This is a genomic window from Streptococcus parasanguinis (genome assembly GCF_016648925.1).
Lineage (GTDB): Bacteria > Bacillota > Bacilli > Lactobacillales > Streptococcaceae > Streptococcus.
Genome location: NZ_JACLQX010000014.1, coordinates 1 through 56,130 on the forward strand (window position 1 = coordinate 1; position 56,130 = coordinate 56,130).

At 42.8% G+C, this 56,130-nt stretch carries 38 protein-coding genes, 1 tRNA gene and 1 pseudogene; 35 read left to right on the plus strand and 5 right to left on the minus strand.

Annotation, left to right across the window (positions count from 1 at the left end; genetic code table 11):
* The first annotated feature begins 170 nt into the window (after positions 1–170).
* From cls to H7T97_RS06390, 22 genes are all read left to right on the plus strand, one after another.
* Positions 171–1,706: a cardiolipin synthase gene (cls, locus tag H7T97_RS06285; protein ID WP_201089790.1), complete on the plus strand. Its 1,536-nt coding sequence runs from the start codon at positions 171–173 to the stop codon at positions 1,704–1,706.
* A 170-nt stretch (positions 1,707–1,876) separates the two neighbouring features.
* Positions 1,877–3,733 carry an MFS transporter gene (locus tag H7T97_RS06290; RefSeq protein WP_201089792.1) on the plus strand — a complete coding sequence of 619 codons (1,857 nt, stop codon included), beginning with the start codon at positions 1,877–1,879 and terminating at the stop codon, positions 3,731–3,733.
* 122 nt (positions 3,734–3,855) lie between these two features.
* On the plus strand, positions 3,856–6,066 hold the full coding sequence (gene nrdD, locus H7T97_RS06295; protein WP_070589926.1) for an anaerobic ribonucleoside-triphosphate reductase: 2,211 nt from the start codon (positions 3,856–3,858) through the stop codon (positions 6,064–6,066).
* A gap of 11 nt (positions 6,067–6,077) precedes the next feature.
* Positions 6,078–6,218, plus strand: a complete 141-nt coding sequence (locus H7T97_RS06300; protein WP_003002079.1) for a hypothetical protein — start codon at positions 6,078–6,080, stop codon at positions 6,216–6,218.
* A 319-nt stretch (positions 6,219–6,537) separates the two neighbouring features.
* Positions 6,538–7,038: a GNAT family N-acetyltransferase gene (locus H7T97_RS06305; protein ID WP_070587729.1), complete on the plus strand. Its 501-nt coding sequence runs from the start codon at positions 6,538–6,540 to the stop codon at positions 7,036–7,038.
* Between the two features lie 4 nt (positions 7,039–7,042).
* Positions 7,043–7,648: an anaerobic ribonucleoside-triphosphate reductase activating protein gene (gene nrdG, locus H7T97_RS06310; RefSeq protein ID WP_118096146.1), complete on the plus strand. Its 606-nt coding sequence runs from the start codon at positions 7,043–7,045 to the stop codon at positions 7,646–7,648.
* Positions 7,649–7,834: 186 nt separating this feature from the next.
* Positions 7,835–9,304, plus strand: a complete 1,470-nt coding sequence (cpsA, locus tag H7T97_RS06315) for an LCP family glycopolymer transferase CpsA (protein WP_201089794.1) — start codon at positions 7,835–7,837, stop codon at positions 9,302–9,304.
* Positions 9,301–10,032 carry a capsular polysaccharide biosynthesis protein Cps4B gene (gene cps4B / locus H7T97_RS06320; protein WP_201089796.1) on the plus strand — a complete coding sequence of 244 codons (732 nt, stop codon included), beginning with the start codon at positions 9,301–9,303 and terminating at the stop codon, positions 10,030–10,032. Before cpsA ends, cps4B begins: the two co-directional genes overlap by 4 nt.
* Positions 10,033–10,076: 44 nt before the next feature.
* Positions 10,077–10,772, plus strand: a complete 696-nt coding sequence (locus tag H7T97_RS06325; RefSeq protein WP_045760015.1) for a Wzz/FepE/Etk N-terminal domain-containing protein — start codon at positions 10,077–10,079, stop codon at positions 10,770–10,772.
* A gap of 12 nt (positions 10,773–10,784) precedes the next feature.
* Complete coding sequence (locus H7T97_RS06330; RefSeq protein ID WP_125826769.1) at positions 10,785–11,477, plus strand: tyrosine-protein kinase; 693 nt, start codon at positions 10,785–10,787, stop codon at positions 11,475–11,477.
* Positions 11,478–11,496: 19 nt separating this feature from the next.
* On the plus strand, positions 11,497–12,873 hold the full coding sequence (locus tag H7T97_RS06335) for a sugar transferase (protein ID WP_201089798.1): 1,377 nt from the start codon (positions 11,497–11,499) through the stop codon (positions 12,871–12,873).
* 38 nt (positions 12,874–12,911) lie between these two features.
* Entirely contained in the window at positions 12,912–14,084 is a 1,173-nt protein-coding gene (cps2T, locus tag H7T97_RS06340; protein ID WP_201089800.1) for a beta 1-4 rhamnosyltransferase Cps2T, read from the plus strand.
* Positions 14,085–14,086: 2 nt separating this feature from the next.
* Complete coding sequence (locus H7T97_RS06345) at positions 14,087–15,235, plus strand: glycosyltransferase family 4 protein (protein ID WP_201089802.1); 1,149 nt, start codon at positions 14,087–14,089, stop codon at positions 15,233–15,235.
* A 133-nt stretch (positions 15,236–15,368) separates the two neighbouring features.
* Positions 15,369–16,343 (plus strand): glycosyltransferase, encoded by a 975-nt coding sequence (locus tag H7T97_RS06350; RefSeq protein WP_201089804.1) that lies wholly within the window; start codon positions 15,369–15,371, stop codon positions 16,341–16,343.
* Positions 16,344–16,538: 195 nt separating this feature from the next.
* Positions 16,539–17,528: a stealth family protein gene (locus H7T97_RS06355; protein ID WP_061455834.1), complete on the plus strand. Its 990-nt coding sequence runs from the start codon at positions 16,539–16,541 to the stop codon at positions 17,526–17,528.
* Positions 17,529–17,557: 29 nt separating this feature from the next.
* Positions 17,558–18,670 (plus strand): glycosyltransferase, encoded by a 1,113-nt coding sequence (locus H7T97_RS06360; RefSeq protein WP_061455833.1) that lies wholly within the window; start codon positions 17,558–17,560, stop codon positions 18,668–18,670.
* 16 nt (positions 18,671–18,686) lie between these two features.
* The gene (locus tag H7T97_RS06365; RefSeq protein WP_003014514.1) at positions 18,687–19,616 is read left to right on the plus strand and encodes a glycosyltransferase family protein; all 930 of its coding nucleotides are present in this window, start codon (positions 18,687–18,689) and stop codon (positions 19,614–19,616) included.
* Positions 19,613–20,854, plus strand: coding sequence for a hypothetical protein (locus tag H7T97_RS06370; protein WP_003014546.1), 1,242 nt, complete (start codon positions 19,613–19,615; stop codon positions 20,852–20,854). The genes H7T97_RS06365 and H7T97_RS06370 overlap by 4 nt, the downstream gene beginning before the upstream one ends.
* Positions 20,847–22,301, plus strand: coding sequence for a flippase (locus H7T97_RS06375; protein WP_021154071.1), 1,455 nt, complete (start codon positions 20,847–20,849; stop codon positions 22,299–22,301). The genes H7T97_RS06370 and H7T97_RS06375 overlap by 8 nt, the downstream gene beginning before the upstream one ends.
* A gap of 1 nt (position 22,302) precedes the next feature.
* A complete protein-coding gene (locus H7T97_RS06380; protein WP_061455832.1) occupies positions 22,303–23,409 on the plus strand; it encodes a glycosyltransferase family 4 protein in 1,107 nt (368 codons plus the stop codon).
* 219 nt (positions 23,410–23,628) lie between these two features.
* A complete protein-coding gene (locus H7T97_RS06385; RefSeq protein ID WP_201089806.1) occupies positions 23,629–27,429 on the plus strand; it encodes a GBS Bsp-like repeat-containing protein in 3,801 nt (1,266 codons plus the stop codon).
* A 141-nt stretch (positions 27,430–27,570) separates the two neighbouring features.
* Complete coding sequence (locus tag H7T97_RS06390; protein WP_201089808.1) at positions 27,571–30,342, plus strand: GBS Bsp-like repeat-containing protein; 2,772 nt, start codon at positions 27,571–27,573, stop codon at positions 30,340–30,342.
* Positions 30,343–30,788: 446 nt separating this feature from the next.
* On the opposite strand, the gene H7T97_RS06395 is transcribed toward H7T97_RS06390, so the two are convergent.
* Positions 30,789–31,652: an RluA family pseudouridine synthase gene (locus H7T97_RS06395; protein WP_201089810.1), complete on the minus strand. Its 864-nt coding sequence runs from the start codon at positions 31,650–31,652 to the stop codon at positions 30,789–30,791.
* Positions 31,653–31,755: 103 nt separating this feature from the next.
* Here H7T97_RS06395 and pbp2a point away from each other — a divergent pair, with 103 nt between their 5' ends.
* A complete protein-coding gene (gene pbp2a / locus H7T97_RS06400) occupies positions 31,756–33,990 on the plus strand; it encodes a penicillin-binding protein PBP2A (protein WP_049483801.1) in 2,235 nt (744 codons plus the stop codon).
* Positions 33,991–34,031: 41 nt separating this feature from the next.
* Here the strand turns inward: pbp2a and ypfJ are convergent, their stop codons facing one another.
* Complete coding sequence (ypfJ, locus tag H7T97_RS06405) at positions 34,032–34,946, minus strand: KPN_02809 family neutral zinc metallopeptidase (protein ID WP_003009045.1); 915 nt, start codon at positions 34,944–34,946, stop codon at positions 34,032–34,034.
* 144 nt (positions 34,947–35,090) lie between these two features.
* Here ypfJ and rpmG point away from each other — a divergent pair, with 144 nt between their 5' ends.
* The 3 genes from rpmG to nusG all read left to right on the plus strand — a co-directional run bounded on the left by rpmG (position 35,091) and on the right by nusG (position 36,153).
* Positions 35,091–35,243 carry a 50S ribosomal protein L33 gene (rpmG, locus tag H7T97_RS06410; RefSeq protein ID WP_003009043.1) on the plus strand — a complete coding sequence of 51 codons (153 nt, stop codon included), beginning with the start codon at positions 35,091–35,093 and terminating at the stop codon, positions 35,241–35,243.
* A gap of 9 nt (positions 35,244–35,252) precedes the next feature.
* The gene (gene secE, locus H7T97_RS06415) at positions 35,253–35,429 is read left to right on the plus strand and encodes a preprotein translocase subunit SecE (RefSeq protein WP_003002261.1); all 177 of its coding nucleotides are present in this window, start codon (positions 35,253–35,255) and stop codon (positions 35,427–35,429) included.
* 187 nt (positions 35,430–35,616) lie between these two features.
* The gene (gene nusG, locus H7T97_RS06420) at positions 35,617–36,153 is read left to right on the plus strand and encodes a transcription termination/antitermination protein NusG (RefSeq protein ID WP_003002077.1); all 537 of its coding nucleotides are present in this window, start codon (positions 35,617–35,619) and stop codon (positions 36,151–36,153) included.
* A gap of 251 nt (positions 36,154–36,404) precedes the next feature.
* On the opposite strand, the gene H7T97_RS06425 is transcribed toward nusG, so the two are convergent.
* Positions 36,405–37,163 carry a hypothetical protein gene (locus H7T97_RS06425; protein WP_070661552.1) on the minus strand — a complete coding sequence of 253 codons (759 nt, stop codon included), beginning with the start codon at positions 37,161–37,163 and terminating at the stop codon, positions 36,405–36,407.
* A gap of 147 nt (positions 37,164–37,310) precedes the next feature.
* Positions 37,311–37,381, minus strand: a tRNA-Cys gene (locus H7T97_RS06430).
* Positions 37,382–37,645: 264 nt separating this feature from the next.
* Here H7T97_RS06430 and rpsB point away from each other — a divergent pair.
* On the plus strand, positions 37,646–38,428 hold the full coding sequence (rpsB, locus tag H7T97_RS06435; protein WP_003002189.1) for a 30S ribosomal protein S2: 783 nt from the start codon (positions 37,646–37,648) through the stop codon (positions 38,426–38,428).
* Positions 38,429–38,510: 82 nt separating this feature from the next.
* Positions 38,511–39,551 carry a translation elongation factor Ts gene (gene tsf / locus H7T97_RS06440; protein WP_003001949.1) on the plus strand — a complete coding sequence of 347 codons (1,041 nt, stop codon included), beginning with the start codon at positions 38,511–38,513 and terminating at the stop codon, positions 39,549–39,551.
* Positions 39,552–40,043: 492 nt separating this feature from the next.
* Here the strand turns inward: tsf and H7T97_RS06445 are convergent, their stop codons facing one another.
* The gene (locus H7T97_RS06445; RefSeq protein WP_003002130.1) at positions 40,044–40,514 is read right to left on the minus strand and encodes a COG2426 family protein; all 471 of its coding nucleotides are present in this window, start codon (positions 40,512–40,514) and stop codon (positions 40,044–40,046) included.
* A gap of 154 nt (positions 40,515–40,668) precedes the next feature.
* Here H7T97_RS06445 and H7T97_RS06450 point away from each other — a divergent pair, with 154 nt between their 5' ends.
* From H7T97_RS06450 to H7T97_RS06480, 7 genes and pseudogenes are all read left to right on the plus strand, one after another.
* Complete coding sequence (locus tag H7T97_RS06450) at positions 40,669–41,190, plus strand: Dps family protein (RefSeq protein WP_003001978.1); 522 nt, start codon at positions 40,669–40,671, stop codon at positions 41,188–41,190.
* A 215-nt stretch (positions 41,191–41,405) separates the two neighbouring features.
* Positions 41,406–48,239: pseudogene (locus H7T97_RS06455) on the plus strand (Ig-like domain-containing protein).
* A 104-nt stretch (positions 48,240–48,343) separates the two neighbouring features.
* Positions 48,344–52,054 carry an alpha-L-fucosidase gene (locus H7T97_RS06460; protein WP_201089813.1) on the plus strand — a complete coding sequence of 1,237 codons (3,711 nt, stop codon included), beginning with the start codon at positions 48,344–48,346 and terminating at the stop codon, positions 52,052–52,054.
* Between the two features lie 217 nt (positions 52,055–52,271).
* Positions 52,272–52,736, plus strand: coding sequence for a CtsR family transcriptional regulator (locus tag H7T97_RS06465; RefSeq protein ID WP_201089815.1), 465 nt, complete (start codon positions 52,272–52,274; stop codon positions 52,734–52,736).
* The gene (locus H7T97_RS06470; RefSeq protein ID WP_201089817.1) at positions 52,737–55,166 is read left to right on the plus strand and encodes an ATP-dependent Clp protease ATP-binding subunit; all 2,430 of its coding nucleotides are present in this window, start codon (positions 52,737–52,739) and stop codon (positions 55,164–55,166) included.
* A 9-nt stretch (positions 55,167–55,175) separates the two neighbouring features.
* A complete protein-coding gene (locus tag H7T97_RS06475) occupies positions 55,176–55,664 on the plus strand; it encodes an ECF transporter S component (protein WP_201089819.1) in 489 nt (162 codons plus the stop codon).
* A complete protein-coding gene (locus tag H7T97_RS06480) occupies positions 55,642–56,049 on the plus strand; it encodes a DUF4430 domain-containing protein (protein WP_070506050.1) in 408 nt (135 codons plus the stop codon). Before H7T97_RS06475 ends, H7T97_RS06480 begins: the two co-directional genes overlap by 23 nt.
* Positions 56,050–56,130: the final 81 nt, after the last annotated feature.

The following is a 56,130-nucleotide window of genomic DNA, read 5'->3' on the forward strand; positions in this document are numbered from 1 at the left end:
GCGTAGTAGAGCCCACTCAACCACTGCGTCTTGCTCGACAATCCAAAAATAATTGAGAGGCTAGGACTTTTGTCCCACTCTCTTTTTGTTTGTCTAGAAGGGGCTTGGTTGGTCGTTGCAACGGGTAAAAAGAATTGGTATACTAGTAGAAAGAAAAAAAGGAGGATGCTGTGACCTTTCGAAAATTACGTCTATTAATGTCCAAATATGGATTTAGTATTTTGTTTATGGGCTTTGAACTATGGGCATCCTTTGCGGCCTTCTTCTGGCTTAATAGATGGTTCCCTCATTGGCTATCTGTTGCAGTCATTGGGCTCTTATATGTGTCGACAATCTTAGCTATTGTTAATCGAAATACCCCGCCTGAAAATAAGGTGACCTGGCTCTTGATTGCCGTCATTCCTGTCTTTGGATCGCTTTTATACCTCATGTTTGGAGAGCGGCGTTTGTCCAAAAAGGAAATGATCCAGCTGAAAAATATGGAGTCCATGAAGTTTCGAGAGGACAATAGTCATCAGTTGGGTAAGGAGCTCAAGCAAGAAAGCAAGGCAGTTTATGGCTTGGTCAAGTCGATTTTGTCCATGGACCACAATGCGGATCTCTACAATGGGACGGCGTCAACCTTTTATCCTCTAGGAGAGGACATGTATGCGCAACTACTAGAGGATCTGAGAGCGGCGAAAAAATTTATCTTCATCGAGTTTTACATCATTGATGAGGGCTTGATGTGGAACAGTATCCTAGAGATTTTAGAGCAGAAAGTGAAAGATGGGGTCGAAGTCAAACTCCTTTATGACGATATTGGTTGTATGGCGACCTTGGCAGGAAACTATACCAAACGGTTGCGAAAGATGGGGATTGATGCCCATAAATTTAACAAGGTGATCCCCCGCTTAACGGTAGCTTATAATAACCGAGACCACCGAAAGATTCTGGTCATTGATGGGCAGATCGGCTATACAGGTGGGGTCAATCTGGCAGACGAGTATATCAACCATATTGAGCGGTTTGGTCACTGGAAGGACAGTGCTATCCGCTTGGATGGACGGGCTGTTAAGGCCTTGACCCGACTTTTTCTCATGAACTGGTACATCAACCGTGGGGAAATCGAGGATTTTGACCGTTACCATATTGAAAACAAGGCGGTCGAAGGTGAAGGACTATACATTCCCTATGGAAGCGGTCCTAAACCGATTTACAAGTCGCAGGTTGGAAAGACGGTCTATCAAAATATGATCAACCAGGCAACAGATTACGTCTATATCACGACTCCTTACTTGATCATTGATTATGATTTGACAGAGGATATCCGCAATGCAGCCTTTCGTGGGGTGGATGTTCGCATCGTGACTCCGCATATTCCAGATAAAAAATTGATCCAAATCGTTACGCGTGGGGCTTATTTAGATTTGATGGATGCAGGAGTGAAGATCTATGAGTACACACCTGGTTTTGTCCACAGCAAGCAAGTCCTAGCAGATGATGAAATGGCGGTTGTGGGATCGATTAACTTTGACTACCGTAGTCTGGTCCATCACTATGAAAATGCGGTCTGGATGTATCAAACGCCTGCTCTGAAAGAGATTCGAGCGGACTTTGACCACATCTTTGAAGTGTCTCAAGAGATCACTGAAGATACCTTCCGCTTTACATGGCACCAAAGTTTGATCAAGGAAATTATGCAATTATTCGCACCGATGTTGTAACAAGTGTGTGAAAACAGAGAAAAGAGTCAGAAGCTGAGAGGCCTGACTCTTTTTACCTATCACTATGTGACAAGAGGCTGACAGGGTCGGCAGAATTTGGTATACTAGAGAAGATAATGAGCTTTTTTCTAAAAGGAAAAGCAGAGGAATAGTGAAGAAAAGGAAAAAGAATGAGCGAAAAAGAGCAAGAAATGACTTCGAAAAAATTAGGGCTTCACGTGGGGGATAGTTTCCAGGATACACGTGAAATTCGCGAAGTGCTAGACAAGTCGGTCTTTCGCGAAGAAGAGCCTACGCATAGTCAGCAGACAGAAGTCTTAGAGGAGCCGGTCGCGTTGGATACATCTGAGTCAATTAGTGATGTGGAGCCAGCAGTGGAAGCAGAGCTAGAACCAGTAACAGAGCCTACACAAGAATCGGAACAGGAACCGGAGCAACCACTCAGTCGGATGAGTCGCCGTTCTCGTAAATCGGGAGTTGAAGCGGCGAAAGCGGAAGCATCTAAAGTAGAAGAGGATACGGAAGAGCTAGAAGCAGATGTGGCAGTTGAGCAGATCCGTCGTCAATCCAAGCGTCCAGTGCCCCTAGCGATTCCTTTTGTATTGAGTCTCTTGATTAGTTTGCTGCATGTCGGGGTGCCATTTTTGACCCGTTTTGCAACCAATCAACAATCGCAAAACTTGTATGCCGGCTGGGCAATGACCAAGGGGCAAGTACCGTTTGGTGATTTTTACGGAACCAATGGTCTGCTCTATTATGCGATCAACTGGTTGGGAAGCTTGGCTGGAGGACATTGGATCTTACTGATCCTTCAAGCGATTGCCCTCTTCTTTGCGGGTACTTATCTCTATCGTGTTGTCCGCCTATTGGTGTCTGATAAAGATACAGCGAAGAATGTCCAGTTGCTCTTTTATTTCTTGGTACTAGGCCTTGGTTTTGGAGGGACCTATGTCACCTTCTTTAGCCTTCCAATCCTATTTGCCAGCATGAATTTCATTTTGGCTTATTTGATTGGGGATCGTAAGGACGAAGGCTTTATCCTTTATGGTGCGATTGCCGCTGTGGCTTTCTTAGTTGATCCGATGACTAGTGCCCTGTTCTATTTATTGGCCTTTCTTGGTTTAACAGCCTTTAATATCAAGCAAAAGAGATGGGCACGTGGCTTTTATCAACTGCTAGCGGCTCTCCTTGGTTTCTCACTTGTCTTTTATCCAATTGGCTATATCACCGTTTTGAATCAGACTTTTGGCTATGCCATTAACCAAGTAACCTATGTCTTTAATGCCTTGAATTTCACGAATGGACAGACCTTCAGTAATGCCATCTATTATGGCTTGTTGGCGCTGGCCTTTGGCCTAGTTTCTGCCTTTTTGATGTCCTTTACCAAGCAAAGTAGCAGTGCTCGCCGGATCTTCCGCTTTATGGGATGGGCAGGTAGCCTGGTAGTCCTCATTGTGTCTATTGGTCTTCCTGAACAAGGCGCTTACCAATTGTTACCGATGTTGCCATTTGTTCTTCCCTTGTTTGCAATCTGGTTCTCACGAGATGGGGAAGAAAACGATGGGATCGAACGTCGTGGTCGGAAGAAGAAAAACAAGGAAGTTTGGGCCGCTTACTTTACGAGCCAAGCTTTCTTGCCGCTAGTAGCCCTTGTCTATTTATTAGCGAATCCAGTGGTCCAAGATGTCGTGGTTCAGTCTGGTCAATCCAGTGAACGGAGCGCTATCGCTAGCTACATTCATAACCACAGCAAGGCCAAAGATACCATCTATGCTTGGGATACAACGGCTACCATCTATCAAGAAAGTGATCGCTTGTCGGCTTCTGCCTTATTGACTCCAACTTCTTATCTGGGAATTAATGAAAATCGGACCAATGCGATCCAACAAATCGATCGGTCTGAACCCAAGTATATTGTGGTCAACAATCAGGTGGAGTTGACCTCCAATATGAAGGACTTGCTCAAAGAAAATTATCGTCTAGTTGAGAAGAAATACCGTTATTTCAAACTCTATCAACGCTCTTAAGAAAATCAATATCTTGTGTTTTAGAAAGTTTTTTAGAATTTTCACCACAAGATATTGATTTTTATTTTTGGAGTGGTATAATACAACTTGTATGTAAATAAATGAAGAGAGGCATGTTTGGTATGATCACCTTGAGAGAAGAAAAACTGAGAATGGCCCCGGATATTTTTGTTGAAAAACGAGATGGCCGTCGTGTTCAATTCGATGTTGAAAAAATTTATAAAGCCTTGTTGAAGGCGACAGAAGAAGTGACTTCTCTCACTCCAGTGATGGAAGCCAAACTAGAAGCCATTGTCGATCGTGTAATCGCAGAGATTTTGGAACGTTTTCCAAATGGCGTGAAGATTTATGAGATCCAAAATGTTGTCGAACATGAATTGCTTCAAGCCAATGAATATGCGATTGCTGAGAGCTACATTACTTATCGGACTCAGCGGGATTTTGAGCGCTCAAAAGCGACGGATATCAACTTTACGATTGGAAAACTCCTCAACAAGGACCAAGCGGTTGTCAATGAAAATGCCAATAAGGACAGCGATGTCTTTAATACGCAACGGGATTTGACGGCAGGGATCGTTGGTAAGTCTATTGGTCTCAAAATGTTGCCTAAACACGTAGCCAATGCCCACCAAAAAGGGGATATCCACTACCATGATTTGGACTATAGCCCTTATACACCGATGACTAACTGCTGTTTGATCGATTTTGAAGGCATGCTCAGAAATGGCTTTAAGATTGGGAATGCAGAAGTAGAAAGTCCTAAGTCTATCCAAACTGCAACGGCTCAAATCTCGCAGATTATTGCCAATGTAGCTTCTAGTCAGTACGGGGGTTGCTCGGCTGACCGGATCGATGAAGTCTTGGCCCCTTATGCAGAAAAGAACTACCAAAAACACTTGGCAGATGCCAAAGAGTGGGTGCTTCCTGAAAAGCAAGAGGACTATGCTTGGAGCAAGACTCAAAAAGATATCTATGATGCCATGCAATCGCTGGAATATGAGATCAATACCCTCTTTACTTCGAACGGGCAAACTCCCTTTACTTCGCTTGGTTTTGGTCTTGGAACCAATCGCTTCGAGCGGGAAATCCAAAAGGCGATTCTGGAAATTCGGATTAAGGGACTTGGATCGGAACATCGGACCGCTATCTTTCCAAAACTGATCTTTACCCTCAAGCGGGGGCTCAACCTAGAGCCGGGAACGCCTAACTATGACATCAAACAATTGGCCTTGGAATGTGCGACGAAGCGCATGTATCCGGACGTTTTGTCTTATGACAAGATTGTCGAGTTGACAGGCTCCTTCAAGGTACCGATGGGATGTCGTTCTTTCCTTCAAGGTTGGAAGGATGAGAATGGTGTGGAAGTCAATTCTGGCCGGATGAACCTAGGGGTTGTGACAGTCAATTTACCTCGGATTGCCTTGGAATCAGGCGGAGACAAGGAGAAGTTCTGGCAAATCTTTAATGAACGGATGAACATCGCTGAAGATGCCTTGGTTTACCGGGTGGAACGCACCAAAGAAGCGACACCAGCTAATGCGCCGATTCTCTACCAATATGGGGCTTTCGGGAAACGCTTGGGTAAGTATGACCAGGTAGATCAGCTCTTCCGTCATCGCAGAGCGACCGTTTCTCTTGGCTATATCGGACTCTATGAAGTCGCAACCGTCTTTTATGGTCCAAATTGGGAACACAATCCAGAAGCCAAACAATTCACGATCGATATCATCAAGGATATGAAAGCGCGCGTGGAAGAATGGTCTGACCAGTATGATTACCACTTCTCCATCTATTCGACACCGTCAGAAAGCTTGACAGACCGCTTCTGTCGCCTGGATACGGAGAAATTTGGTCAGGTTCCAGATATCACAGATAAGGAATACTACACCAATAGTTTCCACTACGATGTTCGTAAGAACCCAACGCCATTTGAAAAGTTGGATTTTGAAAAAGTTTATCCTGAAGCTGGAGCTTCTGGTGGCTTTATCCACTATTGTGAATACCCTGTGCTCCAACAAAATCCAAAAGCCCTTGAGGCAGTTTGGGATTATGCTTATGACCGGGTTGGTTATCTCGGAACCAATACGCCGATTGACCGTTGTTACAAGTGTGATTTTGAAGGAGATTTCACGCCGACTGAGCGCGGATTTGCTTGTCCAAACTGTGGCAATAGCGATCCGAAAACGGTTGATGTGGTCAAACGGACCTGTGGTTATCTAGGAAACCCGCAAGCTCGTCCCATGGTCAATGGCCGTCATAAGGAAATCGCTGCACGTGTCAAACACATGAATGGATCCACGATCAAATCAGCTGGACACCAAGTGACAGATTAGAAAAGGACATTATGGGAAAATACCAATTAGATGATAAGGGCAAGGCTCAGGTTCAACGATTCCACGAAAAGCATTCAAAGGGTGGAATCAATAAAAAAGACCGAGTAGCCAGCCTGAGAGAACAATTTTTAAATAAGAACAAGAAAAAATAAAGGTGAGAATTCTCGCTTCATATTGAAGATGGAATTCTCTTTTGAGACTTCCTTGGGTGGGGTACGGACGTCAGCGAACTTCTACGAAGTTCCATGACTAATTATTGAGCCTAGGGTCTCAATAATTCCGGATGCCTGAAACTTGTTGGTTTCAGGCATTTTTCCCACGGCGGAAAGTCTCAGTAGATTCTTGAAAAAGTTTAATAAATAAGCGTCATCTTATTGATTCAGTATTTATTAACTCATTTTATTAAAAATGATTGTTTATGTTGTAAAGTGAGAGTTCGCTCTCGCTTTTCTCGTATGGGGGGAGGTAAAGATGGAACTACGTAGACCAACTTTAGCAGATAAAGAAACCATTCTAAACATGATGGCAGAGTTCGAAGAGAACCAGTCGGCCCACGACGGCGGCTTTTGGGATGCTGAGAACTTTGATTATGAGGAGTGGCTAGAAACTAACCTTAATAAAGAAATGGGAATAAACTTGCCTGAAAATCGCGTTCCATCAATTCAGTTCGTATTGTTTGATGAATCAGGTCATGCTTTAGGTTTTTTGAATCTACGGCTGAGACTAAATGAGGGATTGTTGAATTATGCTGGTCATATCGGTTATTCCATCCGCCCTTCTGAAAGGGGAAAAGGTTATGCCAAGGAAGCTCTCCGTCAAGGTCTGCAACTAGCTAAAGAAAAGAACATCCATCGTGCTCTGGTGACTTGTAGCACGGAAAATCCGGCCAGTCGAGCGGTTATCTTAGCCAATGGTGGTCAATTTGAAGATGTTCGAAATGGAACGGAGCGTTATTGGATAGAAGTGGAGTAGAAGGATGACATGGAATACACCTAAACCAGGTGAATGGAAGAGTGAGGAACTGAGTCAAGGACGCATCATCGACTACAAGGCCTTTAACTTTGTGGATGGAGAAGGGGTGCGCAATTCCCTTTACGTAGCAGGCTGCATGTTTCACTGTGAGGGTTGTTACAATGTAGCGACCTGGTCTTTCAATGCAGGTATTCCCTATACCCAAGAGTTAGAAGAGCAGATCATGGAAGATCTGGCCCAACCCTATGTCCAAGGCTTAACCTTGCTAGGAGGAGAGCCATTTCTTAATACAGGTATACTTTTACCCCTTGTAAAACGTATTCGGAAAGAATTGCCGGAAAAAGACATCTGGTCATGGACGGGCTACACTTGGGAAGAAATGATGTTAGAAACGCCTGATAAACTGGAGCTCTTGTCGCTGATTGATATCCTGGTCGATGGGCGCTATGATAAGAGCAAACGCAACCTCATGTTGCAATTTCGTGGTTCTTCCAACCAGCGGATTATTGATGTTCAAAAATCATTGAAAGAAGGAAAAATTGTCATCTGGGACAAGCTCAATGATGGCAAGGAAAGTTTTGAGCAAGTCAAGCGGGATGATCTTTTGTAGGATCTTCAAAAACCGGGTTTTTCACCCGGTTTTTTAGGTTCTCTGCATAAGTATACAAGGGATTTCGCTCGTTTCAGAAAACGCTTACTTTTTAAATGTACATAATGGACAAAAAAGTGATAATTAATGCATTTTTTGCTAAAAATATGTTACAATAAATATGATTAGGACTAATTGGAGGTATTTATGTCACAAAGGAGACGAAGTCGTCGTTCAGAACATAAGTGGGGGCAATTGCGAATCATTAATTCCGTATTGCTTATTTTTTTGCTTATGACTGCAAGTTGGGCGACCTATACCATGTTGGCCAATAACATCTTGGCTTTTCGTTATGTCAATGTTCTCGTGATTGCACTACTAGCTCTTCTCTTGCTCTTGTCAGCTTGGTTTGTGATCAAAAATCAGGCCAAAAAGACAACTTTGGTCCTGCTTCTTGTCGGCTTATTGGCTAGTTCAGGAGTTTTGTTTGCTAGTCAACAGCTGCTTAATCTGACCAGTAATGTCAATGGCCACTCTAACTATACAGAGTTTGAGATGGCTGTCTATGTCAAGAAAGACAGTGATATCAAAGATATCAAAGAAATCAAGGAAGTGGTGGCACCAAAGGGCAACAATAACGAAGCCAATCTCACTGCCCTCTTGGACAACATCAAAAAGACCAAGGGTCAGGAAATTTCTGTAGTGGATGCACCGACTTATCTAGATGCCTATAAGAGCTTGCAAGAGGGTAACGCTACTGCTATGGTCCTCAACAGTACCTTTGAAGATACCATTGCAGCAGAAGATGCGGACTATGCGAAGAAGTTGAAGAAAATCTATTCCTACAAGATCCGAAAAGAAGTGGCAGCGACGAGCAAGGTATCTGCCAATGCGGATGTCTTTAACATCTATGTCAGCGGGATCGATACCTATGGGCCGGTAACCTCGGTTTCTCGTTCAGATGTCAATATCATCATGACCGTCAATCGGAAGACCAAGCAAGTCCTATTGACAACGACACCACGGGATGCCTATGTACCGATTGCAGATGGTGGTAACAACCAAAATGATAAGTTGACCCACGCGGGGATCTACGGAGTGGATGCTTCGATCCATACTCTTGAGAATCTCTATGATATCAAGCTCAACTATTATGTTCGTCTCAATTTCACCTCCTTCCTCAAGTTGATTGACCTTCTAGGGGGAATCGATGTGGAAAATGACCAAGAATTCACGAGTCTTCATGGCAAGTTCCATTTCCCAGTTGGAAAGGTTCATTTGAATTCAGAGCAAGCCCTCGGTTTTGTCCGAGAACGCTACTCTCTCCAAGGTGGCGACAATGACCGTGGGAAAAACCAAGAAAAAGTCATTGCGGCCATTATCAAAAAGTTGACCTCTACCAAGGTCTTAAGCAACTACAATGAGATTATCGGAAACCTCCAAGATTCTGTCCAAACCAATATGCAGTTGCCGACTATGATGAACTTGATCAATACCCAGTTAGAAACGGGTGGTTCTTATGAGGTGACTTCTCAAGCGATCACCGGTCAAGGACGAAATGACTTGCCGTCTTATGCTATGCCTGGTTACAATCTCTATGTAATGGAGTTGGATCAAGCCAGCTTGACCAAGGCAAAGGAAACCATTCAAAAAGTGATGGAAGGAAAAGAAAAATGATTGATATCCACTCGCACATCGTCTTTGATGTGGATGATGGACCAAAGACAAGAGAAGATACGCGTTCCTTATTGGAAGAAAGCTATCGCCAAGGGGTGCGGACCATTATCTCCACTTCTCATCGTCGCAAGGGGATGTTTGAAACCCCCGAAGAAAAGATTTCTGAAAATTTTCAAGAAGTGAAAAAAATTGCGGCAGAGGTCGCGCCAGATTTAACGATTCATTACGGGGCAGAGATCTACTTTACCAATGATGTCTTAAAAAAACTGGAAGAAAAGATCATTCCACGTTTAGCTGAGACGCGCTTTGCGCTAATTGAATTCAGCATGGGAACACCTTACAAGGAGATTCATACGGCCTTGGACCGTTTGCTCCATCTAGGTGTGACACCGGTGGTGGCCCATATTGAGCGCTACAAGTGCTTGGAGAAAAATGAGGAGCGTGTGCAAGAGATGATTGACATGGGCTGCTACATGCAGATCAATAGTTCCAGTGTTCTCAAGCCTCGCCTCTTTGGGGATGAGCAAAAACAACTGAAAAAACGAGCTCGGTACTTCTTAGAAAAAGGCTTGGTGCACTTTGTGGCTAGTGATATGCACAATGTGGATAAACGACCGCCTTATATGGCAGAAGCCTATCGCTTGATCAAGGAAGAATACGGAGAACAACGAGCACAAGCCCTCTTTGTCGACAATCAGCAGCTCTTGTTAGCGGATGAATTAATCTAACCATGAAACAGGTGGAGAGATCCACATGAAGGAGTAATTAGGAAATGAACAATCAAGAAAATCAAGCAGTGGAAATTGATGTTTTCGCTATGCTGAAGACCCTATGGAAACGCAAGTTTTCGATCGTTTTGGTCGCTCTTGTCTTTGCCATCGCAGCATTTGGCTACAGTGCCTTTTTAGCCAAGAAAGAATACCAAAGTACTAGCCGGATCTACGTGGTCAGTCGTCAAAACCAAGACAACAATGCCTTGACAAACTCTGATTTGCAGGCGGGTTCTTACTTGGTTAAGGACTACCGTGAGATCATTCTTTCTCAAAATGTCTTGAGCCAAGCCATCGAAGAATTGAAACTCGATATGACACCTGGTGAGTTGTCGAAAAAGATCAGTGTATCCGTTCCGACAGATACTCGTATCCTTTCGATCACGGCTAAGGACGGAGATCCAAAAGAAGCGGCCCGCATTGCCAATGGCCTTCGGAATGTAGCAGCTGAAAAGATCATTTCTGTGACCAAGGTGTCAGATGTTACGACTTTGGATGAAGCAGAAGTGCCTCAATCACCTTCTTCACCAAATATCCGACGCAATGTCCTCCTTGGTTTTATTGCTGGAGCAGGCCTTATGGTGGTTCTCATGGTCGTAGTAGAAGTCTTGGACGATCGTGTCAAGAGACCAGAAGATATCGAAGAGTTGATGGGCTTAACCTTGCTTGGTATTGTGCCAGATATTAAGAAACTGTAGACTGGGGATCGCATGAATACGTTAGAAATTTCAAAAAATAAATTACAAGAAATTCGGAAGGCAGAAGAGTACTTCAATGCCCTAGCGACGAATATCCAATTGAGTGGGGTAGACTTAAAAGTCATCGCCATCTCATCTGTTCAAGAAAATGAAGGGAAATCAACCACTTCAACCAACTTGGCTGTTGCCTTTGCACGTGCAGGTTACAAGACCCTCTTGGTCGACTGTGACATCCGGAACTCTGTCATGACAGGGGTTTTCCGTAGCCGGGATAAGATTCAAGGGTTGACCGACTTCTTATCTGGCCGTAGCCAATTGGACCAAATCTTGTATGCGACTGATTTTCCAAACTTGGATATCATCGAGTCTGGTCAGGTAGCACCAAACCCAACAGGTCTCTTGCAAAGCAAGAACTTCACCGTGATGATGGATGCACTGCGTGAGCATTTTGACTATATCATTGTCGACACTCCTCCAATTGGGGTCGTGATTGATGCGGCGATTATCGCCCAACGCTGTGATGGAACTGTCTTGATCACAGAATCTGGGGCCAATGGACGCAAGGCTGTCCAAAAAGCTAAGGACCAATTAGAACAAACAGGCACGCCTTTCTTGGGAGTAGTGCTCAATAAATTTAACATTAAAGCTGCTGAGTATGGTTCGTATGGTGGATACGGATCTTACGGAGAGTACGGGAAAAAGTAAAGATTAGGATTGAGGGAAAATGGGAGAAGAAAGAATCGAACTGGAAAAACTAAATATTGTTCTCTTTCAAAGTTTAGCTGTCCTATTTTCGGCTTACATTGTGAGTCTTTTTAAGGATGCAGAATACACGTCACAGACGATCGCCATTCTCTATCTCTTACATTTTGTAGCCTTCTACATTAGCAATATTGCCTATCGTTTTTATAGCAGGGGTTACCTGGATGAGCTCTTTCAGGTCTTGAAATACAATGTGTTTTTCGCTGTTGGGATCACCTTTACCTCTTTTATGCTCGATGGGGTCTTTTCCATCTCTCGTCGGGGGATGATCTACTTCTTTCTTTTGAATACTTTTTCTGTCTATGTCATGGATCTCTTGCTCAAGAGATACCGGAAGTCTGTTTCGCCACGGCGGAAAAGTTCGCGAAAGATTTTCTTGATCACAGCGACCAGTCGGATGGAAAAGGTATTTGATATTCTGCATTCGCCTAACCTCTATCATGGGGAACTAATCGGTGTCACCGTCATGGACGATACGGATTTTGCTCATTCGGGTGTACGGGTGGTGCAGCCAGATCAAATGATGAACTTTGTGACTAAGGAAGTGGTGGATGAAGTGTTTATTAATCTGCCAAGTGAGGACTACAATATTAGTGACTTCGTCTCGGAGTTTGAGAGTATGGGGATCGATGTATCGGTCAATCTCAATGCCTTTAACTTCGCTTCCTTAGGCAATAAACGGGTTCGAGAAGTCGGGGGACTAAGTGTCGTTACTTTCTCAACCAATTTCTACAAACCGAGCCACGTATTTGCCAAACGTCTTTTGGACATTGCAGGAGCCCTCTTTGGACTATTGATTTGTGGACTAGTAAGTATCGTTTTGGCCCCTCTAATCCGCAAAGATGGTGGACCTGCCTTCTTTGTACAAAAACGGGTCGGAAAGAACGGACGGTATTTCAACTTCTATAAATTCCGCTCCATGCGTGTGGATGCCGAAGAGATTAAGAAAGATCTCATGGCGCAAAACACCATGACAGGTGGCATGTTCAAGATGGAAAATGATCCGCGGGTAACGCCAATCGGACGCTTTATCCGTAAGACCAGTCTCGATGAATTGCCACAATTTTACAATGTTTTGATCGGAGACATGAGTCTGGTCGGGACTCGTCCCCCAACGGTTGACGAATACCAAGAATATACACCAGCTCAAAAACGCCGACTCAGCTTCAAGCCAGGTATTACAGGACTTTGGCAAGTGAGCGGACGCAGTGAAATCAAGGATTTTGACGAAGTGGTCAAACTGGACGTTGCGTACATGGATGATTGGACGATCTGGAGAGACATTCAGATCTTGCTCAAGACCGTGAAGGTTGTACTTAGAAAAGAAGGAGCGAAGTAGGAGACTGCCTACTTCGTCCTTTCCATGTTAGGAGAAAAATGACACAATCAATTTATATCGTTGGTTCCAAAGGTATTCCAGCAAAATATGGTGGTTTTGAGACCTTTGTTGAGAAGTTGACAGAATTCCAACAAGATAAAAATATCCAGTATTATGTAGCTTGTATGCAGGAGAATTCAGCAAAATCAGGAATTACTGCAGATACTTTCGAGCATAATGGAGCAATCTGTTACAACATTGATGTCCCTAATATCGGTCCTGCGCGTGCCATTGCTTATGATATTGCGGCTCTCAATAAAGCTATTGAAATCGCAAAAGAAAATAAGGATCAAGCTCCGATCTTCTATGTCTTGGCTTGCCGGATTGGTCCTTTTATCTCAAAAATTAAAAAGAAAATCAAGGCGATCGGTGGGACCCTCATGGTCAATCCAGATGGTCATGAATGGCTTCGCGCGAAATGGAGTCTCCCAGTCCGTAAGTACTGGAAGTTTTCGGAACAACTCATGGTTAAACATGCCGACCTGTTAATCTGTGATAGCAAGAATATCGAGGCTTATATTCAGAAGGATTACGCTAAGTATCAGCCACAGACGACCTATATCGCCTATGGAACGGATACAAGCAAGTCTAGCCTGAGTAGGGAAGATGAGAAAATACGGACCTGGTTTGCGGATAAGCAAGTCTCTGAAGGAAATTACTACCTTGTCGTAGGTCGCTTTGTACCCGAAAACAACTATGAGGCCATGATTCGTGGCTTTATGCAGTCCAGTTCCAAAAAAGATTTTGTCCTGATTACCAATGTAGAGCAAAACAAGTTCTATGAACAGTTGCGTAAAGATACAGGATTTGATCAAGACCCTCGAGTGAAGTTTGTCGGAACTGTTTATGATCAAGAATTGCTCAAATACATTCGTGAACATGCCTTCGCTTATTTCCATGGTCATGAGGTAGGTGGTACTAATCCATCCCTTCTTGAGGCGCTCGAGTCTACTAAACTCAACCTCTTGTTAGATGTTGGCTTTAACCGTGAAGTCGGTGAAGATGGTGCTCTCTATTGGAAGAAAGATCAATTGGCACATGTCATTAATCAGGCTGAACAATTGGATGAACAAGCTATCGAAGACCTCAATCAAAAATCAAGTCAACGGATTGCAGATGCTTTCACTTGGGAAAAGATTGTCACAGACTACGAGAAAGTATTTAAAGGTTAGAAATGCAGAAAATTTTATATCTCCATGCTGGTGCCGAAATGTATGGTGCTGACAAGGTTTTGTTGGAGCTTATTAAGGGTTTGGATAAAAATGCTTTTGAAGCACACGTTATTTTACCCAACGACGGTATCTTAGTGGGTGCTTTAGAAGAGGTCGGTGCAAAGGTTAAAGTTATTGATTACCCAATTTTGCGCCGGAAATATTTTAATCCAAAAGGGATTCTTGAGTACTTTGGCTCCTATAACCGTTACTCCAAACAAATTGCTAAATATGCTAAAGAGAATGGGATTACTCTTATTCACAACAATACAACTGCGGTACTTGAGGGCATTTACCTCAAGCGGAAGTTGAAACTTCCTCTGATTTGGCATGTCCATGAAATCATCGTTAAACCTAAAGCTATTTCTGATTTCATCAACTTTTTAATGGGTCGCTATGCGGATACCATTGTGACAGTTTCAAATGCTGTTGCTAATCACGTCAAGCAGTCTCGTTTTGTAAAAGATGATCAAGTTCAAGTCATCTATAATGGTGTTGACAATGCTGTTTATCAGGTGATGGATGCTAGTGCGGTTCGTGATCAGTTTGGAATTTCGCAGGATGCTTTGGTTATCGGTATGGTTGGTCGTGTGAATGCCTGGAAAGGGCAAGGCGACTTCCTAGAAGCCGTGACCCCAATCTTGCAGGCAAATCCAAAGGCAGTAGCCTTTTTGGCAGGAAGTGCATTTGAAGGTGAAGAGTGGCGCGTGGATGAGTTGGAAAAGGCTATATCAGAATCACCAGTAGCTAGCCAAATCAAGCGTATCGATTATTATAGTAAGACAACAGAGCTCTATAATATGTTCGATATATTTGTCTTGCCAAGTACTAACCCAGATCCTCTACCAACTGTAGTCCTTGAATCCATGGCTTGTGGTAAACCTGTAGTGGGTTACCGTCATGGTGGTGTCTGTGAGATGGTCAAGGAAGGCGAAAATGGCCTTCTCGCTACTCCAAATCAGCCTGAAGAATTGTCTAAAGCTATCCAAGAATTAGCAGAGAACACTGAGAAAAGAGAACAATTTGGTAAGGCCTCTGTCCAACGCCAAAAAGAACTCTTCTCATTACAAAGTTATATTCGAAATTTTTCGGAGTTGTATAAGAAATATTAATAATCAAATTCGCTGAAAAAAGGATTATATCCGAGCTGATTTAAAGATTTACCATATATCATTGAATGTTGTAAGTCAGTTAGATCAGAGAGGAGAAGAATTAGAGTAGAATAAAAATTTAGGTAAAGAATTGATGAAACCACTATTAACTGTCGTCATTCCAGTATATAATGTTGAAAGATATTTAAAACGTTGCATTGAAAGTGTTCTTGCCCAAGAATGGAAGGACTATGAGATTATACTTGTTGATGACGGGAGTACTGATCATTCTCCTCAAATCTGTGATGACTATGTTAAGGCTTATGACTTTATCTCAGTTATTCATAAAGAAAATGGTGGACTTTCTGAAGCACGGAACACAGGTATTTCTCATGTCAAAGGAGAATATGTTTATTTTCCTGATTCAGATGATTGGATTGAACCAGATGCCTTTATGGCATTAGCGGAAGTCCTTGAATCCCAGAAGTTTGATATTATTTCTTTTAATCGTGAATTTGTGAAGGGTGAAGAAGATGCTATAGTTTCAGAACCAGAAGTGACCCAAGTATTTGAAGGTAAAGATGCTTTTGTGCAAATGCTGAAGCATCGTTATATTACTGGGTTTGCTAATGATAAAATCTATCGAAAATCATTATTCACTGATCATAACATTCAGTTTCCAATTGGGAAATACTATGAGGATCTTGGCACTAATTACAAACTGTTTCTTGTGGCTAAGAAGGTCTATGCAACTAATCAAAAATACTATCACTACTTAATTGACAACCCAAATTCTATTACACAGTCTTGGAATGAAAAAAAGTTTAGAGATATGTATGGATTTTATAAAGAAATGTTTTATTCAGATTTTGTATGTTCGCAATTAAATCAAGAAGAGTTGCATATCTCACAACTTTATTATGTAAATGGATTGATTCACATACTAGCAAGTTTGTATAAATCTAAATTAGACAAAGAATATATAGACATTACTGATGAAGTGAAACAAGAATTGCTTAAGAATAGTGTTTCTCTTTCTCAAATGAAAGACCAACCAAATAAGTTAAAATATGTACTGTATAGACTTAAAGTATTAAAACTAGCCTTCAGTATACAAAACGTTTTTTGATGTTGTTTTAAGAAATCATTCTGAGATTTTTAGACAAGGGTTTGGCAAATGAAGTTTGGACTATTTTATTTGATAAAGAAAAGTAACATAATATTTTTGGTCTTTCTTCTTTTTTATTGTATCGGAATAATGGACTTTTAACAAAAAAATTATATAGTTAGACCGGCCAAACAATTATTTTATAGGTGATTTAACATGGAAGAAAAAATTGATTTTGTTGTACTTTGGGTTGATGGAAATGATCCTGACTTCATTAGAGAAAAAAATAAATATACGTCTAATAGTTTGCAGGTTGATAATGATGGAGATAATCTGCACCGTTATAGAGATTATGGAACATTCAATTATTGGTTTCGGATGGTAGAGAAGCATGCACCGTGGGTAAATAATATTTATCTTATAACTAATGGTCAAAAACCGGAATGGTTAAATTTAAATCATCCTAAACTAAAATGGGTTAGGCATAGTGATTTTATGCCTGAGGAATATTTACCAACATTTAATTCTGCTGCAATTGAGTTGAATTTACACCGCATTGAAGGTTTATCAGAGAACTTTGTTTTTTTTAACGATGACATGTATTTGATTCAAGATGTTAAGCCTGATGATTTTTTTGTCAACGGACAACCGAGGCTATTGGCTGTTTATGAAGCCTTGGTTCCGTGGTCATCTTTTTCCAAAGTTTATTTTAATAATGTAGAAGTTTTATATAGACATTTTTCAAATAAAAAAGCCTTGAAACAGTCGCCGTTTAAGTTTTTCAATTTTAAATATGGTCAATTGGTTTTAAAAAATATTTTGTTATTTCCATGGAAGATAACTGGATACTATAATCAGCATACACCAGTTCCAATAAAAAAGAGTACACTAATTCATTTATGGAATGTAGAAGAAGACATTTTTGTTCAAACATCTAAACATAAATTTAGAGACTATAATACGGATATAAATCATTATTTATTATGTTATTGGCAAATTGAAAGTAATGATTTTCAACCATCTACTAAAAATTTTGGAAAATCAATTTCAATTACCGCTGTTGATCAGCTTCCTAAATTATTATCGAAAAAAAAGACAAAATTACTTTGTGTCAATGATGATATGGCGATGACAGAAAATGACTTGGAGAAATTTTCTAAGATATTGTCTAATCGTTATCCTGACAAGTCTCAATTTGAATTGTGATTCAATGTATTAGTTACTGGAGTAAATAGATGAAAACTAAAATTTTACAAATGGGGGCAGACAATTTCGGAGCAGGAGGTAGGTCTGTAATAGCCTATAACTTGACTCGTCCCTTAACAGACGACTTTCAAGTTGACTTTTTGGCTATTGGAAAATTGAAGAACCCTAGTTTTCATCGAATAATTGAAGAAAACGGGGGACAGGTTCAACATGTTAAGGAAGCATCAAGTAAAATAAAAAGGCTAAGAAATATCTACTCTATTTTAAAAAAAGAAAAGTACGATATTGTTCATATTAATGCAGATGATGCTATCGAGGGGTTATTTAATATTATTCTGTCAAAGCTTGTAGGTGCAAAAATAGTACTTCATGCTCACACTACTTCATCTAGTCGTGGTAAGGGTTTTGTTGGCAGATTAAAAATGTTAACGGCAAGAAAAATAATTAAGTTTCTTGTTGATTATAAGTTGGCCTGTTCACTTGAAGCAGCGAATTATTTGTATGGCGATACTGATTTGTCTGATGTGGCGATACTGAAAAATGGTATTGTAATCAATGACTTTTTATATAATGAAGAGTTAAGGCAAAAGGTACGAGAGAATCTAAATATTCCAGTGGAGGCTACCGTTTTAGGTACTGTCGGGAGAATGTCATATGAAAAAAATCCTGAATTTATAGTTGACCTAATACATACTTTTTTTCTCAAGGTACCTAATTTTTATTTTATATGGATTGGTGATGGTGAAGAACGAGCTAATATAGAAACGCTGCTAGACGAAGAAATAAAATTAGGAAGGGTTTTATTGCTTGGAAAACAAGAACAACCAGCACAATATTTACAAGCAATGGATGTTTTTTTGTTACCTTCTTTCTATGAAGGATTTGGAATCGTGAATATTGAAGCACAAGCATCTGGACTACCTTGTGTGGTAAGTTCTGCTGTTCCAGAGTCAGCATCGGTTAATTCAAACTTTTATAGATTATCATTATCTGATGGTGTTGAAAAGTGGTCAGATTTTATCACCTCTATGAGTTATGAACGCCTTCCATATGGTTCTAGAGAAAAAATAAAAGAAGCTGGATTTGATATAGAGGATAGCGCTAGAAAATTACGAATAATCTATCAGGAATTAGCGAAGTGAAACAAAAGGAGATTCTATGTACTCATTAATTATTACTGATTACAAATCAATGAGTGATACAGTAGATTATATAAAAAAGTTTATTGATATATATGTCGGGAATGATGTACATTACATTATCGTAGATAATAGTGCGGAAGAATTGGGGAAACAATTCTTACAAGATTCTAAAGTTGAATTTACTTCCTCTGCTTTTAATGGGAAAAAAGTTTATTCTTTTGAAATTTCACAAAGGAAAATTTATATAATTGATTCCAATGAAAATGGTGGATACTCTAAAGGCAATAATTTAGGTGCAAAATTTGCAATTCAGAACTTTGATACACGCTATCTAGTTTTTTCAAACAATGATTTAGAGTTTCCTAATGGTTTACAGTTGAATGAATGTAAAACTATCATTGAAACGAGCGATCATCCAATAGGTATAGTTGGTCCTAAGATTCTCACTCCTCAAGGAGATATTCAAAGTCCTCGTAAGCGGATGAATTTTGTAGAAGAGATGATACTTCAGGATTATAATAGGCAGTGGTTTAATAGTAAGATACATAAATGGATTGATATTGACTATACTGCTCCTGAGGGTGAGACTGGATGGGTTAGTGGTAGCTTTATGTTTGTTTCTAGAAATGCTTTTGAAGCAGTATCAGGATTTGATGAAAATATTTTTCTCTATTGTGAAGAAATGATTTTAAGTGAAAGAATGAGGAATAAGGGATATATGACTTATTTCTATCCTGAATGGACAATTTATCATTATCATAGAGGAGCGCATAATCCTGAGTCAGAGAAAATTGGCCGTGTATCAAAAAAATACTATTACAGAGAATATAGAGGGGCATCTAAACTTTCTTTGAAAATATCTGATATGTCCTACTTCTTATGTAAAAAGATATATCGATTGAAAAAAATATTGGATGGTACGTATTTCAAGGAGAAAAAACATTGAAATTTAATAAATATCTTTTTCTATTTTTACTATTTTTCTTGATTGAATTCAGAGGTTTTTATCTAGTAAGTTGGCCGAATTTACTGGGAGGAGCGGCCAGTAATAAATTAGGAGTTGCATTCTATTCTTTAATATTATTTTTGGCATACTTTATCTATAATAAAGGGAAACTTAAACTAGGTATTTTTGGAAATTATATCCTAATCTTTTTTCTAATTCTGTTTTTTAATTCGCTTGTGTCAATGTATTTATTTGATTACTCGATTACGCAAGTATTGTGGGATGTTCTTCCTTATTCAATTTTACTCCTTTATTTTCCTCTTTGCGAGATATTTAAGACAGAAAGAAACTATAAGCTTTTTGTTAAAATCGGTCAGATAACCATTTCAATAGTATCAATATTATTTGTTATGCAAGTATACAGATATCATGGCTTGCAAACATTGTTTTTGAAAATTGAAGAGATTATTCCTATAAGTTATATTTATAATTTAACAGTACCTTTACGTATTTATAGTGTTTTTGAGGGACTTGTTCGGGTATTTGTTATATTGGTGGCATGGAAAATTATTGCAAATCATTTTAAAAAATCATTTTTTGATATAGTTAGTTTATTATTGATGTTAGTTGCTATTTTTTATGTTGATCAGTCGAGATACTATTTGGTGACTGTACTAATAGTCATTCTTTCAATGTATTTCATATACAATAAGCGTAGACTAACTCTATCCTCATTATTATGGACTCTTATTTTAGGGACGGCGGGTTTATTCATTATTTCAAATAAATTTGGTTCAATATCTGATAGTATTTCGGATAACACCGGCTCCTCTTTTGCTCGAACAGGTGCAATAGAATATTATTTTAATAAAATTTTTACTTATCCATTTGGTTTAGGATTGCATACTCCGGAAAAGGGCACTTCTTTATATTATTTTATAAAAGGGCCTGATGGATTTTTTAATTATGATGATATCGGGATATTTGGAACATTAGGTTCTTTGGGGGTGCCAGGGTTTGTATGGTATATCCTTTTGACTATAAATTTAATTATGACGTGGGTAAAGAAACTTAGTTCCAACGTATTAATAACAGGCCTACTGATTAGTTTTCTGATGAGCCTTCCAATCATGTCATATATTGATAGACCTCGGATTATTGCGTTAACGTTGACACTAGTTATTATCAATAATGAATCTGCAAAATTAAACAGAGATGGAGAGTTAATAGATGACTAAAAAAATGGGAGTGAATGCGGCTTTAAATTTATTTAAAACAGCACTTTCAATTATATTCCCTTTAATCACTTATCCCTATATCAGTAGAATATTAGGTGTGGAGAACCTAGGAAAAATTAATTATACAGCTTCTATTGTAGGTTACTTTTCTTTAGTTGCTGCACTTGGGATCTCTACTTATGCTATTAGGGAAGGGGGGCGTATTAGATCTGATTCTAAGAAATTAAGTCATTTAGGTAATCAAATTTTTACTATAAATATTTTATCGACGATAGTATCCTATCTGTTGTTAGTATTAGTTGTATGCTTATTTATTCCGAATAGAGAATATCAAATTCTGATTTTTATTCAAAGTTTGACAATTGTTTTTACAACACTCGGAGTGGACTGGATAAACGTTCTTTTTGAGGATTTCCTTTATATTACGATTAGAAGTATCATTATACAAATTTTATCGTTGATATTGATGTTTGTTCTTGTTAAAACAGCTAGTGATTTATATCTATATACATTTATCTCAGTAATTGGTTCAGGGATATCTTGTATTTTAAATTTAATCTATTGTAGAAAGTATTTAAAACTCTCTCTTGTTTGGAGACTTGATCTAGTAAAGCATTTTAAGCCAATTATTGTCTTGTTTTCTGGTGGTCTAGTAATTAGTATCTATGCTAATTCTGATATGCTAATATTAGAGTGGTTTAAAGGAGCATATTACGTTGGATTGTATGCTGTTGCAGCCAGAGTATATACAATATTAAAAAATTTATTAGCTTCAATCTATTCTGTTACAATACCTAGGTTGTCACATTTGTTTGGAGAACAGAAAATTGACGAATTTAAAAAAAGTTATACTCAAATACTTTCAGTGGTAACTCTAATCTTAATTCCAATGAGTGCAGGTCTTATTGTCCTATCTAGGGAAATTATTTTATTTTTAGGTGGAATAAAATTTATCGATGCCACTTTAACATTACAGTTACTAGCAATTAGTTTAATTGGAGCCATATTTGGTGGGATATTAACTTATGGGCTTAATATACCTATCGGACGTGAAACTGTAAACTTAACAGGAGCTCTATATGGAATTGTTGTAAATATCGGAATTAGTCTTCTTTTAATTCCAGTATTTTATCAGAATGGTGCTGCAGTAGCAACGATTGCATCAGAATTTTTTATTGTTTTATATAACTTTCTGGTTGTAAGAGAAAGCGGGAAGTACATTAATTTTGTACTATGGAGACAGAACTTAGTTCAAGCTTTACTAGGTTTCTTTTCAATAATAGTCATTGGTTTTGGGTTTAAGTTATTCGTAACTAATTCACTTCTTTTAATTTTTAGCATTACTTTAGTAAGCTTAATCATCTATTTATTAGAGCTCAAACTTTTAAAAAATCCATTGTTAGATCATATTTTAGATATAGCTAAACATAAATTTAGGAGGGGTTAGTTTGAAGATTGTAATTCCAAGAATTATTCATAACAAAGAACAATTGACCTGGGATTGGTCTGGTACAATAACTAATATTAAAAAGTATTTAGGAAAATACGAGATTGTTGAGGAACAGAATATTTTTTATACTTTTAGAATGAATGTGCACAAAGTGCTTGTTCGTTTAGGTATTAGAAAATCTGATATGAACATGACGTATATAAAATATGCTGAAAATCAAGTTCATCTCTCTCCAAAGGATGTTTGTCTTACATTTGATGAGTTTCCTTTATCTTTTCCTGATAATCCAGTGTATATCTATCAAGACTTGAATCTTCATTATTTGATAGAGAGTTCTCAAAACAATAGTCAATCATTCAAATATAGTGGTTTTCAAAACGTCTCGGCAGATATTCTAGATAGTCGAATGAGAAAACAGGAAACATTTTATAATCAAGCCACTGGAATATTTACTATGAGTAAATGGTTTTCAGATTACCTAATAGCTCAACAAGGGCTTCCAGTTGAAAAAGTTCATTACGTGGGAGCGGGAACAAATATGGACAACCTATTACTTGAGCACTCACATAAGGGACGAAATAAATTTTTATTTATTGGCAAAGATTTTTTGCGTAAAGGTGGAAATCTTGTTTATAATGCTTTTGTTTATTTGCAAAATAATCTCATGCCAGAGGCAGAGTTGTACATTATAGGTCCCTCAGATGCACCGATGGAATTTAACAATCCGAATGTTTATTTTTTAGGGAATCTACCAGCTGATAAGGTACAATATTATTATAATCTTTGTGATGTATTTGTTTTACCTTCTCGATTTGAAGCATTTGGAATTGTGTTTGTTGAAGCTCTTTGCTATGGTTTACCATGTATTGGACGTAATTTAATGGAAATGCCAAATCTAATTCAAAATAATGAAACAGGATTATTAATACCTGCTGAAGAGGAAAACCCACGGGTTTTAGCTGATAAAATGTATAATCTAATAAAAGATGAAAGCTTCTTTAGAAATGTTCAGATGAAACAAGATTATTATAAAGCAGAATATTCGTGGGACACAGTTGCAAAAAGAATGATTTCAGTGATGAAACAGGATTTAGATCAGGTATAATTCTTTTTCTAATTAAATTTTTGACAACTACCGATTGTAGTAAATAATTTATTTGGGATATGAAAAATAGTTTAATAGCAAAAGAAGTCAGATAGACTTCTTTTTTTAGTTTTTCAAAAAATATCACTAATTTTAAAAATTTGCCTTATAAAACTTTTCATCGCTGAAACCGTGTGGTAAAATGATTAACGTATAAAATTTGTATAAAGGGAAGTTTATATGAAAAAGAAAGATCTTATTTTTTATGCCGGAGCGGCAGTCTTGATGGCTGTATCTGCTCAGGGAGTCAGTGCAGATGAACTGGTTCCAAACGAGGCTGCTACTACTGAAGGCAACCAAGTCCAAGCTGAAAAAGCGCCAGAAGTGGCCGTTGCTGAAAAGTCGGTAACACCTGTCGCAAGCAACTATGCAGCACCAGCAAATGTGACCGAACAGCCTGTAGCACCTGTGAACAAGGTCGCGGCTTCAGAAAGTGGGGCTCCATCTGTAGAGAAAGCTACAGAAGCATCGACTACTGAGAAAGAAGAAACTCCTCTTCAGTCTAATACAGGAAGCACGACCTTCTTTAACACAGGCGCTCACGCTCCAGCTGGTCGTTCAACAGATGTGGCGGTTCAGCCAAAATCATTCGTTGATGTGAGTAGCCATAACGGAGACATTAGTATTGGAGACTACCGTACCCTAGCTAATAAAGGCGTGGGCGGTGTCGTTGTCAAATTGACAGAAGACACTTGGTACAAGAACCCGAATGCGGAGAACCAAATTCGTAATGCACAAGCTGCGGGTCTGCAAGTATCGACGTACCACTTCTCACGCTATACTTCTGAGGAAGCAGCGCGTGCAGAAGCGCGATTCTACATTGCAGCTGCACAACGTTTGAGTTTGCCAAAGAATACCCTCATGGTCAATGACTTTGAGGATGCCAAGATGCAGCCAAACATTAACCGCAACACCCAAGCTTGGGCTGACGAAATGCGCAAAAATGGCTACACCAACTTGATGTTCTACACCAGTGCTAGCTGGTTGGATGAAAACAACCTTCGCAAGAAAGGTCCTGTTAACACCGCTCAATTTGGGCTTCAGAATTTCTGGGTTGCTCAATACCCTTCTCCAAAACTGTCTGTAAACGATGCGAAAAGCTTGCGTTACAATGGGAAAGCTGGCGCGTGGCAGTTTACTTCTCAAGCGGAATTGCTTCCAGGAAAACACCTCTTTGACCACAGTGTGGACTATACCGGTCGCTTTACAGCGAACGCAAAACCTGCAGCGGATCCAACAGAAGGCAGCTTAAGTGGGAAGATTGACATTGTCAATAACGATACTATGACGGGCCGCTTTGACGTTGTCATCTCAAATGTTAAGGCACCAAATGGAGTTCGAAGTGTTTCTGTACCGATCTGGTCAGAAACAGGTGGTCAAGATGACCTTGTTTGGTATACAGCCAACCGTCAAGCAAACGGAACCTATACTGTTAATGTAAAAGCGTCCGATCATAAAAACTCAACCGGTCTTTATAATGTTCACCTTTACTATGTTCAGAACAATGGACAAATGACGGGTGTGGGTGGAACAACGACAAATGTTTACATCGGAAAACGACCAGAGGATTTAAAACCAAGTGGCACGCTAACGATTGAGAATAATAATGCTGAAACAGGAACCTTTGATGCAGTTATTCGCAATGTAGTAGCTCCAAATGGCTTGAAAGAAGTCTTGGTTCCAACTTGGTCAGACAAGAACTGGCAGGATGATCTAGTATGGCATAAAGCGGTTCGTCAAAGTGACGGCAGCTACCGAGCAACTATCAAAGCCTCAGATCATAAAAATGAAGATGGTAAATACAATGTCCATGTTTATTATGTAGATCAAGCTGACAAACGAAATTACATCACAGAGACTACAACAGAAGTACACCACGTTAAACCAAGTGGCACTGTCACCATTGAGAATAATAATTCAGAGGCAGGAACCTTTGATGCAGTTATTCGCAATGTAGTAGCTCCAAATGGCTTGAAAGAAGTTTTGATACCAACCTGGTCAGACAAGAACTGGCAAGATGATCTAGTATGGCACAAAGCAGTTCGTCAAAGTGACGGAAGCTACCGAGCTACCATCAAAGCCTCAGATCATAAAAATGAAGATGGTAAGTACAACGTCCATGTCTACTATGTAGATCAAAATAATCAACGGAACTACATAACAGAAACCACGACATACATCACAAAGACTGCGACAGAAGTACACCACGTAAAACCAAGTGGCACGTTAACGATTGAAAATAATAATGTTGAGACGGGCACGTTTGATGCAGTTATTCGCAATGTAGTAGCTCCAAACGGATTGAAGGAAGTCTTGATCCCAACCTGGTCCGACAAGAACTGGCAAGATGATCTAGTCTGGCATAAAGCAGTTCGTCAAAGTGATGGAAGCTACCGTGCGACTATCAAAGCCTCAGACCATAAAAATGATGACGGTAAGTACAACGTCCATGTCTACTATGTGGATCAATCTGACAAACGAAACTACATCACAGAGACTACAACAGAAGTACACCACGTAAAACCAAGTGGCACGTTGACGATTGAAAATAATAATGTTGAGACGGGCACGTTTGATGCAGTAATTCGTAATGTAGTAGCTCCAAACGGATTAAAAGAAGTCTTGATCCCAACATGGTCCGACAAGAACTGGCAAGATGATCTAGTATGGCATAAAGCAGTCCTTCAAAGTGATGGAAGTTACCGTGCAACTATCAAAGCTTCAGACCATAAAAATGAAGATGGTAAATACAATGTCCATGTTTATTATGTAGATCAAAATAACCAACGGAACTACATTACAGAAACCACGACAGAAGTGCGTCAAGCCCGCCGTTCTGGTACAATCTTGATCCAAAACAACAACAAGGATACAGGTACCTTTGACGTCATTATCAAGGATGTATACAGTCCTAAAGGGGTGCGAACTGTGCAAGTCCCTACATGGTCGGATAAGGATGGACAGGATGATCTCCGCTGGTACGAAGCGACTCGTCAAGCAAACGGAGACTACAAGGTATCGGTCAAAGCGAGCGATCATAAGAACTCTACTGGTAAATACCATATTCACCTTTATTACATTCAAAATGATGGTTCTCGTGTAGGTGTTGGTACCACGACTACAGAAGTTGAATTCCGAAATGCCCAGACCAAGACGCAAGCTGCTATCAAGAATGTCAATGCAACGAACGGGACTTATACAGTAGCTGTAGATCAGGCACCTCAGGGACGTCAGATTAAGAATATTCGTGTCGCAGCTTGGTCTAAAGCGCACCAAGAAAATCTATACTGGTATTCCGCAACACCGACAGGTATGCATACAGAGATCACTGTCTCTGCCAATAACCACGGTAATGAAGCGGGCAACTACACCACTCACGTCTATGTAGACTACAAAGATGGGGGAGTTGAAGGTTTTAACCTCGGTCAGACAGCCTTGTCTCCACGAAATCAAAAGGTGAATCCACAAACAACCTATTATTCTCAACGGGATCCTCGTTGGGCTGGGAAATATTACGGTGTGAGCAATGTCGATCAGTCAGGTTGTGTGCCAACCTCCCTTGCTATGACCTTTACAGATATCCTAGGTAGAACTATTTTGCCAACAACAGTAGCTGATTATCTCTACAACAATACTGATTCATTCAACAAAGGTGAAGCAGGAACAGATTCTGATGGGATTGTAGCTGCCACTCGTAACTGGGGCTTGAAGAGCCAATTGATTAATGGAGCTGGAGGCATTGCAGAAGCTCTCATGGCTGGCAAGCATGTACTTGCTGCGGTAGGCAATAGCCAATTCACTAGCGATCCTTATACTCATGAATTGGTCTTGCATGGTTATGACAATGGAAGAACCTATGTTCGCGATCCTTATAATAGTGGCAACAACGGCTGGTACTCCATTAACTATCTTCACTCCATTAAGAGTAAAGATCCGATGGATAATAAGCTTGGAGCACCTTTCTTCTCAATTTTTGCATAAGCTAATCAGAAGGCCAATCTGGCCTTCTTTTTTTCTTTAAAAATAGGATTCTTCTCATGATATTGTTTCTTGATCTGGCGGTTTGTGCTATAATACTACTATGTGGGTACAATCCGTATAAAAAATTGTAAGGGAAGATACATGAAAAAGAAAGATCTTATTTTTTATGCTGGGACAGCCGTTTTGTTAGCTTTTTCGACACAACAAGTCAAAGCCGATGAGCAACATGCGTCCGATCAAACACCAGAAAATACATCAGCTGTCGTTGCAACAACAACTTCATCAGAAGCGCAGAATACTGTAAGCGAAGGAGTGGGAGTTGAGAAAGGTATTCAGACAGAAAATACCGTTGCAACAGAGGCAACACCTGCCACACCGACTCTTAGCAATAACCAGTCTTCTGACAAGGGCACTAGCGACAAGGTTGCATCAGAGAAACCAGCACCAACTGTGGTAGTTAGTCGCGCACCATATGGCGCACGCGCACGAGTGGTAGAATCAGAAGATAATAGTTTGCCGGTTGAGAAAGTAGAGAAACCAAGTGGCACGCTAACAATTGAAAATAATAATGTTGAAACAGGAACCTTTGATGCAGTTATTCGCAATGTAGTAGCTCCAAATGGCTTGAAGGAAGTCTTGATCCCAACCTGGTCAGATAAGAACTGGCAAGATGATCTAGTATGGCACAAAGCGGTTCGTCAAAGTGACGGCAGCTACCGAGCAACTATCAAAGCCTCAGATCATAAAAATGAAGATGGTAAATACAATGTCCATGTTTATTATGTAGATCAAGCTGACAAACGAAATTACATCACAGAGACTACAACAGAAGTACACCACGTAAAACCAAGTGGCACGTTGACGATTGAAAATAATAATGTTGAGACGGGTACCTTTGATGCAGTTATTCGCAATGTGGTAGCTCCAAATGGCTTGAAAGAAGTCTTGATCCCAACCTGGTCAGACAAGAACTGGCAAGATGATCTAGTATGGCACAAAGCAGTCCTTCAAAGTGATGGAAGCTACCGTGCAACTATTAAAGCAGGCGATCATAAAAATGAAGATGGTAAGTACCATGTCCACGTCTACTATGTGGATCAAGCAGACAAACGAAACTACATCACAGAAACCACTACAGAAGTACACCACGTAAAACCAAGTGGTACTTTAACAATTGAAAATAATAATGTTGAGACGGGTACCTTTGATGCAGTAATTCGTAATGTAGTAGCTCCAAACGGATTAAAAGAAGTCTTGATCCCAACATGGTCAGACAAGAACTGGCAAGATGATCTAGTATGGCACAAAGCAGTCCGTCAAAGTGATGGAAGTTACCGTGCAACTATCAAAGCCTCAGACCATAAAAATGAAGATGGTAAATACAATGTCCATGTTTATTATGTAGATCAAAATAATCAACGAAACTACATCACAGAAACCACTACAGAAGTACACCACGTTAAACCAAGTGGCACTGTCACCATTGAGAACAATAATTCTGAAACAGGCACATTTGATGCAGTTATTCGTAATGTTGTTGCACCAAATGGCTTGAAGGAAGTCTTGATTCCAACCTGGTCAGACAAGAACTGGCAAGATGATCTAGTATGGCACAAAGCAGTCCGTCAAAGTGACGGCAGCTACCGTGCAACGATTAAGGCAAGCGATCATAAAAATGAGGATGGGAAGTACAATGTCCATGTCTACTATGTAGATCAAAATAACCAACGAAGCTATATTACAGAAACTACGACAGAAGTGCGTCAAGCCCGCCGCTCTGGCACGATCCTAATCCAAAACAACAACAAGGATGCGGGTACCTTTGACGTCATCATCAAGGATGTCTACAATCCTAAAGGTGTGCGGACCGTTCAAGTCCCTACTTGGTCTGATAAGGACGGCCAAGATGATATTCGCTGGTATGAAGCGACTCGCCAATCAAATGGAGACTACAAGGTATCGGTCAAAGCGAGCGATCACAAGAACTCTACTGGTAAGTACCATATCCACCTCTACTATATCCAAAATGATGGTTCTCGTGTAGGTGTTGGTACCACGACTACAGAAGTGGAGTTCCGAAATGCCATGACTAAGACGCAAGCTTCTATTAAGAATGTCAATTCTGGTGCTGGAACCTATACGGTAACAGTGGATCAAGCGCCTCAGGGACGTCGGATTAAGAACATCCGTGTCGCAGCCTGGTCTCAAGCGCACCAAGAAAATCTTTTCTGGTATTCAACAGCACCTTCTGGAATGCATACAGAAGTGCAGGTCTCTGCAGCCAATCACCAGTACCAATCAGGTAACTATACCACTCACGTCTATGTGGATTATGTCGATGGTGGCGTTGAAGGCTTTAACCTTGGTCAAACAGCCCTTCATCCCCGTGCGACAGTAGATCAAACTGCTTTTAGTCCTCGTGTAACGAATGGACAACGGGACCGTGTCTTACGGGCAGCAGCTAGTCTAGTAGGCGTTCGTGGCGGAACTGCAGCTCACCAACAATTGGTCAATGATTACAACAGTGTCAAACCACTTCCAGTAGGTTATGCAGTGAAGACGACCGATGACTGGTGTGATATCTTTGTCACAACCGTCTTCCAGCGGGAAGGTTTGAGCGGTTTGATTGGTCGTGAATGTGGAGTCGAACGTCACATCCAGATCTTCAAACGCTTGGGCATCTGGAATGAAGATGGTACCACTACACCAAAAGCAGGGGACATCATCACCTTTAACTGGGATCAAAATAGCCAACAAAACAATGGCTTTGCGGATCACATCGGAATTGTCGAAAGCGTCTCAAACGGAATCATTCATACCATTGAAGGAAACTCCAACAACCAAGTCCGTCGCAATACCTACCGAATCGGACATGGCAATATCCGTGGATTTGCAACCCCACGCTATCAATAATAAAAAGGGAGTGGGAAAGAACTCCGACTAGTAAAAAGAGTTCGTCTTCCCACCCCCGCACAGTTGATTAGGTCATCTTTGGAGCTTAAAAAGCGAACAAAGATGCCAATCAACCACTGCGTCATACAGTTATTTCTATCAAATATAAAAAGGCTGAACAGTTTTTGTCCAGCCTCTTTTTGTGGCTTCTTTTTTGAATGCAGATAAGTTTTTAAAATAAAATGAGAGATTCTGTCAATTGTTTAAAATGATTTTTATCTTTTGAAATATTCGATTATGACTGGAGACTTTACGCAGTGAGAAAAGTGCTTGAAATATTAGAATTTCAAGCACTCGGGAGTTTTGAGACCTGGGGCTCAAAACTAAGTCATGGAACTTCTTTGAAGTTCGCTGACGTCCGTACTCACTTAAGGAAAGTCTCTAAGAAGACTATTTCGGTTCTTTTCTCATTTTTTCAACCCTTCTTCAAAACTCTTAGAAGGGGCCTCGACTTGGATGGTTTCAAGCGTTAATGGATTGGTGAAGGTCAAGCGATGGGCATGGAGCATGAGTCGCTCTCCGCGTTCAGGGTTATAGAGAGGATCCCCGACAATCGGGTGCCCATGATGGGAGAGATGCACCCGGATCTGATGGGTACGCCCCGTCTTGAGCTGGCATTTGACCAGGCTGTTTCGCCCGATTTTTTTCAGTTGCGTCACCTGGGTTTCTGCGTACTGACCTTTGCGTGGATCGACCAGGCGCTTGCGCCGATCGTGGCGATCACGTCCGATTTTATCCTTGAAGACCATCGTTTTTTGCGTCAAGCTACCTTGAATCAAGGCCCAGTACTCGCGTTGGATTTTTTTATCTTCCAAAATTCGGTTGAGAATGGGTAGGATAAAAGGATTTTTGGCAAATAAAATCGCTCCGCTGGTTTCCTTGTCTAAGCGGTGCACGACGTAGCAGGTAGATCCAACATAGCTGGAAACATGGTTGAGAAGAGCAATTTCTGTCGGCTCATTGGCATGGGTTTTCATACCTTCGGGCTTATTGACGATGATGACATGCTCATCCTGATAGAGTTCTTCGACCAGACTCGGGTCTCCGGCTGGGAGCACTTTTTCAGGGTAATCGTCCGCGTCAAAGATCAGCTGGATCTGGTCTCCTTTTTGAACGGGGCTCTGCCAGTTGATGGTCTCGCCATTGACCAAGACGTGCTTCTTGGTTCGTAAAAAATGCCGGATCTTACGGGGAATGAGGAAGTAGTCCTCAAGCAGCTCTTTCACAGTCATCTGGGGAAAGGATTGTGGAATGGTAAATTGATAGTTCATGACCCTATTGTAGCAAAATCTAAGCTTAAAGAAAACTAAATGGGAGAAGGGGATGAGCTATCTTTTCTTGCTAGGACAAGGATAAGGTGTTACAATAACAGGTATGAATAGAATAAAAGAATTATTTGAAAACCTGATCACTTTTTTTAGAAAGGATCATCCACCCAAAGCGGTGGCAGAAGAAGTGCCAGACACGGAACTACCGGAAGAGACAGTAGAGCCGACCTATAGTCGCTCAGGCAAGCACAGAAGCAAGCCTCTCTCTCAACACCCCTTCCGTCGTTTTTGGCGCAGATTCCATTTGACCAAGATTCTCCTGATCATTGGGCTAGGCTTTAGCCTCTTGACAGGGGGCTATCTTTTCTACCTTGCTAAGACGACCAACGTCAAGGATTTGCAGAATGCACTGAAGGCGACCACCATTATCTATGATAAGAATGGGGACCAGGCGGGAAGTTTGACCGGGCAAAAAGGAACCTATGTCGAACTCGATGCCATTAGTGAGAATCTGCAAAATGCCGTGGTCGCAACAGAAGACCGGAGCTTTTACAAGAATAGCGGGATCAACTATGGTCGCTTCTTCTTAGCGATTTTGACCCTGGGTCGCTCAGGTGGTGGGTCGACCATCACCCAGCAGCTAGCTAAGAATGCTTACCTGTCTCAGGACCAGACGGTGGAGCGTAAGGCCAAGGAATTCTTCCTGGCGCTTGAAATCAATAAGAAATACAGCAAAAAAGAAATCCTCACCATGTACCTCAACAATGCCTATTTTGGAAATGGGGTTTGGGGAATTGAGGATGCTTCCAAGAAGTATTTTGGGGTTTCAGCCAGTCAATTAAGCCTGGATCAGTCTGCGGTACTCGCCGGTATGCTCAAGGGACCTGAGATCTATAACCCGCTCTATTCAGTAGAGAATGCGACCAATCGCCGCAATACGGTCCTCCAAAATATGGTGGCGGCTGGCTATATTGACCAGAAAACGGCTGATCAGTCGGCTGCTGTCGATATCCATGGCCAGCTGGTCGATGCCTATGAAGGCAAGTCGGAGGATTACCGCTACCCATCCTATTTTGATGCGGTCATCAATGAAGCGGTCAATGAATACGGCCTGACCGAAGAAGACATTGTCAAAAATGGCTACCGGATCTACACCGAGCTGGATCAAAATTACCAAGCAAGCATGCAGGTGATCTATGACAATACGGCCCTCTTCCCAGTAGCAGAAGACGGCACGCGCGCGGAATCTGGTAGTGTGGCGCTTGATCCTAAGACCGGAGGGGTTCGGGCTCTCGTAGGGCGTGTCGGCAGCGATCAAAATCCAGGTTTCCGTACTTACAACTACGCTACCCAGGCTGCTCGTAGTCCAGGATCAACCATCAAACCTTTAGTCGTCTATAGCCCAGCTGTTGCTGAAGGTTGGTCGACCAATAAGGAGTTGGACAATAGTACCACCCAATATGGAAGCTATGAGGTCAATAACTATGCGGGAATCCAGTCTAGCCCAACGGTACCGATGTACCAGGCCTTGGCAGAGTCCCTTAACCTTCCAGCCGTAGCGACCGCTAATGATTTGGGTCTCGATACGGTCTTTGAATACGGGAAAAAATTCGGACTCAACATGGACAAGGTGGACAAGTCGCTTGCCGTTGCCTTGGGAGCTGGTGTGACAACTAATCCGATGCAGATGGCTCAGGCCTATGGAACCTTTGCTAACGGCGGGGTCATGAATGATGCTCACCTCATTACCAAGATCGAAAATGCAAGTGGCCAAGTGGTCAAGAGCCACAGCCAGAAATCAACTCGAGTGCTTAGTGGTTCAACGACAGATAAGATGACCAATATGATGCTTGGGACCTTCAGTAATGGTACAGGGGTGAACGCTGCGCCTTATGGCTATACCATGGCAGGGAAAACCGGTACGACAGAGACCAGCTTTAACAAGGACCTCTCTGGAGACCAATGGGTGATCGGCTACACGCCAGATGTGGTCATCAGTCAATGGCTTGGTTTCCCAACGACCGATGAAAATCACTACCTGACGGACAGTAGTGCTGGAACGGCGTCCGAGATCTTCCGCAATGTTGCCAACAGTGTTCTGCCTTATACAGACGGTACCCAGTTTGACTCGGTGAAGAACTCTTATGCTGAAAACGGCATTGCACCAGTCGGAGAAGAAACGACAGAAACAGATAGCAAAGAAGACAAAGGTTTCTTTGAGGATGTCAAAGAAAAGGCGTCGAATATGGTCGATAATGCGAAAAAAGCAATCGACGAGGCCGATATCCCAGGAAAAGCGAAAAACGCTTGGGATACCTTCAAAGGCTGGCTTGGCTTCTAATCAAAAAAACGATTCAGAAATCCTTCTGAATCGTTTTTTGTTTAAAGTTCACTATCTGACAAGCTAAAGGTATCGCCGTGTTGAAGATCCCCGTACTGGTAGCCTCGTTTGAACCAGCGCATGCGTTGCTCTGAAGTTCCGTGGGTAAAGCTATCTGGTACCGAGTAGCCGTAGGCTTGCTCTTGGAGAGTGTCATCCCCGACTGCATGGGCTGCATTCATGGCTTCTTCGATATCGCCGATATCTAGAAGGTTTCGGTCTTGAATGGAGCGGGCCCAGACACCGGCTAGATAATCAGCTTGTAGCTCAATGCGGACACTGATGGCATTTCGTTCCTTTTCAGAAAGGCCTTGTTGCATCCGATGGTATTTGCCAAGGATTCCCAGCTCATTTTGTACGTGGTGGCCGACTTCGTGGGCGATGACGTAAGCCATGGCAAAGTCCCCGCTAGCCTTGTATTTGGTTGTTAATTCCTTGTAGAAGCTCATATCCAAATAAATCTTTTTGTCGGTTGGACAGTAGAAAGGACCAGCCGATGCTTGCCCAACCCCACAGCCTGTCTGTGTCCGTCCGGTATAGAAGACTAGTTTGGGCTCATGGTAAGTGCGTCCTTCAGCTTGAAAGACCTTGTGCCAATGATCTTCTGTTGTCCCAAGGACCTTGCTGACGAACTCAGCATCTGCATCATCGACATGGGTCTTGTTGGTGCGCGTGACTTGGGTGGATTGGTAAGGTTGAGAAGAAGTCCCATTTCCAAAGAGACCCCCAAGGCTAGCGCCACCACCTCCTAGAAGAACCAGAAGAAGGATGAGGACGATCTTACTTTTGAAGCTCCCCGGCGATAGTAAGATCTGTAAAATGCCTCCGCCAAGATTACTATTGCCTGAAGACTGGGAGTAGCTTTGCCCCCTGCGGTCTTCGATATTTCTACTTTCTTTTAGGTTATCACTTTTCATATTCGTCTCCTTTTGTTTTATTTTACCAAAAATGAGGAGAAAACCAGAGTGATAACGCTTTAGATTTGTTTTTTTCTTGACAGGAGATTTTCTGTTCTTGTCAAAACGTGGAAAACTTGCTATAATGGGGTGAACGGAGGCGTTATGGCATTAAAAAAAGCAAGTCTAGCGTGTACGGTTTGTGGGTCACGCAATTACTCCATTAAGTTGAGTGGGACGCCAAAACCAACACGTCTAGAAGTCAATAAATTCTGCAAGCATTGCAGCAAGTATACCATCCATAAAGAAACACGATAGGAGAGAGTTGTGAAATTCATTAAAGATATTTTCGTCTTACTAAAAGATACAACTTGGCCAAATCGCAAGGAAAGATGGAAAAACTTTATCTCAGTGATTGAGTACACCGCTTTCTTTGTAGCATTGATTTATTTGTTCGACAAAGTCATTGCACGTGGCCTATTGCACATGATCAATTTCTTTTAAGAAAAGAAGCCATGCGGGATCCCAAGGGTCCTGCTTTTTATGGTCTTTTCTTAAAAATAAATCAGCAAACCTCTTTGCATTCCTGCAAAATGTGGTATAATGAAGTTAGGAAAAGGAAAGCCAAGAGGCTTTTTTTAGTATGTTCACAAAAGCTCGAGCAGGCTAAACAGAAAGAAAGGATGCCCAAATGGACAGTTTTGATAAAGGCTGGTTTGTACTACAAACCTACTCAGGATATGAAAACAAGGTAAAAGAGAATCTTTTGCAACGTGCGCAAACTTACAATATGTTAGAAAACATCTTGCGCGTAGAGATTCCAACTCAAACCGTACAAGTTGAGAAAAATGGTAAAACAAAAGAAATCGAAGAAAACCGCTTCCCAGGTTATGTCTTGGTAGAAATGGTCATGACAGATGAAGCTTGGTTTGTTGTCCGTAATACCCCGAACGTTACTGGTTTCGTTGGATCCCACGGAAACCGTTCAAAACCAACTCCATTGTTGGAAGAAGAAATCCGCAGTATCTTGCTCTCTATGGGTCAAACCGTTCAAGAGTTTGATTTGGATGTCAAGGTAGGCGATACAGTTCGTATCATCGACGGTGCCTTCACAGACTATACTGGTAAGATCACTGAAATTGATAACAACAAGGTGAAAATGGTCATTTCTATGTTCGGTAACGATACGGTTGCAGAAGTGAATTTGAACCAAATTGCTGAATTGTAAGAAAGAGAGAGTGGGACAGCTTCAACAGTCTGGGAGACTGTTGAAGGTTGCAGATAAAGGAAACATAGTTTCCGTCAACATAGGGCATCTTTGAAGCTTAAAAAGCGAACAAAGACTTAGGATACTTGCTTCGCAAGTTCTATCCGCCACCTCAAAGCAGTGCTTTGAGCACTCAACCACTGCGTCTTGCTCGACAATCCAAAAATAATTGAGAGGCTAGGACTTTTGTCCCAGCCTCTTTTGATTGCTTGTTATTGATTTTTATCCAGGCCAGTGATCTTTTTTAACTGCTTGGTTTCTGCAGTAGACGTAACATTGAAGATCTTATTTCCTTGTGTAGAGAAGCTAGATTCATCTCCGTTGCTATCTTTATAGACATAGCTGGTCCCATTTTCTGAACGCATAATGGCATAGGGTTTTCCGAGACGTTCGAGGGCCGTTTTTGGTGTATCGGATTTGGAAATGCTGCCAGTAGACTGGTGGTTGGCATCGCCCCCTCTTAGTCGGAAGGTGATATCTGTTAACACATTATTGCGGAAGAAAGCCATGATATCGCCATTGTCTGTTGCCCAAACATTGACTCCATCACCAGGATTCGCACTGTCTGTGCTACTTACGGGTTGACCAAAGGCTGCAACTACGTCATCGTAACTGCTTCTTTCTTTTGGCCCACCAACCTCTTGTCCATCTTCGGTTCTCAATACAAAACCGGTGGTAGGGTGGAGGTTCTTGAGTTTTTCGATCTCAGGAATGGATGCAGCTCCTGGCACATATTGGAGAGATGCGCCATCATCTGGATCCAAGCTGAAGCGACCTGAAAAATCATCTGAGCTACTGCTGTCTGAAGAAGTGCTCGACGATTTACTAGATGATGCTTTGGTAGAAGATTGTTTGATCGGTTTTCTAGAGCTAGAAGCTGTTTTTGCTGGTTGCGCAGAATTGGCGGGTGAGCAAGCGGCTAGTGTCACTAGTGAAAGAAGGCCGATCGCAAAGAAACGAATGTTTTTCATAAATACCCTTTCTAATGTGTGTGCTTCGCCTATCAGGCGAGGTTTTATTATATCAATAATCAAGGAATGGGGCAAATGGCAACAAAAAACCCCCTATTGCTAGGGGAATTTTTAAAAGATAAAAGATGATAAAAAATTTTATTATCAAGGCGGTAGACGGATTTGAACCGACGATCAAGCTTTTGCAGAGCCGTGCCTTACCACTTGGCTATACCGCCATAACATATAATATTGTAACCTAAAAATAAAGATAGGTCAAGAAAAACTTTTTACGTCAAACAACTTTAGAAAACCATTTCATCGTAGGGATTGAAAAAATCTCTCAAATAGCTTGCGAATTCTAGTGATTTCTGCTATACTTATAGAGTTGTCTAAGACAGCAAATACTCATCTCGGATCCATTGTGGCACCGTTGCCCTTGTGGTCGTGCTGCAAGTTGACGTCTGAGAGAGGAGAAAAAAACAAAAAAGGAGAAACTACTCATGGCAGTAATTTCAATGAAACAACTTCTTGAGGCTGGTGTACACTTCGGTCACCAAACTCGTCGCTGGAACCCTAAGATGGCTAAGTACATCTTCACAGAACGTAACGGAATCCACGTTATCGACTTGCAACAAACTGTAAAATATGCAGACCAAGCATACGACTTCATGCGTGATGCAGCTGCAAACGATGCAGTGATCTTGTTCGTAGGTACTAAGAAACAAGCTGCTGATGCTGTTGCAGAAGAAGCTGTTCGTGCAGGTCAATACTTCATCAACCACCGTTGGTTGGGTGGAACTCTTACTAACTGGGGAACAATCCAAAAACGTATCGCTCGTTTGAAAGAAATCAAACGCATGGAAGAAGATGGAACTTTTGAAGTTCTTCCTAAGAAAGAAGTTGCATTGTTGAACAAACAACGCGCTCGTCTTGAAAAATTCTTGGGCGGTATCGAAGACATGCCTCGTATCCCAGACGTAATGTACGTTGTGGATCCACATAAAGAACAAATCGCTGTTAAAGAAGCTAAGAAATTGGGTATCCCAGTTGTAGCGATGGTCGACACAAACACTGACCCAGATGATATCGATGTTATCATCCCAGCGAACGATGACGCTATCCGCGCTGTTAAATTGATCACTGCGAAAATGGCTGACGCTGTTATCGAAGGACGTCAAGGTGAAGACAGTGTTGCTACAGTAGAAGCTGAATTGGCAGCTACTGAAGGTCAAGCTGATTCAATCGAAGAAATCGTTGAAGTTGTAGAAGGCGACAACGCTTAATTTCATTCAATAAGTAACGAACCTAAGAGGGCAGGGCTCAGCCCGACCCTCTTATTTTATTAAAAAATATAGGAGAACAAAAATGGCAGAAATTACAGCTAAGCTTGTAAAAGAATTGCGTGAAAAATCTGGTGCCGGTGTCATGGACGCTAAAAAGGCATTGGTTGAAGTTGAAGGTGATATCGAAAAAGCGATCGAATTGCTTCGCGAAAAAGGTATGGCTAAAGCAGCTAAGAAAGCTGACCGTGTTGCCGCTGAAGGTTTGACTGGTGTTTATGTCAACGGTAATGTTGCAGCAGTTGTTGAAGTGAATGCTGAAACTGACTTCGTTGCGAAAAACGCTCAATTCGTTGAATTGGTAAACGCAACAGCGAAAGTGATCGCTGAAGGTAAACCAGCTAACAACGAAGAAGCTCTTGCTTTGACAATGCCTTCAGGTGAAACTCTTGAAGCTGCATACGTATCTGCAACAGCTACAATCGGTGAAAAGATTTCATTCCGTCGTTTTGCTTTGCTTGAAAAAACAGATGCACAACACTTCGGTGCTTACCAACACAACGGTGGACGTATCGGTGTTATCTCTGTGATCGAAGGTGGAGACGAAGCACTTGCTAAACAAATCTCAATGCACATCGCTGCAATGAAACCAACTGTTCTTTCATACAAAGAATTGGATGAACAATTCGTGAAAGATGAATTGGCACAATTGAACCACGTCATCGACCAAGATAACGAAAGCCGTGCAATGGTTGGTAAACCAGCTCTTCCACACTTGAAATTCGGTTCAAAAGCACAATTGACTGACGAAGTGGTTGCTCAAGCTGAAGAAGATATCAAAGCTGAATTGGCAGCTGAAGGTAAACCAGAAAAAATCTGGGATAAAATCATCCCAGGTAAAATGGATCGCTTCTTCTTGGACAACACAAAAGTTGACCAAGCCTACACTCTTCTTGCACAAGTCTACATCATGGATGACAGCAAGACAGTTGAAGCTTACCTTGAATCAGTAAATGCTTCAGTTATCGAATTCGTTCGTTTTGAAGTTGGTGAAGGTATTGAAAAAGCTTCAAATGACTTTGAAGCAGAAGTTGCAGCTACAATGGCAGCAGCTCTTAACAACTAAGAATAAAAAAATAAGAGGTTTCGAAGGAAACCTCTTTTTTGTGTGGAAAATATCTTATATCATTGTTTAAGCTGTTTTATAATATTAAACAAACTTTGTTTTCAAAAAATAACAGACGTTACCGAAGATTCATCCAGATACTTTCTGAAACTTTCCGCCGTGAGAAAAGTGCTTGAAACAATGAAGTTTCAAGCACTCGGGAGTTTTGAGAGTAAAATAGTTCGGGGAACTGTTTTAGCCTGAGCCTAAAAATTGAAGAGCGAAGGGGTTCAAAACTAATTGAACACGGGCTGCGGATTGTGTCAAAAAGATAAGTTTTCCTAGAATCTAAAGATTCTTCGTTAAACTTCCTATTTTGACTTTATCCGCGGACGCCCTTTGTATCTTGATTAGTCATGGAACTTCATAGAAGTTCGCTGACGTCCGTACTCACCTAAGGAAAGATTCAGAGAAGATATTATGTGAATTGATATCATGGGCTCATTCATTTGCTTAATGTGCGAAGGTATCGATTCCTAGGAGCAGGGACAGGGTTCCCATGATGAGGCCGGCTAGGATTACTCCGAGCATGACTGCGAGGCTACTGCGTTTGAAGTCCCAGTCGAGGATAGAAGCTGCAAGGGCTCCAGTCCAGGCACCAGTTCCGGGAAGAGGAATTCCCACAAAGAGCAACAAGGCCCAGAAGATACCCTTGTCACCTGCAGCTTTTTCTAATTTCTGTCCGCCTCTATGACCCTTATTGAGACACCAGCTAAAAAAGCCTCCGATAATTGGTTTTTTTGCCCCCCAAGTAAGAATATGGCGGGCGAAAAAGAAGATCAGAGGGACAGGGAGAAGATTTCCGATCACTCCGATCAGGAGCGCTGTCCATAAGGGAATACCATTTGCAATGGCAAAAGGGATGGCCCCGCGCAATTCAACAAGGGGCACCATGGAGATCAGGAAGGTAAAGATATATTTCATTAGTCAAGCCTTTCGATTAGTCTTCTTCATTCTATCGTATCTTTTCTCAATTGACAACTATGATCTTTTTTAATCTTTTATCTTGACTTTCTGGTGGAGGAAGCATATAATAAAGACATAGTTAATTAGAATCATTATAAAAAGGAGAAATGACATGACAACTATGAAACATGAAGCAGCTACTGATGTAGCAACTTTTGCACCTTCAAATAAAGAAACTCTTCCAGAAACAAAAGCTCTCTTGAACCAAGTCGTAGCAGATCTCTACGTGGCTCACATTGCCCTTCACCAAGTACACTGGTATATGCGTGGACGTGGCTTTATGGTTTGGCATCCAAAAATGGACGAATACATGGACAGCTTGGATGCAACCTTAGATGAAGTGAGCGAACGCTTGATCACTCTTGGTGGTGCGCCATATTCTAGCATGACTGAATTTTTGGAACACAGCAATATTGAAGAACGCCGTGGAACATTTACAAAAAATGTAGAAGAAAGCTTGACACGTGTTCTTGAAATCTTCCATTACCTTGATGGCCTTTACCAAAAAGCTTTGGATGTTACCGATGCTGAAGGCGACGATGTAACCAACGATATCTTTGTTGGGGCTAAAGCAGAACTTGAAAAGAACATTTGGATGGTGGCTGCTGAACTTGGTCAAGAACCAGGATTATAAGATCATAAAAAAATAGAAGCCGTGGGCTTCTATTTTTTTGGTTTGTAGGAGATTTCCACTAATTAAAGGAATTCTTAATCTAACTATAGTTGGAGCGAAATCGAGGCCTATCGCTCCTCTTTTTTTGGTATAGTTAATATGTGATTTTCTGGAAGCGTTCGCAGGTATAAGAAAGCGCTTACAAATTTAATTGTTAATCCTAAGAGGAGGTTTTTATGGGAAAGTCTTTTTTTGAAAAGCGTCCTGTTTTTAGTATTCGTAAGCTCTCAGTTGGAGCTTGTTCTGTTGTGATTGGGATTTCTGCCTTGGGTCTTTCAAGGGTCCATGCGGAAGAAAAGCCAGCCCTCGAAAGTGAACCGACTTCGATGGAGACACCAAGTGTTGCGACGAAAAATTCAGAAGCGGAAGTTCCTGAAGCTGGTGCAAGAGTTTCAGAAGCTCCAGCTGTCATCACCCCTACCAGAGCTGAGGGAAAGCCAGCGCCTCAAGGCGAGGAGGGCCAGCCTGTTTCTACTTCATCTGAGCGTGCTACAGGAACGGAAGAAACTGCTGCTCCAGATAAAAATCGTGTAGCGGAGGATATTGTGCAAGATAGAGAACGTGATTTTAATAAAGATTGGTATTTTAAATTAAATGCGGCTCCTGGTGCAGAAGGGCGTCAAGTGGATGTCAAGGATTGGAAAAAATTAGATCTTCCTCATGACTGGTCTATTTTCTTTGATTTCGATCACAACTCTCCTGCTCAAAATGAAGGGGGGCAATTAAACGGTGGGGATGCTTGGTACCGTAAGACCTTCCGTTTGGATGACAAAGATCTAGATAAGAAGGTTCGCTTGGAATTTGGCGGGGTTTACATGGATTCCAAAGTCTATGTAAACGGACAATTCGTCGGTCATTATCCAAATGGCTACAATGCCTTTTCTTATGATATTACTCCTTATTTGAATGCGGATGGAAGCGAGAATACCATCGCCGTTCATGTGGTCAATCAACAACCAAGTAGCCGTTGGTATTCTGGTAGCGGGATTTACCGGGATGTTAAGCTGAGTGTAACGGACAAGGTTCATTTAGCGCAGTATGGGACTACGATTACGACCCCTCAGTTGGAAAAATAGCAAAATGGGGCAGTGGATACGGTGGTGAAGAGCCGCATTGTCAACCAGGATGATCAAGCCCATAGTATTTATGCGGAATATGAAATTGTCGATCAAAATGGCCAAGTGGTGAGCGAAAAAACGCGCAGTGAAGCACAAGCTGTTCTAGCAGGTCAAGCGATCAACCTTTCTCAAACCTTGCATGTTGAAAAACCAACCCTCTGGGATGTGAAAACGGATCATCCAGCTCTCTATACCTTGTATACACGTGTCTATCGGGATTCGCAGTTGGTAGATGTGCAAAAGGAACGCTTTGGTTATCGCTATCTCAACTGGACGCCAGAAGGTGGCTTCTTCCTCAATGGGGTGGCGACGAAATTCCACGGGGTATCTCTTCACCATGACCACGGGGCTCTTGGAGCTGAGGAAAATTACAAGGCTGAATACCGTCGTCTCAAACAGATGAAGGACATGGGAGTCAATGCGATTCGGACGACCCACAACCCAGCGAGTGAACAAACCTTAAAAATTGCGGCTGAGTTGGGCTTGATGGTCCAAGAAGAAGCCTTTGATACCTGGTATGGTGGCAAGAAACAATACGATTACGGTCGTTTCTTTGAAAAGGATGCCACTCACCCAGAAGCTCGTAAGGGGGATACTTGGTCAGATTACGATCTACGGACCATGGTAGAGCGGGACAAGAACAATCCAGCCATTGTCATGTGGTCAATCGGTAACGAAGTCGGTGAAGCAGATGGTTCAGACAAATCTGTCGCAACTGTTCGTCGGTTAGTCAAGACCATCAAGGACGTGGATGCAACCCGTTATGTCACCATGGGAGCTGATAAATTCCGCTTTGGTGATGGCTCAGGAGGCCATGAAAAGGTAGCAGCAGAGCTTGATGCGGTTGGATTTAACTATTCAGAAGCCAACTATGAAAGCTTACGGGCAAAACATCCAAACTGGCTCATTTATGGTTCTGAAACCTCTTCTGCAACGCGGACACGGGGCTCTTACTATCACCCTGAAAGAGAATGGGTAGGAAGCAACCAAGAAGACCGCCATTATGAACAATCAGACTACGGCAATGACCGGGTTGGTTGGGGTCGGACAGCGACCGCCTCTTGGACCTTTGACCGTGATCATGCCGGCTATGCAGGACAATTTATCTGGACCGGTACGGACTATATCGGCGAGCCAACACCATGGCACAACCAAAATGACACACCTGTAAAAAGTTCTTATTTCGGTATTGTCGATACTGCCGGCCTTCCAAAGAATGATTTTTATCTCTACCAAAGTCAATGGGTGTCAGCTGAGAAACATCCAATGGTCCATCTCTTGCCACATTGGAACTGGGACAATCCAGAATTAGCCAATCGTGTCATGGATGAAGAAGGACGGATTCCTGTTCGGACCTTCTCCAATGCCCACAGTGTGGAATTGATTGTCAATGGGGAATCACAAGGAGTGAAGACCTTTACCAAGAAGACCACAGCTGATGGCCGGACCTACCAAGAAGGGGCAAATCCGGATGAACTCTATCTAGAGTGGTTGGTCCCTTATGTACCAGGTAAAGTAGAAGCTATTGCGCGCAACGAAGCAGGAGAAGTGATCGCGAAAGATCAAGTCGAAACAGCCGGCAAGGCTGCGGGTGTTCGTTTGTTGAAAGAAGAACATGCGATCGCAGCGGACGGTAAGGATTTGACCTATATTACCTACGAAATCATCGATGAAGCAGGTCGTGTGGTGCCAACTGCCAATAATTTGGTGCATTTCCATTTGCATGGACAAGGCCAAATTGTCGGTGTCGATAATGGGGAACAAGCCAGCCGTGAACGCTACAAAGCGCAGGAAGATGGCTCATGGCAACGCAAAGCCTTCAACGGCAAAGGGGTGGTCATTGTCAAATCAACTGAGCAGGCGGGTGCCTTTACCCTGTATGCAGACTCAGATCGCTTGCAATCAGACCAAGTCAGCCTCTTTACAGGTAAGAAGGACCAAGCAGAACGCACTGTATTAGGTGTGGAACCTGTTCGACAAAGTGCTTATCTAGGAGAAAAACCAACCTTGCCAAGTAAGGTCAATGTAGTCTATAGTGATGGCAAGGCCCAAGAAGAAGCCGTTGAATGGGATGCGGCAGACTATAGCCGTGCTGGACAAGTCCGTGTGACAGGTCATGTTCAAGGACGCACGGTCGAAGCTCTGGTCGATGTGATCGGTGTGGAGCAAGTTCTTCCAGTCATCAAACAAATCCCACAGGGAGCAGATCTAGCGACAGTGGATAAGACTGTGCAATTGGTCTTCACAGATGGCCGGACAGTTAGCTATGAAGTTGATCAATGGACCTTGGAAGCTGGTCAAGAAGATCAATTGTCCACACCAGGTGCTCGCTTGAAAGCGACAGGACTCCTAGGCAATGGGGAAGCCGTCCAAGCGACACTAGTGGTTGCAGGAGGAGATGTAGCCAAGGCTAAGAAACCAACGGTTCAGCTAGATGGAGTAGCTCTTCCAAAATTTGGTAGTGGCAACCATACCATTTTCCGTTCCCTCGCTTATGGTCAAGAGCCAGGTCAAGTCACAGCAAGTGCAGAAAATGCTCAAGTGACGGTCCTACAAGCTAGCCGTGAAAATGGTTTGAAAGCTCAAATCTTTGTGACTGCTCAGGATACGGGAGCTGTACAGACCTATGTGGTCCAATTCCAAGAAGAAAGTCCACAGATCGAGCGTTTGGAATTGCGTCTGCCAGAAGGACAGGAACTCAAGGAAGACCAAACGGTACCACTTGAAGTCATTGCCCATTACCAAGATGGTAGCCAGGCAAGTCTCAAAGCAGATCAAATCGATGTGAAAACAAGAGCTGGTAGCCAAGGAAAAGCCGTCGCAACCAATAAAGGTTTGGAATTGCGAGAAGCAGGATTGGTTCATTTAGAAGCCAACTACCAAGGACAAACGGGAGAAGTCACCTTTACCATCACGCCAAATCCAGAAGAAAAGACGGTTGTCAAGGTGCGTCCTGTACGGATTAGTACGGATCGAAACGTTTTGCCAGCTCTTCCAGAGACCGTCTTGGTCGAGTATGACAAGGGATTCCCGAAAGAAAAACGCGTGACCTGGGATGCTGTGACCGCAGATCAAGTCAAGGATTACCATAGCTTTACAGTCACAGGTCATGTAGAGGGTGTGGAAAAAGAAGCCCAAGCTCAAGTGACGGTTGAAGGCATTATCGCTGTAGAAGAAGTCAGCACCACCACTCCAGTCGGCGAAAAACCAGCTCTTCCAGAAAGCGTGCGGACCTATCACTCTAATGGTAAGACCTATACAGCTAAGGTGGCCTGGGATGCGGTCGATCCGCAACTCTTGGCCCAAGAAGGAGAAGTTGTCCTAGCAGGCCGTGTAGAAGGAACCAACCTTCCAACACGTCTTCATATTCGTGTTTCCGCAAACACAGTCAAGGGAGCCAATGTAGCAGAGCAATGGACAGGATCTGTCTTGCCGCTCGCTTTTGCAAGTGACTCTAACGATGCGGATCCAGTCGCTAAGGTCAATGACAAGGTCATCTCCTTTACCGATGCTCCGGCTAATCGTTGGACCAACTGGGGCCGTAACAATGCGGAAGATTCTGTCGGTATCTTGTTTGGGGATTCTGGTATCTTGACCAAGCGAGCAGTGGACAACCTCCATGTTGGTTTCCACGAAGACCACGGCGTTGGGGCTCCAAGTGAGTATGTGATTGAGTACTATACAGGGGAACAAATCCCAACAGTTCCAAGCAATCCAAATCGTGTCAAAGACGAAACAGACCATCCATTTAACAATCCAGCTAACTGGAAAGAAGTCAGCAACCTAACCGTTGAAGAACCGGTAGCAGCTGGTAAGATGAACCATTTCAGTTTTGATAAAGTCGACACCTATGCCGTTCGGATCCGCATGAAGACACCAGAAGGCAAGCGTGGAAGCTCTATTTCAGAGATTCAGATCTTTGCCAATAAGGTTGCGGCAGAAGAGAAGAGCCAGTTGACCATTCGTGTCAATGGCGATGTCTTGCCAGGTGTCAACCCAAGTGTGACCGATTACTACATCGATGCGCGTGATCGGGCTTATCCACAGGTGGAAGCGACAGCTAGCCATCACGGTCTTGCAACGGTTGTGCCAAGTGTCCATGAAGGGGAGCCAATCCGTGTCATCCATAAAGCGGAAGATGGCACCATCTTACAAGAATACCGCCTCCATCTCACAAGTGATGCAGAAAAACTGAAACAAGCTGCCCCAGTAGCAGTAGAAGCAGGCAGCCGTTTTGTGAAAGTCGGTCAAGATCTGGTTCTACCATCTACAGTAGGTGTCTACTTCCAAGGGGATACAGGCTATGAACGCAAGGAACTTACGGTGGACTGGAAGCCTCTACCAGCTGATGCGCTTTCTCACGAAGGTAGCTTCACGCTGGAAGGAAAAGTCCTCGGCTATGATCTGACAGCTCAGCTGACCGTCCGGGTGTCAGAAAAGACAGGAGAAAACCTCTCTGTGAACCGTGACTACAATGCAGAAGATACCAGGGCATTTGCTAGTGAAACCAATGATCTCGATCCAAATCAAATCGACTATATCGATTACATCAATGATGGTGGCTACAACGAGTACTATCGCTGGACCAACTGGAAGAGAGAACCGGATCAAACTGAAGTATTTGCTGGTCTTATCTTCAAGAAAAATGGTCAAGTAACAGAGCGTTTGGTCAATAAAGTAGCGGTCGACTTCTTTGCAGATCAGGAAACAGGTCTGCCAACGAAAACTGTTCTTGAACGCTACATTGGTCCAGACTTTGATGTCCCAGATGATTACGGCAATCTGAAAAATCTTCCAGATCATCCATTTAACCAGGCCTCTAACTGGGAAGAAATCCCGTACAGCTTGGATTATGCCTTTGAACCTGGTTATATCTCTAACCTCAGCTTCAATGAAACCAGAACTAAAGCCATCCGTTTAAGAATGGTACGTGATGAAAATCTTAAAGGAATCGGAATCATTGAATTGAGCGCCTATGCTCCAACAGAAGAGGCCCAGGCAACAACTGATGTTACGATCCAAGTGAATGGCAAAGACCTAGAAGGATTTAACCCAGATGTGACAGATTATCATCTAGAGTATGAGGGAGAACGTCCAATCGTTTCAGCACAAGGCAAGAATGGGACAGCCGTTACGGTCGTGGATGCTAAAAGTGTCAATGCTCCAGTTCTTGTCAAGGTTGTCTCAGAAGATGGCAAGCTCAAAAAAGTATATCAACTTTCTCTATCCGCAAAAGCACCTACAGGCTCAGCCATTCCTGAAGAAGGGGTTAAGAATCTGGTTCATACCAAACCAGAGTTGGTGATTGAGCCAGAAGAGATGGACTTTGAACGCTTAGAACGTCCAAATGCGGATCTTCCAAAAGGTGAGAAACGTGTGGTTCAAGAAGGTCAAAAAGGCCGCAAATTGCGCTTGGTGGAAGTTTCTCAAGAAAATGGTGTGGAAAGCCGGAAGGGACTGGATGCCTTTGTAGAGCTAGATCCAGTGGCAGAAATCACAGAGGTGGGCACGAAAGAAGTACTTCCAGACACTCCGCAACCAGAGCCACAACCAGAGCCACAGCCAGAACCTCAGCCACAACCACAACCACAACCACAACCGCTTCCGAACCCAGAACATCCTCATGCCTCAGAAAGACCAGTAGCTACCCCAACTCCTCAAGCATCTCTTGAGGTCAAAGCAGTGCGTCAGGAAGGGACAGATGCAGCAGGGAAGGAAGTCGAGAAAACAGCTCAAACACCAGCAGTTTCAGCAACTTCAGTTTCCGAAGGTAGATTACCAAATACAGGAACGGAAGAAAGCGTCGCAAGCCTCGTTGCTGGAATCCTAGCGGCAGGCCTTGCCAGTGCTGTGCTGGACGATCAGAAAAAAAGAGCCAAAAAGGCCAAGTAAAACAGCTAGAGAAACTAGCAAAAAACGGTGAAAAGTTCACAGGTAAAAAGAAGGAGGATGGGGAAGCCCCACCCTCTTTACCTGGTGACATAAAGGAATAGAATATGGGAAAAAGATTAGTTGATCAGAGAAATCGATTTGGCATTCGTAAACTCTCAGTAGGTGTCTGCTCGGTAGTTGTAGCGACTTGTTTTTTAGGAGCTACTACCAGTTACGCAGAGGAACAAGCTGAGAATAGTGAACCACGTGAAGAACGGGTTGAAACGAGCAATGCAGGAGATCAAGGAAAGGAGGAGAAAACTGTGAACGAGCACCAAGAAGAATCAGAACAGTCCTCACCAGCTATTAGTGAGAAAGAAAATCGCGCAGTTAGCCAAGGGACAGAAGCAAGCCAACCAGCCCCTTCTCTAGATGAGGAGCCTGAGATTGCGGATTATGGACCACTTCCAAGCAAGGCTCAGATGCAATACCACCGCGAAGAACTAGCAGCTTTCATCCACTTTGGGATGAATACTTACTACGATCGTGAGTGGGGAGATGGGCAAGAAGACCCTTATTATTTCTATCCAGAGCATCTAGATACCGATCAGTGGATCAAAACACTCAAGGATGCTGGCTTCAAACGAACCATCATGGTCGTCAAGCACCACGATGGCTTCCTTTTGTACCCATCCAAATACACCGACCATACCATTGCTAAAAGCGGTTGGAAGGAAGGGAAAGGCGATATCCTAGCCGAGGTTTCTGCTTCTGCCAGCAAGTATGACATGGATATGGGGGTCTACCTCTCGCCTTGGGATGCTCACAGCCCACTCTACCATGTGGATACAGAGGACCAATACAACGAATACTATCTCAACCAGCTCAAAGAAATCCTTGAAGATCCAAAATATGGAAACAAGGGCAAGTTCGTAGAAGTCTGGATGGATGGAGCGCGGGGCGATGGGGCTCAAAAAGTCACTTATACCTTCGATAAGTGGTTTGATGCCATTCGTAAGGCCCAAGGGGACATTGCCATTTTCTCAGCTGAGCCGACCAATGTTCGTTGGATCGGAAATGAAAAGGGAATCGCTGGAGATCCAGTTTGGCATAAGGTCAATCCGGATAAGATTCGCAACAATCCATCGAATAGTTACCTCAATCACGGGGATCCGGAAGGGAAGCAATACTCAGTGGGAGAAGCGGATGTTTCTATTCGCTCCGGCTGGTTCTATCATGACAACCAAGAGCCTAAGTCCTTGCGCGAATTGATGGACATTTACTTCAAATCGGTCGGCCGTGGAACCCCGCTTTTACTCAATATTCCACCCAATCAAGATGGGAAATTTGCGGATGCCGATGTGGCCCGTTTGAAAGAATTCCGCCAGACCTTGGACCAACTCTACAGTGTGGACTATGCGGCAGGAGCTTTGGTCGAAGCTGACTCGACACGACGCAATGCTCATTATTCAGCCAGCCATTTGACAGATGGCGATGAAAAGACCAGTTGGGCACCTGCAGATGATGCAAAAACCGGCTCTTTTGTCCTCGATCTTGGAAAAGAGCAACATTTTGATGTGGTAGAGCTCAAAGAAACGATCGAGAAAGGCCAACGGATTTCTGGTTTCAACATTGATGTGGCTGTGAATGGTCAATGGGTTCCTTTTGGGGCTGGTTCAACCGTAGGATATCGCCGTTTGATCAAAGGGCAACCAGTTGATAGTCGCTATATCCGGGTGTCCATCACCGATGCCCAAGCTACTCCAATCTTGAACGGAGTCTCTGTCTATAAGACGCCAGCCAGCATTGAAGAAACCGATGGCTATCCGCTTGGTTTGACTTATCATTCTGACCGGACTGCTGAGCGGGCTAATGGCCAATGGAATGAAGAGGGAGAAGGCGTTCGAGGCACCTCTATGTGGACCAAGGAAAAGGGAGCTTCCGTGACCTATCAATTTGAAGGCACCAAGGCCTATGTCGTCGCAACTGTCGACCCTGGTCATGGGGAAATGGATGTCTATGTCGACGGCCAAAAACTAGCGACGGTCAATACCCAAAGCCCAAGCCGCAAACGCAGCCAAAAGGTCTATGAAACACCGGACTTGGCAGCAGGATCCCACACTTTGACCTTGGTCAATAGCAAGGGAGATGCGATCGTAACGGAAGGGATTTATGCCCTCAATAACCAAGAAAAGGGTCTCTTTGAGTTTGCTCAGCCAACCCTAGCTGTTAAGAAAGGCGACCCAGCGCAAGTCGTCGTCAAGAGAAAAGGTGGCTCTAAAGGAAGTGCCAGTCTCAAATTGATCACAGAACCAGGAACAGGAGTTCATGGCAAGGTCTACAAAGATACCAACGTCACCCTTGAGTTCGCAGATGGAGAGACGGAAAAAACAGTCCAAGTTCCAACCCTTGATTTTGCAGGAAAAGCGACTGACGTCTATGACTTTAAGGTCAAATTGCTCCATCCGGATCAAGGAAGTCTGGTCGGCTTTATTCCAGAACTGACAGTCCAAGTGATGAACGAGGACCAGCTCCCAGAAAATCGCAAAGAAGTAGATGACCAAGATCCAAAACTGCATTACAGTGAGGGTTGGCAGCACGAGACAGACAATCCAAACTTCTCAAATGGCACAGAATCTTGGTCTAGCTTTAACCAAGTGACCGATGAGGAAGGCAAGAAACACATTGAAGTGACCATTACCTTTAAGGGCACTGGTGTGGAGGTCCGAGGAGTGGTCGATCCAAGCCATGGTCTCTACAGCGTCACTCTGGATGGAAAAGAAATAGCCTTCGAAGAAGGTCGGGGTCATGATTATGAGATCGAAGGCGATCATTATTTCAGTGGCTACGGAGATCAACGCAAGCTCGACCAGAGTTTGGTCAATCTACAAGGTCTAGCAAAAGGCTACCACCAGCTACGCTTGCATCTGGATCCGTCTCTCAATGACCCTCAATCATCCAGAGCCATCCAGGTAGACCGATTTATCCTATCAGGGAAAGATAGTCAGTTGCTCAGTCAAGAAGAGCTGCAACAGATCATCAGAGAAGGAGTAGAAAAGATCAAGGCTGCTTCTCTCGATCGCTTGAAAGCAGACCTCAAACCAACGGTTCAAGGACAATTGACGGCCTTGACTCAGTTGTTGGATCAAGAGCGGCCAGATTTGGTTGCTGCAGCTAATCAAGTCGAAGCCCTTGAAACCATCTTAGAAGATACTCACAATTATGAACCGCTGACGCAGACACGACCAGAAGAAGGTGTCCGGGATTTGATTCTTGAAAAACCAGAACTTCTCATCGAAGCGGAGGAGATTCCATTTGAGAGTCAAACACGTGAGAACAAGGACTTGGCTAAGGACGAGAGCCGGATCCTTCAAGCAGGGAAGGTCGGACGCCGGCTGAAATTAATCGAGGTTCGACAAGAAGAAGGCAAAGAAATTCGGACAGAAGTCGATGCCTTTGTCGAAGTGGAGGCCCAGGACCAGATCACAGAAGTCGGAACGAAGGAAGCGGAAGAAAGTCCGTTGATAGCTGATATGCCGACTCCAACCACTCCTGTAACTCCAAGTAAGGTGCAACCAGAAGTTGCGACTCTTTCTCAAGCTGAAGAGAAAAAAGAAAAAGAAAGACCAGTTCTCTTTCAACCGAAAATCCCAGAAGCAGTTTCTGTTTCGACTTCAGACCATCCGGAAAAAGAAGTGGTTGAAAGTCCTTCTCTACAATCGGAAGGAAAACTACCTCAAACCGGTACAAAAGAAGGTGGTTTCTTTGCTTGGTTAGGCCTTCTTGGTCTAGGTTTCTTGGGCGGAGGCGCCAAATTCGCTCGTCGCAAAGAGTAGTTCATTCTTTGCATAAGAGGTTAGTTCTCGCTAGCCTCTTTTGCTTTGTATTCTTAAGAGATTCCTATTTCCATGGAGTCTTTACTTTATTTACAGCCGTAAAAATTGTATAATAGTCAAATAAGGTCAATGATGAGAAGGAACACTCCAAGGCCATTTTTTATGGGCCAAAGAGCAGAGCATCCATCTAGAAAAAAACAAGTCAGAAAGGAGCATCATGGCAAATAAGAACACATCTGATAGCATTGAAGCTTATATCAAGGCCTTGCTGGCTCAAGCTGGCATGGCAGAGCTCAAAAGAAGTGAGTTAGCCGATGTCTTTCAGGTCGTACCCAGTCAGATTAACTATGTTATCAAGACTCGCTTTACCGAGAGCCGAGGCTATATTGTAGAGAGCAAGCGTGGTGGTGGGGGCTATATCCGCATTGGCAAGGTCCAGTTTTCAGATCACCATCAGATGCTCCAAGACTTGGCAGCCAATATTGGAGAGACCATCAGCCAGCAGGTCTTTAATGATATCCTCCAGATGCTCTATGAAGAAAAATTATTGACAAAACGTGAAACGCAGCTCTTGCTTGCGACGACCTCCGATGAGGTCCTAGGTCGAGATGTTCTCATCCTACGAGCAACGATGCTGAAAAAAATCATTCAACAAGTAGATAGAAAAGGAAATACCGACTAGATGAACTATTCAACAGCACTGTTAGAAAGTATAGAAGCGGCCCAAATACTAGCAGGCCACTATCAGGGACATACCTTAGATACTTGGCATCTCCTGACGGCTATGGCCAATAATCCCTATAGCGTGGCAGGTTCTGTACTCAACGATTATCCTATGCAGATCGATGAGTTTCAGGATGCGGCGGAGCATATTACAGGCCAAGCTTTTCAAAGCGACAATCGGTATGAAATCTTCCCATTTTCTTATCGGATGGAAGCCATTATGAAACACGCAAGAGAGATTGCCCAGGTCCTTCATGCCAAGACCTTGGGAACAGAGCATGTGCTCCTCTCTCTTCTAGCAGACCGTGGGACCTTGGCGAGTCAAGTCATGGAGTTTGCCGGCTTTGCCTTTACAGAGCAAGACAAGGGAGTTCCTATTGCCTCCCTTCGCAAGAATTTAGAAGACAAAGCAGGCTGGGACAAGAATGATATCAAAGCCATTCGGAGTCTCTATCGGGCCCAAAATCCTAACCGCCAAACCATGGGAAATATGATGGGCATGCCACCAAGCACCAGTGGAGGTCTTGAAGATTATACCCGTGATTTGACAGAAATGGCGCGGGCAGGCCAGCTTGAGCCTGTGATTGGTCGGGATGCAGAGATTTCACGCATGATCCAAATCCTCAGCCGCAAGACCAAGAACAATCCTGTATTGGTGGGAGAAGCAGGGGTCGGAAAGACAGCTCTTGCCTTAGGCCTGGCCCAGCGGGTCGCTAGTGGCCATGTTCCAGCTGAAATCGCGCAAATGCGTGTCCTTGAATTGGATCTCATGAATGTCGTTGCAGGGACGCGCTTCCGTGGGGACTTCGAAGAACGGATGAACAATATCATCCAGGACATCGAAGAAGACGGTCACGTGATTCTCTTTATTGATGAACTGCATACCATTATGGGGTCTGGATCCGGCATTGATTCGACCTTAGACGCAGCCAATATTTTAAAACCAGCTCTAGCACGGGGAACCTTGCGTACAGTTGGGGCAACGACCCAAGATGAGTACCAAAAGCATATCGAAAAAGACGCGGCCCTCTCTCGGCGTTTTGCGAAAGTCACCATTGAAGAGCCAAGTGTTGCAGATAGCATCCAAATTCTCCAAGGCTTGAAAGAAACCTACCAGGACCACCATCATGTGACCATTACCGATGAAGCGATCGAAACAGCTGTCAAATATGCCCACCGCTATTTGACCAGCCGTCAATTGCCAGATTCGGCCATTGATCTCTTGGATGAAGCGGCAGCTACTGTACAAAACCGCGATTCCAACGGTCACGTAAAAGAAGAGTTGACCGCCTTAGACCGGGCCTTGATGGACGGCAAGTGGAAGAAAGCAGCCCAACTCTTACAAGTAGAGGCCGCTCCCATTGTCTACAAAAAAGAAGTCACTGACCAAGATGTCTTGGTGACCTTGAGCCAATTATCTGGTATTCCAACTCAAAAACTGACCCAAACCGATGCCAAGAAGTACCTAAACTTAGAAGCAGAATTGCACAAGCGCGTGATTGGTCAAGACCAAGCCGTTTCGAGTATCAGTCGGGCTATTCGACGCAATCAATCAGGTATCCGTAGCAACAAGCGTCCGATTGGTTCTTTCATGTTCCTAGGACCTACCGGTGTCGGAAAAACAGAGCTAGCCAAAGCTTTGGCAGAAGTTCTGTTTGATGATGAATCGGCCCTCATCCGTTTTGATATGAGTGAGTACATGGAAAAATTCGCGGCCAGCCGCCTCAACGGAGCTCCTCCAGGCTATGTGGGCTACGAAGAAGGAGGCGAGTTGACCGAGAAGGTCCGCAACAAACCATATTCCGTTCTCTTATTTGATGAGGTGGAAAAAGCTCACCCTGATATTTTCAATGTCCTTTTGCAAGTCTTGGATGACGGAGTCTTAACCGATAGCAAAGGCCGGAAGATCGACTTCTCCAATACCATTATCATCATGACCTCAAACCTGGGAGCAACAGCCCTTCGGGATGATAAGACAGTTGGCTTTGGTGCCAAAGATATCCGCTTTGATCAAGCTAATATGGAAAAACGCATGTTTGAAGAGTTGAAGAAGACCTATCGTCCAGAGTTTATCAACCGGATTGATGAAAAGGTAGTCTTCCATAGTCTCTCAAGCGAGGACATGCAGCAGGTGGTGAAAGTCATGGTCAAACCGCTCATTGCGACCTTGGCCGAACAAGGCATGACCCTCAAATTCCAGCCTTCAGCGCTCAAGTTGCTAGCAACCAAAGGCTACGATCCAGAAATGGGAGCTCGGCCACTCCGTCGTGTCTTGCAGACCGAAGTGGAAGATCAACTAGCAGAGCTATTGCTGAAAGGCCAAGCCCAAGAAGGTCAAACCATCAAGGTTGGAACGACAGCCGGAACGATCAAGTTCGAGATTGTCTAGGAGGACGTCATGACGCTTCAGCGATTAACCCGTATTTCGCTTTTGGCGGCCCTTTGTGTCGCTCTACGTCAGGCTTTTGCCCCTTTCCCAAATGTCCAACCTATTTCTGCTATCTTCTTTCTCTTGGTGATATTTGAAGGGTATAGCTTTGCTTTTCTTGTGATGATGATCACCATGTTTGTCTCCGCCTTTTTCCTGGGGATGAGCTTGATTGTGTTCTTTCAGATTGTCGCCTTTGGCTGTTTGATGCTCATTTGGCGCATCAGTTACAAGTGGTTGCCCTTTGTCCTTCAGATCCTTTTTGTGGGCCTACTGTCCTTTACTTATGGGGTCTTGATCGATAGTGTTTATGCCTTGATATACCATATTCCTTGGTGGACCTATGCTTTGGTCAATGGTTTTAGTTTTAACCTTGCCCATGCTCTGTCGACGATCATTTTCTATCCCATTATCTATCAAATCTTTAGGAGATTTTATGTTGAAAAAAACCATTTCTAGCTTGATGACCTTACTTGCAGCTCTTCTTTTAGCGAGTTGCGCTCCGTCTCATAGCACAAACAATCAAACAACTGCTTCTAGCGCAGAAGTTGCCAAGAAAAACGAAATTTCGATTACGATTAGTGTGACGCCAGAAGGTCAAAAAGTGCAATCGAAAACCTTGAAAGTAGCAGAAGAGAGCAACCTCATGAAAGTGCTCAAAGCCAACTACAAGATTGAAGAAAAAAATGGCATGATCACCTCGATTGACGGTCACAGCCAAGACGAAGCCAAAGGCCTTTACTGGATGTACAAGATCAATGGCGAAATGGCTCCAAAAGGTGCTGCTGAAACCACCGTTAAAAAAGGAGACAAGATCGAATTCTATCAAGAAGTGTATAAATAATGAGAAGAGAGTGGGACAGAAATCGGTAATTCGTTAGAATTCGATTTCGTCGTCCCACCTCCGCACAGTTGAGTAGGGCTG

Bases quoted from the DNA above. Each gene is read 5' to 3' on its own strand.
- H7T97_RS06290 (WP_201089792.1), top strand. From the start codon at position 1,877: ATGAGCGAAAAAGAGCAAGAAATGACTTCGAAAAAATTAGGGCTTCAC.
- nrdD (WP_070589926.1), top strand. From the start codon at position 3,856: ATGATCACCTTGAGAGAAGAAAAACTGAGAATGGCCCCGGATATTTTT.
- H7T97_RS06300 (WP_003002079.1), top strand. From the start codon at position 6,078: ATGGGAAAATACCAATTAGATGATAAGGGCAAGGCTCAGGTTCAACGA.
- H7T97_RS06305 (WP_070587729.1), top strand. From the start codon at position 6,538: ATGGAACTACGTAGACCAACTTTAGCAGATAAAGAAACCATTCTAAAC.
- nrdG (WP_118096146.1), top strand. From the start codon at position 7,043: ATGACATGGAATACACCTAAACCAGGTGAATGGAAGAGTGAGGAACTG.
- cpsA (WP_201089794.1), top strand. From the start codon at position 7,835: ATGTCACAAAGGAGACGAAGTCGTCGTTCAGAACATAAGTGGGGGCAA.
- cps4B (WP_201089796.1), top strand. From the start codon at position 9,301: ATGATTGATATCCACTCGCACATCGTCTTTGATGTGGATGATGGACCA.
- H7T97_RS06325 (WP_045760015.1), top strand. From the start codon at position 10,077: ATGAACAATCAAGAAAATCAAGCAGTGGAAATTGATGTTTTCGCTATG.
- H7T97_RS06330 (WP_125826769.1), top strand. From the start codon at position 10,785: ATGAATACGTTAGAAATTTCAAAAAATAAATTACAAGAAATTCGGAAG.
- H7T97_RS06335 (WP_201089798.1), top strand. From the start codon at position 11,497: ATGGGAGAAGAAAGAATCGAACTGGAAAAACTAAATATTGTTCTCTTT.
- cps2T (WP_201089800.1), top strand. From the start codon at position 12,912: ATGACACAATCAATTTATATCGTTGGTTCCAAAGGTATTCCAGCAAAA.
- H7T97_RS06345 (WP_201089802.1), top strand. From the start codon at position 14,087: ATGCAGAAAATTTTATATCTCCATGCTGGTGCCGAAATGTATGGTGCT.
- H7T97_RS06350 (WP_201089804.1), top strand. From the start codon at position 15,369: ATGAAACCACTATTAACTGTCGTCATTCCAGTATATAATGTTGAAAGA.
- H7T97_RS06355 (WP_061455834.1), top strand. From the start codon at position 16,539: ATGGAAGAAAAAATTGATTTTGTTGTACTTTGGGTTGATGGAAATGAT.
- H7T97_RS06360 (WP_061455833.1), top strand. From the start codon at position 17,558: ATGAAAACTAAAATTTTACAAATGGGGGCAGACAATTTCGGAGCAGGA.
- H7T97_RS06365 (WP_003014514.1), top strand. From the start codon at position 18,687: ATGTACTCATTAATTATTACTGATTACAAATCAATGAGTGATACAGTA.
- H7T97_RS06375 (WP_021154071.1), top strand. From the start codon at position 20,847: ATGACTAAAAAAATGGGAGTGAATGCGGCTTTAAATTTATTTAAAACA.
- H7T97_RS06385 (WP_201089806.1), top strand. From the start codon at position 23,629: ATGAAAAAGAAAGATCTTATTTTTTATGCCGGAGCGGCAGTCTTGATG.
- H7T97_RS06390 (WP_201089808.1), top strand. From the start codon at position 27,571: ATGAAAAAGAAAGATCTTATTTTTTATGCTGGGACAGCCGTTTTGTTA.
- H7T97_RS06395 (WP_201089810.1), bottom strand. From the start codon at position 31,652: ATGAACTATCAATTTACCATTCCACAATCCTTTCCCCAGATGACTGTG.
- pbp2a (WP_049483801.1), top strand. From the start codon at position 31,756: ATGAATAGAATAAAAGAATTATTTGAAAACCTGATCACTTTTTTTAGA.
- ypfJ (WP_003009045.1), bottom strand. From the start codon at position 34,946: ATGAAAAGTGATAACCTAAAAGAAAGTAGAAATATCGAAGACCGCAGG.
- rpmG (WP_003009043.1), top strand. From the start codon at position 35,091: ATGGCATTAAAAAAAGCAAGTCTAGCGTGTACGGTTTGTGGGTCACGC.
- nusG (WP_003002077.1), top strand. From the start codon at position 35,617: ATGGACAGTTTTGATAAAGGCTGGTTTGTACTACAAACCTACTCAGGA.
- H7T97_RS06425 (WP_070661552.1), bottom strand. From the start codon at position 37,163: ATGAAAAACATTCGTTTCTTTGCGATCGGCCTTCTTTCACTAGTGACA.
- rpsB (WP_003002189.1), top strand. From the start codon at position 37,646: ATGGCAGTAATTTCAATGAAACAACTTCTTGAGGCTGGTGTACACTTC.
- tsf (WP_003001949.1), top strand. From the start codon at position 38,511: ATGGCAGAAATTACAGCTAAGCTTGTAAAAGAATTGCGTGAAAAATCT.
- H7T97_RS06445 (WP_003002130.1), bottom strand. From the start codon at position 40,514: ATGAAATATATCTTTACCTTCCTGATCTCCATGGTGCCCCTTGTTGAA.
- H7T97_RS06450 (WP_003001978.1), top strand. From the start codon at position 40,669: ATGACAACTATGAAACATGAAGCAGCTACTGATGTAGCAACTTTTGCA.
- H7T97_RS06460 (WP_201089813.1), top strand. From the start codon at position 48,344: ATGGGAAAAAGATTAGTTGATCAGAGAAATCGATTTGGCATTCGTAAA.
- H7T97_RS06465 (WP_201089815.1), top strand. From the start codon at position 52,272: ATGGCAAATAAGAACACATCTGATAGCATTGAAGCTTATATCAAGGCC.
- H7T97_RS06470 (WP_201089817.1), top strand. From the start codon at position 52,737: ATGAACTATTCAACAGCACTGTTAGAAAGTATAGAAGCGGCCCAAATA.
- H7T97_RS06475 (WP_201089819.1), top strand. From the start codon at position 55,176: ATGACGCTTCAGCGATTAACCCGTATTTCGCTTTTGGCGGCCCTTTGT.
- H7T97_RS06480 (WP_070506050.1), top strand. From the start codon at position 55,642: ATGTTGAAAAAAACCATTTCTAGCTTGATGACCTTACTTGCAGCTCTT.